Genomic DNA, 55,377 nt, shown 5'->3' on the forward strand with positions numbered 1-55,377 from the left:
CGGGATGCCATGCTGCCGCATGAAGGCTTGGAAATATTATTTGCCGGAGCAGGCGATCAGTTCGATATGGAGATGGTCGAGGCCTTCAAAAGAAGTGTGGCCATTTATCCAACAGGGCTGACTGTACGGCTGAGTGATGGCCGCATGGGCATCGTCATCCGGCAGAATGAGGATATCAATACCCGGCCGATTGTCCGGATTTTGCAGGAGGCCGATGGGACGGATCCGGAGCCATATGAAGTGGATCTGTATGAGCATTTGAATATCACGGTAGTCGCTTGTTCGACATCAGCTGAGAGCGACTAGCCTATTCTAAGCTCCCTTGGTCAAGCATAAGCTTGTTTCAAGGGGGTTTTTTCATGCGTCCATGGCAGCGCAGAGCTTCTAAAGCACCACCTTCCTTTCGCCATGTGCTCCTGATGAGCATATTGCTTTTCCTGCTGTTGACGTCCTTGAGTCTATGGCTGGTGAATAGGGGATTGGAGCCGACGCTTATGGCAATTGCCGAGACGAAGACAGAGCAGTTTGCCAAACAGGCGATCAACCAGGCAGTGCAGGCGGAGAAGGAAGCGGATTTGGACTTGAATGCATTCGTGCAAGTAGAGAAAGATGCGAATGGGAATGTCACACATGCCAGCTGGGATGCTGCAACCGTGAATGAAGTGCTGCGGAAGGTGACTTTTCGCGTACAGAATTATTTGCGGCTGATGGAGGATGGGGAAATGCCTGCCATCAGTCAGGAGCAGCTGGCAGAGGAGGCTGCGGCCGATGTCATCCAGGAGAAATTGGAGGAAGATCCGACTCTGGTCGATATACCGCTTGGTCAAGCAACCAATAATGCTTTGCTTGCCAATCTTGGTCCGCGGATCCCGGTGAAATTCGAAATGATCGGTTATGTGGAGTCTGGTGTCGATGTAAAGGTGGAGGAATATGGCATCAACAATGCAATGTTCGTCTTCATGGTCGAAATCAAAGCAAATGTCCGGATCATCATCCCATTCTCAACCAAGACGACGACAGTGAAACAGGATGTGCTGCTTGGCAGCACGGTCATCCAGGGGCAAGTACCGGAATTTTATAATAATGGAGGGGGATCTGGTTCATCACCATCGTTCTCCATACCAATGCAAAAGGAAGGCGAATGACTTTCAGCCTTCCCTTTTTTGCTGTTTTGATTTTTGTTCCCAAATTCTTAGGTAAGGGTATGGATCGAAGGAAAATTCCGATCTTCCATTGTCTTTATACATACCATAATGCAAATGCGGCGGGAATTTCCCTGATGTTCCAGGCGGGCCGTAACCGCTTGCGCCTACATAGCCGATGACATCACCGGGTTTGACGACATCCCCGACAGATACCCCTTTTTCAAACCCGTTCAAATGGGCATAGTAGTGATAAATATTATTGCTGTCCCGAAGACCGATGCGCCAGCCGCCGTACAGATTCCAGCCCTTTAGTTCAATGACACCGTATGTGGTTGCGTACACAGGCACACCATAATTGGCGAAGATATCCGTGCCTTCATGAATCCTTCTTCCGCCAAAGCCCCTGGCATCTCCCCATGTGTTCCGATAGCTGTAGTTATGGCGGAGCGGCAGCGGAAAAGAGCGCTCGTCCAGTTCGATCGTATCGAACTTTTCATAGAGCTTGGCCGTATTCATGATGGTCTGGACGGTAAGATCACGTTCATAATAATGCCAGAGGGCAATCTTGATGTCGTTCTTCGTCGTCCCGATCCTCTGGATGAAAGAAGCTACCGTGTAAAGGACATCCTCTGGATTGTCGGGATCGGCCTTCTTGTCCCCATCGCCATCCCGTCCTAAACCATGGAACCATATAATGGAGGATTCATCTGCATCGTCCCCATGTTTGGCAGCGCCAAACCATTTCTCCTCCGGAATTTCGATTGCAATCAATTTCTCTTCTTTGGATTCTGTCGGGAGATTATGCTCATACTGATCGATTGCAGCCAGATAATACCAAGGAAGTCCTGTGGCAGCTGCCGTCTTTTTGTAAAGTGCCATGCGCTCCTGCTTGGCCTCATCGCTTTTTTCCGCTCCTTTGACAGAAGCCGGGAATGGAAAGCTTGAGAACAGGAGGATCAGCAGCATGGCAATGTATATCTTTTTCATGTGCTGCTCACCTTTCCTTGTACGTTTGCTGTTAGTTTGTACAGAGATCGGAATTTCATGAGTCATAATCACGAGTCCCGAAGGAAGGGAAGCGAAATTATAATGGAAATATGCTAAACTAGAGGCAGGATAGGGGAGTCGATAGTGGTGAAAACAACAGTACAAGGCAAACATTATGAAGTTGTGCAGGATATAAAGGGAGCCTTTCAGGAACAGGCATTCCAAAACCGCTACAGCGAAATCTTGACGAAATATGATTATATTGTAGGTGACTGGGGATATGAACAGCTTCGTCTGAAAGGTTTCTTTGACGACGATAATCCGAAGGCCACCTTCGACACGAAAATCAGCACATTGGAAGATTATTTGTATGAGTATTGCAATTTTGGGTGTGCCTACTTTGTCCTGAAAAAGCTTCCGGCAAAGTAAGTGCAAGAGAGGGGCAATGACAATGTACTTTGTGGATAAACGAAAAATAGAAGAAGTCCTTACATATATGGAAGAACTGCTGGCTGCAGAGATTCCTTCCGGGGAAGGGATTTCCGAAAAGCTTGCTGCCGAACGCCGGGCGCAGCTCTTGATCGAGGGTATCCTTGATACGGGAAATAGTGTGATCGACGGATTCATCATGCGTGATCCGGGCAGCTATGATGATATTATCGACATCCTTGCCGACGAACAGGTGATAGAGGAAGATACGGCACCGGCCTTCAAGGAAATCATTGCATTGCGCAAAATGCTTACTGGCGATTATCTGCATGTGGATCACAAAAAGCTTGCTGAAACGATGGAGGAATATAAGGGATTGCTGGGGCATTATGTGGAATGGGTAAGGGCATATCTGGTGAATGAGACGCGGACAGCTTCCGCTTTTGCAAGGAGCGGTGACAATGAAAGCATATGAAGGGTATCTGATTGATTTAGATGGAACCATGTATCTTGGGAATGAACGGATCGAAGCGGCCCCAGGATTCATCCGCAGCTTGAAGGATGCGGGTAAAAAGCATCTTTTCGTGACGAATAACTCCACGCGTACACAGGAGCAGGTGGCGGCAAAGCTTCGTCACATGGATATTGAAGCCGATCCAGAAGATGTATTCACGACGAGTATGGCAACAGCTGCCTATATTCGCGAGCATGATCCGAAAGCGCGGGTATATGCCATTGGGGAAGAGGGGCTTTTCGATGCCCTGGCAAAAGAGGAACTCACGTTGGCAGAAGAGGACTGCGATTATGTCGTAATCGGCCTAGATACCAACATTACATACGAAAAGCTGGCAAAGGCATGCTTGCTTGTCCGGGCAGGTGCAAAGTTCCTTTCGACGAACAGTGACCGGGCACTGCCGACCGAAGCAGGCTTGATGCCCGGCAACGGGTCGCTGACGGCTGTCATTTCCGTAAGCACTGGCATCGAACCGACATTCATCGGGAAACCAGAAAGCATCATGATGGAACAGGCCAGGAAGCTATTGGATCTGGACAGGGAACAAGTCCTCATGGTAGGTGACAATTACCTGACAGACATCACTGCCGGAATCAGGGCGGGAATGGACACACTGATGGTATGCACCGGTTTTACAAAACGGGACGAGCTTCCATCCCTTGATCCAAAACCGACTTATACAATCGATACGCTGAACGAATGGGAATTCAAATAAAGAGCAGCCCCGTCAATGGGGGCTGCTCTTTTTTCCTTGGAAAAACCCCAGTGATAGCAGTTCCTGATGCCCTCCGCAGGATTCCTTACATTTTTTAAAAAAGCAGCCTTTCCAAGCTGCTGCTTCTTTTTAACCATCGATATTTTGTTCTTCATTCTGACTGTGTGCAAGCCTGCTGGCTGCTGCAGCAGCAATAGCCCCGACAATATCATCCAGGAACGTATGGCATTCCCCGGTGCTCTTATCATTGAGCTTTGCCAGGATGCCTGGCTTCTGCTTGTCGATGTAGCCGTAATTCGTGAATCCGATGGAGCCATATAGGTTGATGATGGAGAGTGCGATCACCTCATCGATACCATATAAACTCTCATCCCGCGCCAGGTTATCCTGCAGCGGCTGTTCCAGTTTCCCCTGTTCGGTAAGTACATCAAGCTGGATACCTGTCAGGATGGCGTTCTGGACCTCTCTTTTGGACAAGACACGTTCCACATTATAAATGCAGCGATCCATAGTCAGGCCAGGATAATATTTATTCTGCAGGAAATGGACAAGCTCTGCAATGTCTTCGATTTGTACACCACGCTCGATTAGCCATTCCCGTGCCTTTTTCTCTAATTCTGTTGTCATGAGATCACTTCGCTTTCCTATGTATGATTCTGTTAGCAGTATACCCTTTTAGCTTATGCGCCAATCATCAGGTCTGAACATGAATCTCGCCGCTGCTTCATAACATAAAGCAGGAGGTGTTTGCCCGTGTTGCAGCTGATGCAGAAATATATGCCCGGATTCAGCGGGAAACCGGTTTCCTATCGCAATTATCATGCCTATCGGACGGCGGATCGATTATATGTCATCATACCAGCCAGGACGGACCAAGACAGCTATTATGAATTGGCTGCCATCACTGCTTATTTGCAGGAGGCGGGCTTTCCGCGTCTTGCGCAGCCGATGCTAACGACAGAAGGACAGATTTTGACGGTATATGAAAATACAGCCTACCTGGTCGTGGAAATGCCGCCGCCCTATACGAGGGATCTCCAAGCCCATGGTGTTGAATTGGCTTCCTTCCATCAGCTTGGTGCCAGCTGTCCGTTTGCGCCCGATACGCTATCCAGCTATGGAAAATGGGGGGATTTATGGACGGCGCGTTTGTCACAGGCCGAAAAGCTCTATGCAGAAATGTATCAAAAACGTCCCCTTGTCCATGAGGAGAGAGTATTCCTCGATACATTTTATTATGTGATCGGGAGGACCGAACTCGCGATACAATATCTGAATGAAACGAATGATGAATTCCGTTTTACGGAATCCGATCAGCCAACGACTGTATTCATGAAATACCGATCCGAGCTGGCAGACACATATGTACTGCCCCATACAATCGTTTATGATCATCCAGCACGTGATCTGGCGGAATATACAAGGAATTCCTTCTTCAACGAGGAAATGAATGAAGCTGCCGAATTCCTGCGGTCTTATATGCAGGTGCGTCCTCTCTCGGTTTTCGGAATGAGGCTGCTGTATGCCAGGCTGATCATGCCGCTTCATCTGTTCGATCAAATGGAAAAGGGACTGGCAGGGACCGCGGGGAAAGAATATGAAAAACTTATCATGCAGCAAAGTGTATATGAACAGCGCCTGGCCGGGCTATTTCAGTATATGCAGGTGGATCCGCAGGTACTCGAGATACCTTTGTTGGAAAATTTTTTGTAAAGTTGGTTGCGATGGCAGATTGATAGAGTTATAATGTCCTTTATATAAAAACAATTGTTTATTTCAGATGGACAGGAGGCTGGATGGGATGAAGCAAAAGATTCAAATCGGCTTATGCGGCCTTGGGACAGTCGGAAGCGGCGTTGTTCAGATTTTGCAGGAGCATCAAGAACAAATACGCTATAAGCTTGGCTGTGAAGTGGAAGTGGCCAAGATTCTCGTCAAAAACAAAGACAAGAAGAGGGAATATGTAGAGGATCCCGGTATTTTGACGATAGAGCCTGCCGATATCACGGATAATCCGGCGATCGATATTGTCGTCGAAGTGATGGGCGGGCTGGAAGATACGTATCAGCTGCTGGAGCGCAGCATCCGTAATCGTAAACAGATTGTGACAGCCAATAAAGACCTGATGGCAGAGCACGGTGATAAGCTGTTTGCGCTGTCCCAGGAATTTGATACCGATATTTACTACGAGGCCAGTGTTGCCGGCGGTATCCCGATCCTGCGATCGCTGAGTGATGGCCTTGCTTCAGATAAGATCCAGAAAGTGATGGGGATTGTCAATGGAACGACGAATTTCATCCTGACGAAGATGACAGATGAAAAACTATCCTTTGAAGCAGTGCTGGCGGAGGCGCAGGAGCTCGGATTCGCAGAAGCTGATCCGACTTCGGACGTGGAGGGCCTGGATGCTGCCCGCAAGATGACCCTGCTGGCTAACCTGGCTTTCAAGATGCCTGTGGCATATGGGGATGTCGAAGTGGCCGGCATCACTTCCATCTCTCAGGAAGATATCGAGTTTGCGGGGAGGCTCGGTTATATCGTCAAGCTGATTGGGATTGCAGCCGCGGATGATGGGAAAGTCGAGGTGAGTGTGGAGCCGACACTGCTGCCGGAAGCACATCCACTCGCACAGGTGAAGAATGAATTCAATGCTGTCTATGTATATGGGCAGGCAGTCGGGGAGACGATGTTCTACGGGCCGGGAGCAGGCGGACTGCCGACAGCGACGGCAGTCGTATCGGATTTGATGGAAGTGGTCAAAAATATCCGGCTTGGCGTAAACGGAAAGGCTTATGTGCAGCCGCAATACAAGACTGCTTTAAAAGATGATACCGAAAAACATGCAAAGTACTTCATCAGGGTGGAAGCAGAGGACCAGACGGGTGCATTCCACGCAGTCACCAATGTGTTTGCCGGACAGGATGTCTCATTTGCGAAGATCCTGCAGCTGCCGCATACTAGCTCGAAGACAGCTGAGGTCGTCATGGTGACACACAAACACAGTAAGCAGCAAATCGAAAACAGCATACAGCAGCTGGAGCAATTGGACGTCGTGAAACGAGTCATCAGCTGCTATCGTGTAGATGGAGAGGATTGAGCAGGATGGTATGGAATGGATTATTGGAAGCTTATAAGGAGCATTTGCCGATTTCGGATGAAACACCAGCTGTCAGTCTTGGGGAGGGCAACACACCTCTTGTGAAGCTGGAGAAAATATCAGCAGCGTATGGGATTGAAGCATATGCCAAAATCGAAGGTGCGAACCCTACGGGAAGCTTCAAGGACCGCGGCATGGTGATGGCAATTGCCAAGGCAAAAGAAGCAGGGGCAAAAGCAGTCATCTGTGCCTCCACAGGGAATACTTCGGCTTCGGCAGCTGCGTATGCAGCACGTGCCGGGATGCGCTGCTTTGTCGTTATTCCGGAAGGCAAAATAGCCCAAGGCAAGCTTGCACAGGCTGTCATGTACGGAGCGGAAATCTTCTCGATAGAAGGCAACTTCGATGATGCACTGCGCGTGGTACGGAACTTGAGTGAGACGGAGCCAGTCGCGCTTGTCAATTCCGTCAATCCATATCGTCTCGAGGGGCAGAAGACAGCAGCCTTCGAGCTTTGCGAACAATTGGGACAAGCTCCTGATTATCTGTTCATTCCAGTCGGCAATGCAGGCAATATCAGTGCTTACTGGAAAGGCTTCAAAGAATATGGGCAAGAAAAAGGATTCCACCTGCCCGTACTGAAAGGCTATCAAGCAAGCGGGGCTGCACCGATCGTGCATGACCGCGTATTCGAGAATCCCGAGACCGTCGGTACAGCCATCCGTATCGGGAATCCGGCAAGCTGGCAAAAGGCGACTGCTGCCAGGGATGAATCAGGCGGGACGATCGATGAGGTGACAGATGGGCAAATCATCGCTGCTTATCAGAAAATCGCCCGCGAGGAAGGCATATTTGCGGAACCGGGATCATGCGCATCATTCGCAGGACTTTTGAAGGCACTGGAACAGGATGAGGTGGGAAAAGGTTCGAGAGTGGTCTGCGTGCTCACCGGGAATGGATTGAAGGATCCGAATACAGCGATCGAATACAGCACGATCCAGCCGCTTGTCCTCCCGAATGAAGAGAAAGTGATTGCGGACGCCATCAAGGAGCGGATGTAAATGAAGCGCTGGCAAATAAGCGTCCCGGCAAGCACGGCCAATATCGGACCTGGCTTCGATTCTGTCGGAATCGCCTTGAATCTGTATCTGGAATTGGAAGTGCAGCCGGGAGATGAGTGGGAATTCATCCCGATGTCAGATGCAGTTCAAGGTCTGCCGTCCGGCAAGGATAATATGATTTATGAAACAGCGATGTTCGCTGCCAAACGCTATGGATATGAAGAGCTGCCAGCCTGTACGGTCCGCATGAGCAGCAATATCCCGTTGGCAAGGGGGCTTGGCAGCAGTGCGACTGCCCTGGTGGCCGGGATAGAGCTGGCGGACAGCCTTTTATCGCTGCAGCTTAGCAATGAAGAAAAGCTGGAGATCGCTGTTGGTTTGGAAGGCCATCCAGACAATGCAGCCCCGTCTATTTTGGGAGGCTGCGTGATTGGATATTATGATGACAAGGTCCATTATGTTCAGGCTCCCATCAAGGATGTGCGCTTCCTGGCTGTGATCCCGCCTTTCAAGCTGGCAACAGCGGATGCCAGAGCGATCCTGCCGGAGCAGCTTCCATATAAAGAAGCGGTGAAGGCAAGCGGCATTGCCAATGTAGCGGTGGCTGCCTTGCTGCAGCAGGATTGGCAGCTGCTTGGGGAAATGATGGATAAAGATCTTTTCCACCAGCCCTACAGACAGCTGATGATCCCGCATTATGGGGAAATAGCTGATTCCTTGCAGGAGGCGGCATATGGTGTCTACTTGAGCGGAGCCGGCCCGACGATGATTGCTGTCCTGGATGAAGCAGGAGCAGATGCCATTCATGCGGATTATCAGAACAAATATCCGGACTTTGAATGGCTGCTGCTTTCCTGCGCTGCAAAAGGCAGCTGTGCAGAAGAGCTGGCCATCGAAGCGTGAGAAAAACCCACAGAAGCGATTTCTGTGGGTTTTCAGATTGAAAATAGAAAACAGCGGGGATCGATCCTACCCGCTGTTTTATGCATTGTATTAAAATACTTGCTCGATCTCACGCACACCAGGAACCTCAGCCATCAAGGCACGTTCGATTCCGGCTTTCAATGTGATCGTAGAGCTTGGGCAGTTACCGCATGCTCCCATGAGACGCAGACGCACGATACCTTCATCAACATCGACAAGCTCGACGTCGCCGCCATCACGAAGCAAGAATGGACGTAATTTATTCAGAACTTCTTGTACTTGGTTTTCCATCATCCATTTTCCCCCTTACGATTATATATACATTATAAATCCTTTCCGTCAAAAAATCCACGATGGCTAACTGAGAAATTTTATCAATTAAAAACATGTTCCAACATCCTGTTAGTTACGGTAAACTGAAGGTAACAGCTTACGAAAGGGTGGGGGAGGATGACAACCAGGATCACCGTGTACGGCGCCGATATCATTTGTGCCAGCTGCGTCAATGCACCAAGCTCAAAGGATACGTATGAATGGCTGCAGGCAGCCTTGGCAAGGAAGTTCGGGAACAAGCAGTTTCAATTCGATTATATCGACATCCATGAACCGCCGGCGGATGAAAAACACAAACAATTCGCGGCAAAGGTGATCGATGAGGATTTATTCTATCCAGTTGTACTGGTGGATGACGAGATTGCCGGAGAGGGGATCATTTCGCTCAAAGCGGTCTGCAAGGCAGTCGAGAAGTCAGCCTAGTTGTGCTCACATCCTGCATTGTGGTAGGATTATCACTTGATAGTGTTACATCCTAGAATAGGAGTGAGCGGGATGAATCCGATCATTGAATTTTGTGTGAACAATCTGGCCTCTGGCTCGCAGGAAGCCTTCGATAAGCTCGACAGCGACCCGGGTCTTGATGTGATAGAATACGGCTGTACAAGCTTTTGCGGCATTTGTGCGCAGCATTTATTTGCGCTGGTGAACGGGGAGCCGGTCACAGCTGAGACAGCGGATGAGCTTGTGGAGAATGTTTACAAGTTCATCGAAGAAAACCCGTTATTTTAATCGGCCGTGCGTCTGCTTTGGGCAGGCCATGGCTTTTTTCATAGTAGAGGAGAAGAGAGAATGGATATACCTTTTGTAAAAATGCATGGCTTGAAAAACAGTTATATTTTCGTGGATCTATTCCAATTCCAGCTGGAGGAAGAAAGCCTGGCGCCGCTTGCGATAGCTGCAGCAGACAGGGATACCGGCATCGGATCCGACGGCTTGATCCTCATCCATCCTAGTGAAACATGCGATGTCGGCATGCGCATTTTCAACCTTGATGGATCTGAAGCCATGAATTGCGGCAACGGTTTGCGCTGTGTTGCGAAATATGCTTATGAGAATAACCTGGTGGAAAGCGATACATTCACGATTCAGACAAAAGCAGGCCAGGTAGAAGCCAAAGTCCATGGAACCAGAGCACATGTGCATGAAGTGACGGTGGATATGGGCGCCCCGATCTTGCAGCGCGAACTGATTCCGATGCAAGGTGCACCTGCACAGAAGGTAGTAGCCGAAGACTTCCAGGCAGGCGAAGAACAGCTTTCGGTAACAGCAGTGAGCATGGGGAATCCGCACGCGGTATTCTTCGTCGATGCTATCGATGATGCGCCGCTTTATACGCATGGTCCCATCATTACGAATGACCCGCGGTTCCCGGAAGGAGTCAATGTGGAGTTCATCGAGATGCTTTCGGATACAGAAATGCATTTCCGCGTCTGGGAACGCGGGTCGGGTGTGACACAGGCATGCGGAACGGGTGCTTGTGCAGCAGTCGTGGCCGCCATATTGAATGGCAAAGCATCTTTCGGGGAAGAAGTGACCGTCCATCTGAGCGGCGGAGATCTGTTCATCCGCTGGGAAGAAGACGGATCTGTCTGGATGCGCGGTGCAGCCGAAAAGACAGTATCTGGGACATTCCATTGGGAGCGCGGTGCTTGAGCATCTTCATTTAGGAGCGTATACTGAAAGATAAGATAGAAAAGGGGAGGTAACCTGAATGGTGTTGAATATTACAGACAGTGCCAGCCTTCAGATCAAGGACATGCTGAAGGAAGAAGACGCAGAGACTGTCTTTCTCCGCTTTGGTGTCAAAGGCGGCGGCTGCAGCGGTCTTTCCTACAGCCTCGGTTTCGAATACGAGAAGAACGAAGAATTGGACACATTCGAAGTGGTCAACGATATCCCGGTCATCATCCGCTCCATGGATATCCCGGTAATCGACGGAACCACGATCGATTTCAAACAGAACATGATGGGCGGCGGGTTCACCATCGATAACCCGAATGCCATCGTCAGCTGCGGCTGCGGTTCGTCGTTCAAGACAGCGACGAATGCTGGTACGCCGGAGAATTGCTGATATAAAATAGTAGACCTTCCTTATCATCCACGGATGACGGGGAAGGTCTTTTCATTATGTCCTATTCTTGGAGAGCTTCTAAGATATGGTTGTTTACTTGGTAACTATTTAACAGTCCGATATGGGACACACCGTATATGCGTATATTATTCGCGCCATATAGAGTGGATAGATAGGAGCTTACAATGCGATCACTTGTCGAGTAGATGGATGTGGTATCGATGCCTTCTGGAGCGACACTCGTTGTAAGTCGATTGGCGCCGCCTAAGGTGATCAGCTTATCCACTTTATCCTTGCCGCCTTTATTCAGGATATAATAAAGGCTGTTTGCGCCGCCCATGCTATGGGCAACGATATTTACTTTGTCACTGCCTGTTTCCTCCAGTACATCATCAACGAATCTTTGGATGGCAGTGGAATTCAATTCCTGATGTCCCTGTTTGCTTGGCAAATCAATTGCATATAGCTCATCGCTCGAGTAGCCGTTTCTCTCCAAATATCTTTCGATGAAATAGAAGTTGGAGTCCGATCCAGTTAAACCGTGGACGAAGACAATAGGTGTGTTCCCTGTTGCAGCATATGCTTTCGAGGGCTGGAATTGGCCGCCCAATGTGAAGGCGATTGTAAACATGATGATCAATAGTGCAAGAAATTTCTTTTTCATTCAGGCTTCCTCCTAGTATCTATTGTTCTATTAGATTGTAATATGATTTCAGAAAAACCTGTATTGGGAAACTTGTCCATGAAATTGTCGTTTTCTTGCATGCAGAAAATGAATGATGAGGCAATATATCAACCTTCTATCTAGTTGGGGACTAATGGTATTTCCCAGTTGAAAGATGCGAGAGGGGCTTAGTATGTAATTATAGTTGATAGGGAGTTTTTAGGAGGGAATGGAATGATATCATCAGTAAAATCTTAAAATGCGTCAACAATGCATCGCGTCACGCTCGATGCATTTGAGGAATACAGATAAGCCGCGCCTCCGTTTCTGTCATTGACAGGAAAACAGTCCTAAGACCTGATGGTGCAGCGATAGAAACGGTCTTTATGACCAAAAAGGTATAACAAGCTAAAAACGCTCTTCAGTAAGACTGTTGCGCGGGTGATGAAAATGTTATACAAAAAAAGATGATTATTTTAATAAAAAACGGGTATATATCTCCTATTCACCCATACAAACAGCCGAGGGTGAAAGCATTGTTTGTACAACAAACTACATGCGAAAAATGGAGGAGAGAAGAAGATGGACAAACAAGCTAATGGCAGAGGGCGTGTCCCTCAAATCGATGATGATGGTCGAAGTTCGAAGCGGAGGCTGAGACTGATTGCTTTCATCTCTACCTTCGGAGGTTTACTATTCGGATATGATACGGGTGTCATCAATGGGGCCCTGCCTTTCATGGGACAGGAAGACCAGTTGAATCTGACGCCGTTGACAGAGGGGATGGTGGCAAGTTCCTTGCTTCTTGGAGCTGCAGTCGGTGCAGTATCCGGAGGGAAGCTTGCGGATAAGGTCGGACGCCGCCGTGTCATTTTATACTTAGCTGTCTTATTCTTTGTGGCAACTTTAGGCTGTTCTTTCGCGCCGAATACGGAGACGATGATTGTCTTCCGCGTATTGCTCGGACTCGCTGTCGGGGGTGCATCGGTAACGGTTCCTGCATACCTTGCGGAGGTTTCTCCATCTGAATCGCGCGGGAAAATGGTGACGATCAATGATTTGATGATCGTCACTGGTCAGCTGCTTGCTTATTCTTCAAACGCATTGCTTGGGAACCTATTCGGTGATACCGCCCATATTTGGCGCTATATGTTGGCGGTTGCGACATTGCCTGCGATTGTACTATGGTTCGGTATGCTCGTCATGCCGGAGAGTCCAAGATGGCTGGCTCAGCAGGGTATGCTGAAAACAGCATTTCAGATTCTCTTAAAGATCCGCCGCAAAAATCGGGCAAAGCAAGAAATGGAACAAATCAAGAAAACCGTGGCAAAAGAGCGGAGTATAGATAAAGCATCCTTTAAGGACCTGGCCATTCCATGGATCAGAAGAATCGTCCTTATCGGTTTAGGTATCGGGGTCATCCAGCAAATAACTGGTGTCAACTCCATCATGTATTATGGTACGCAGATTTTAAGTGATGCAGGATTTGGCCGGGATGCAGCATTGATAGGTAATATTGCCAATGGTGTCATTTCCGTTGCAGCTGCCATCTTCGGTATATGGTTGTTAGGCAGAGTACGCCGCAGGCCGATGCTGATAACAGGTTTCATCGGAACGACAAGCGCACTGCTTTTGATTACCATCGTGACGACTTTCTTTGAGGGGACTCCTGCACTGCCGTATTTGGTGCTGGGGCTCACTGTAACATTCCTGGCCTTCCAGCAAGGCGCGGTGTCTCCTGTCACATGGCTGATGCTGTCCGAGATCTTCCCGTCACGCATTCGCGGAATGGGGATGGGAATCGCTGTATTCTTCCACTGGATGACGAACTTCACTGTAAGTTTGACATTCCCGGTGCTGCTTAGTGCAATCGGATTATCCAGCACATTCCTCATCTTTGTCGTCCTGGGTATCGCTGCGATTATCTTTATCCATAAATGCCTCCCAGAAACAAAGAATCGTTCATTGGAGGATTTGGAACAAGATTTCCGTCAAGAGACGATTCGAAAGACGGTGCCTAATTTGAAAGAGAAAACGGAATTCACTGGAAGAGCGTAAAATGAATCCAGTCTGGAAACAGCCAATATCCTCGAATGAAAAGACGCTTGGAACTTTTCCAAGCGTCTTTTCATCATTCTTTTATATCCACCAATTCAAAGCGCTCACATACCAGCTTCATATCTTCTGCAAATTCGAGTCCTACTTTTCCAAGCTCTTCCGTAAAGAATTCCACATGGACATCTTTCCAGTATTGATATGTTCTGTCGCCTTCCCCTTCGGCAATGGCAAACTCCTCCGGGACCTCATTCATCGGCATTATTTTTACATCAGAGGTCCTGATGATAGCCAGTGGTTCATCCTTGCTGCTTAAGATGATGCTGTAATCATCAACGGAGGGCAAAGGCTCGTTTTCGAGTTCATAAAAAATCAGTCCGGAACATGTAGCTGTTTTGATACCATCCATTACCAGCTGAGCCAAGTGATCGGGATCGGCACCGAATTGCCAAGCACTGACTTTGTCTGGTTTTGGTTTGTTGCGGGACTGCCAGAATTGGTCCCAATAAGACTGTGCTGCTTCATTCATCTCTCTCTCTCCCTATCCAGAATTAGACAATTCCAAATCATTATATCATTGAGCCTATCCCCTTTGTTATAGAAAAAAATTATCCCATTCTTGTGAATGGGATTCGTCATGTGTTTATCGGATTTTATTCATTCGCTTCCGTCAGCTTTTTAAGTCCTTCCTCCAATTCTTCCAAGAAAGCAGGCATGCCATGGCCAGTCCCGGCTGCTTTTGGGTGCAGATCCTTCAGTTTCCGGATCGAGCGGTAAGCTTCCTGCTCATCCATGGTGAAGTAGCGGGGAGGACCGTTGAATTCCTTATGCTGTGTCAGTACCTTGTGCAGTGATTCCTGCTGGACAGTCGTGAATGCGTCGCCGGCAATCAACACTTTGTCTTCCGGCTGAAATAAGCTGATGTGACCTGGTGTATGTCCGGGTGTATGAATCCATTGCCATCCAGGCAGATGAGGTACTTGGTGATCAAGCGGGATGAGCCGGACGTGCCGGCTCAAATCGATGCCCGCATTCGGGAAGGTTTTGGACATTTTGGTGATCAGGCCGCCGCCAGCATTTGTATTGCCTTCCGGATAATCCAGCTGGCCGGTCAGATAAGGCAATTCCAATTCATGTGCATATACAGGTACATTCCATTCTTTCACCAGCTCCACTATACTGCCGACATGATCGAAGTGACCATGCGTAAGGATGATACAGGCTGGTGTTGCTCCTTCTCCAAACAGCTCGGCAGCTGCCTGCTTGATATTGCCTGCCGTATCGGGTACACCGGCATCGACAAGCACCCATTCTTTTGTATCTGGATTTTCGATGAAGAAGATATTGACGATCCTGTCAAGATAACCATGGACAGTCGGGGAGACCGTCGTTTCCTTTCCGCTCTTGATCGAGGCAAGCGGGATCAAGCGATGTTCGAATTCGTTTTCCATACAGCTCCTCCTTTATCGCTACTAGTCTGTGAAAGAAGGGCTTCCTTATACAAGAAGCCATAAAAAAACACCGGTTTCCTTATAGGAAACCGGTGCGGTGATTAAAACATGCTTGTGGAATGCTTCGGTTGCACACGAGCATCTGGATCGATATATGTTTTGGCATTATTGATGGCTGTCGGACCTTCGCCGAAACCAGAGGCAATCAGGTTGACCTTGCCGGGATATGTGCAAATATCTCCTGCTGCATAGATACCAGGGATATTCGTTTCTTGTTTTGTATTGACGACGATGCTGTTTTTCTCTATTTCCAGATCCCATTGCTTGATCGGGCCAAGGGAAGAGACAAAGCCATAGTTTACGAGCACTTCGTCGACATCGATCGTTTCTTTTTCTTCGCTTTTCACTTTTTGCAGGACGACTTGCTCGATACGGTCGGTACCCAGCATCTCGACGGGCGTATAAGGGGTCATGATTCTTACATTGGACTGCATAAGTCGTTCCACGCTGTGCTCATGAGCCCGGAATTCATTACGGCGATGGACGAGGATCACCTCTTTTGCAATCGGTTCGAGCATCAGGGCCCAGTCGACAGCGGAATCGCCGCCGCCTGCCAGCAATACACGTTTGCCGGCGTATTTCTGCATATTATCCACATAATAGTTCAAGTTGACACCCTCGAACTCATCACATCGTTCAACCGTCAAGCGGCGCGGCTGGAAGGCGCCATTTCCTGCGGTGATGATGATGGTCTTGGAGAAATGTACACCCTTGTCCGTTTCGATGCGGAATGTATCATCTTCCAAACGCTCGACCCTCTCGACTGACTCACCGAGTGCGATCGTCGGATCGAAGCGTTTCAGCTGTTCCATAAGGTTGTCCACCAATTCCTGTGCACGAATCTGTGGGAAGCCTGCTATATCATAGATGTATTTTTCCGGGTATAGGGCAGAAAGCTGTCCGCCGACTTGGGGAAGGCTTTCGATGATTTTGACACTTTGCTGACGCATCCCACCATAGAATGCGGTGAAAAGTCCGACTGGACCTGCACCGATGATGGTCACATCATATACTTGATCTGACATACCGGTTCCTCCTAGTATTTTTAAACGTAACAACTGGTATTTTATCATAGTTGCCGAAATATGAGTAAGAAGAAGGATTTTTATCTGTTTGGCAGTCTGCACAGTGACAGGATCTCCTTCCCTTTTTTTGGTTGATAAAAGGAAAGAAAACGTTTACCATAATATTGATGAAGGTTTTGTGACAGTTTTATGTTTTCATTTGTTTTATAAAGTGAATAGTATCACAAACAAAAAATTAATGTTCAGTCAGGTTGTTGCAAGCTTTGTAAACCCAAACTATGTTAATGGATGTGATCGAAGATGAACAAACCGAAAATTGTGATCGCAGGAGCAGGCTACGGCGGCTTGATCACGACTGTGAAACTTCAGAAACTGATTGGAGCGGACGAGGCGAGTATCACACTCGTCAACAAGCATGACTATCATTATCAAACGACTTGGCTCCATGAGAATGCAGCCGGTACAAGGCATCATGACCAGACGCGCATTGCGATCAAGGATGTGATCGATGCGAAAAAAGTCAATTTCGTCCAGGATACCGTGACGAAAATCAAACCGGATGAAAAGAAGCTGGTGATGGAGAATGGCGAGCTCTCCTATGATTATCTTGTCGTCGGACTCGGCTTTGAGCCAGCGAACTTCGGCATCGAGGGACTTCTTGATCATGCGTACATCATCCGGAGCATCAATTCCTCCCGTCTGATCCGGGAGCATATCGAGCATAATTTCGCTGTATATAATAATGAAAAAGAAAAGAAAGAAGAGCGTTTGAATATCGTCATCGGCGGGGGCGGCTTCACGGGCATCGAGTTTGCCGGAGAGCTGGCGGAACGTGTTCCCGAACTGTGCAGGGAATATGATATCGACCGGGACAAAGTGAGAGTCATCGTTATCGAAGCCGGGGCATCCGTCATGATGGGATTCGACCCGCAGCTGGTCGAGTATGCCCTGAATTCCTTGGAATCCCGAGGCATCGAATTTCAGACGAATGCCTTCCTCAAGGAAGTGAAACCCGACAGCATCGTCTATGAAAAAGCAGGCGAAAGACATACCGTGAAAACCAATACGACTGTATGGGCAGCCGGTGTCAAAGGCAATTCCATCCTTGAGGAATCCGGTTTTGAAGTGAACCGCGGCAAGGTGATGGTGACAGAGGACCTACGTGATCCGAATCATGACGATATTTTCATCGTTGGCGACTGTGCTGCCGTCATGAATGAAGAAACAGGCAAACCTTATCCTCCGACAGCGCAATTGGCTACTCAAATGGGATATAACTGCGCACAGAATCTAAAAGCACTCATTCGCAAGGAAAGCAATACGCAGAAGTTCGTTCCGGATATCAAAGGTACGCTTGCTTCCCTGGGAGGCGGGGATGCCATGGGAATCGTGATGGGCAGGAAACTTTTCGGAAAACCGGCTGATGTAATGAAGAAGGCGTCGGATAATCGTTATCTCTATCAGCTGGGCGGTGTGGGATTGGTCTTGAAAAAAGGGAAATTCAATATTTTCAGCTGAAAAAAAGCAGCCAAGCGGCTGCTTTTTGGTATAGGTAGACATCCAGTTGTCGATGCTGTTACCAGAGGTGAAGGATATGATCCTGCGTTGGTGCAAAAGAATGCTGCTTGGTACCCTCTGGCTTGCAGCTATGTATGTGACATGGAGCCAGCTGACCAATTTGACGGTGGAAGATGTCATGAAATATGAACAAAGGCAGCTTCCTGTTCACGATTCAGGACTCAAGCAGCTGCATCTGCCATCAAAATAGCAAATAGATGACAAGGGAAATGGCGATGCCGGTTAAGGCCCCGAAAAAGACTTCAATCGGCTGGTGGCCGAGCATCTCCCTGATTTCACGATTCTTTTCGAATTCTTGTTTACTGCCCCAGTTTTTTGCTTCCTCGACAAAGCGCTGGAAATCCTTCAGGAGCAAATTCAGCAGGATGGCTTGCTCGCCTGCTTGCCTTCTGACTCCGGATGCATCAAACATGATGATGATGCTAAAAACGAAGGAAGCAGCGAATAAGGGGGAGTCAAGTCCGCTTTCAAAACCAATCGAAGTGGTAAGGGCAGCAACTGCGGCCGAATGGCTGCTCGGCATTCCTCCCGTACTGAATGCTAAATCAGGCTGAAGGCGCTTATCTGCAATCGCACGGATCGGCACTTTGATTACTTGTGCGAATACAATGGCAATCAATGCACTCCATAAGGGCAGATTGTGGAACAATGACATGTGCTGCGACATCCTTTCGGGGAAAAGCTATAATATATATAATGTAATCATTATAACTAAATTTCCCTGAGAAATGTCATTTAAACGAAGTATTATATGTTACTTTACCTTTCCCGAAAGCATGGACCAATCTCGGGTAAAACAGTGCTGCAAGTATGGAGAGGCTGAAATCCTTGATCAGGAATGGAATCATGCTGATCCAGGCTGCCGAATAACTTATATCCACGCCCATCCAAAGCTGCATGGCGCCATACATATAGGTGACCCCGATAAGATAATTCACCAGCACGCCAGCGATCACCGCAACAAAAACACGAAATCGAAAGTTAGCTTTTTCCATGATGAATCCAGCAATGAAAGCAATAGGAATGAAAGACAGCAAGAAACCGCCAGTAGGCCCGGCAAAGACAGCAAAACCGCCCGAGAGATCCGCGAAAATCGGCAGCCCAGTCAAACCAAGCAATACATAACAAATCATGCTGTAGGATCCCCATTTATAGCCTAACAGCAAACTAGCCAATAATGCGAAGAATGGCTGCATGGACAACGGCACGGTTTGTCCGCCGATCGGCACAGCAAGAAAAGGCAGCCAGACCGAAATATTTGCACCGACGGTCATCAAGCCGACAAACATTGCACTTGCCGTCAATTTTCCAGTACGACTCATGAATCATCAACTCCTTGCAGAAATAGTAAACGAGGAGTGTTTAATTGTCAACCTAATTTTTATTAGGGTTTACAATTTGGGTGAAGAAAAGGCATAGAAGCCCTTCTTCTATGCCTGGATTGCTGCATCCAATGCGATTTCCATCATGTCGCTGAATGTAGTCTGACGCTCTTCGGCCGTTGTTTCTTCACCTGTCAGGATGTGATCGCTGACGGTAAGGACGGACAGAGCCTGACAATCATGCTTCGCTGCAAGTGTATAAAGGGCGGTTGTCTCCATTTCAACAGCCAAAACGTTATAATCTGCCAATTTCCCGTAGAATTCCAACGTGTTGTCCCGGTAAAAGCGATCGCTTGTAAAGACGTTACCGACACGGATATTCAAGCCTTTTGCTTGTCCAGCCTGATATGCTTTCAGCAGCAAATCAAAGTCAGCTGTAGGTGCAAAATCGACTGTGCCGAATTCCTGACGGTTGATTTGGGAATCGGAGCTGGAGGTGGATGCTAGGATGACATCACGAACATTTACGTCTTTTTGGATAGCGCCGGCAGTACCGACACGGATCAGTTTTTTCACACCGTAGCTCTGAATCAATTCATTTACATAGATGCTGATGGAAGGGACGCCCATACCCGTACCTTGAACGGAGATTCTTTCTCCTTTGTATGTACCAGTATAGCCATACATTCCTCTTACTTCGTTATAAAGCTTTGTATCTTCCAAAAATGTTTCAGCGATGTATTTTGCGCGCAGCGGATCACCAGGAAGCAGGATTTTGTCCGCAATCTGGCCGGCTTCGGCATTAATATGTACACTCATGACAGCACTCCTTTTTGCTAGATGTGTCAAAATTACCACAAAAATGAGATAAACTCAAACTTATGCCATGGAGCGGTTTTTAAACTTAAAAAAGTGGCGTATCCATTTAAAACCGCTTTCTTATCTCCTATAATGAATGATGTTATAACATTCACATTTAACTTAGATGTACATAAGCTTTGGAGGGAATCAACATGCAAGAAAAGACTTTCACAATCACAAGCGAAACGGGCATCCATGCGCGCCCGGCAACCTTACTCGTCAATAAAGCCGGCCAGTTCAATTCTGAAATTGAACTTTCATACAAAGAGAAGAAGGTTAATTTGAAATCGATCATGGGGGTGATGTCGCTGGGTGTCCCTCAAGGGGCACAAGTGGTCATCACCGCAGATGGCAATGATGAGGAAGCTGCGCTGGAGGCTATCGAGGAAGTTTTGGAAAACCATTTGAGCTGAAAAATCTCTGGGTCCAGGGAGCTTGAGGAAATTGATAAAAGGCAGGAGCTGAGCTCCTGCCTTTTTCGTTCATTTGAAGTAATCTTGTTCCAGCGAGTCTATATTTGAGAGTACAAGCTCACGATAGGCGGAATCGGGCTGATCATTCAAATCGTCCTTCAGCTCCTTCAATGCTGCTTGCAAAGAGGCGGGATAGTCTGGGATGTCATCCGTGAATGCCGACACTGCCGTCTTCGGTATATTCGCTTTTTCATGGTGGGCAAGCGCCCGTCTTTCATGGAAGAAGACACCCTCCGTTTCCTTCGGATTGTGCAGGTCGCCTTGCTGCGGATGTTTCAGGACAGCCAGTACTTCCACTAAATAGAACTTGCCGCGTTCTTCCTTGATCTTACCGACATAGACGCCGGTTTTGTATCGTGCTTTCACAACACTGCCGATTTCCACTGTGCTCATCTTGCTGCCTCGAATTCCTGCAGGCTATTCTTCAGCCGCGTGAGGGCGTCGCGCATCGTTGCTGGCGGACAAGCGATATTCATCCGGACAAAACCAGTTCCGGCTTCGCCGAATTGAACGCCGTCATTGAATCCCAGCTTGGCCTTTTTAGCAAAGAAATCCATCAATTCTTTTTGTTCCAGATTCATATTGCGGCAATCAAGCCACATCAGATATGTGCCTTCCAGCGGTGCAAGCTGGATCAGCGGATTATCCGCCAATGCTTCTTCCGCCAGCTTTTTATTGACTGCCAATATATCAAGCAGACCATCCAGCCATTGTTCACCGTCTGTATAAGCAGCTTCCATTGCAGCAACCGCCATCGTATTCAGCATATGGAACCCTTGCTTGGAGAATGTCCCTTGCAGCTGCTTGCGCTTTTCTTCCTGTTCAATGATTGCATAGGATACTTGCAATCCTGCTAAATTGAATGTTTTCGATGGCGATAGGAAGGTGATCGTCCGTTTAGCCATGTCCTCGGATAAAGAGGCGATCGGGATGTGCCGATATCCTTCATGGATCAGATCAGCATGGATCTCATCCGACAGCAGCAGCACATCATAGGTCCCGCATAGCTCTGCCAGCTGCCCCAGCTCCTCTTTTGTCCAGACACGACCGACTGGATTATGCGGATTGCATAGGATCATCGCCCTTGCTCCTGCCCGGAAACAGGCTTCCAACTGTTCGAAATCCATTCGGTATGTATTGCCCTCGGCGATTAATGGATTTTCCACAAGTTTGCGATCATGTACTTTGACAACATTATAGAAAGGAGCATAAACAGGTGTTTGGATGACGACTTGATCTCCAGGTTCGGTGAATGTCTGAATTGCCATATGCAGACTGGTCACAACTCCGGGGCTATACAGGAGCCAGCTTGGTTTTATGCGCCAGCCATGTCGTTTTTCGATCCAGCTGGAAACGATTCTGGAGATGCTCGCATCCGTGATTGTATAGCCATATATGCCATGTTCAGCCCTGTTTTTCAAGGCATCCACCACAGCTTGCGGCGATTGGAAATCCATATCCGCAACCCACATCGGCAGCACATCTTCCCCTCCATATAAAGCCTTCAGGTTGTCCCATTTTACAGATCGGGTATTCCGACGGTCATGAACTATTTCGAAATTATGCATGGTCCCATTCCTTCCATTATTTCTTTCTCCCATTATATAAATAATTGCTTCGAAAAGCGAAAGGCTTGTTCATCCCATATACGAGACCAATGTTTCAGGTGTCTCCTCCGGAAGGAGATGACCAGCATCGGGAAGGACATGAAGCGTGGCATTGGGAAGCTCGGCAACCAGGCGATAGCCGATGGAGGGCGGAAGCAATGGATCCCGATTCCCCCAGAAAATCATTGTCTCTGCTTGTATCTGCTGCAAGCTGTCATTTGGCAGATCGCCTCCCCTTGTCCGGATGAAGGCAGCCAGGGCAGGATAAAGCTCTTTTGCCATGAATGGAATGCTGTATGCCACTACCATGCGCAGTGTGACCTTATCGGGATCGGCAACGAGATGGCGCAGGAATCCAACGACACTGCTTGCTTCGAATATAAGCCGCATCATGGCAGGAAACATACTGGATGAGGCCAGCAGGCTGCTGAATGCATCGGTTGGCAGCATATAGCTTGAGGGGGCAAACAGGAATAATTTATTAATGCGGTGAGGATATGCAAATGCAAGCCGCATCGCGATTTGACCGCCCATGGAATGACCGGCGACATCCAGTTTTTTGATATGCAAATGATCCAGAAGAGAGACGGCAAGACGAGTATAGTATTCATAAGAAAATGCCGTTTTGGCACTTTTGCCGCTATTGCCGAAAGGCGGGAAATCCATTGTCAGCACATGGTATCGCTTGCGCAGCTTTGGGATCATGCGATGGAAACAGTATCCCGAAGCCAAGAAACCATGCAGCAGAAGGATCGTACTCGAGGTATGATCGTTGCGGGATGGATAAAGACGGTAATCAATAGCTATTTCATCATGATGGAAGGTGTGGTTCGAGTAAGACATCCGGCGTTGCCCCTTTGCCTGCAATTAGCTTTAGTTTCGGCCGTTTTCCCCTTTATATGCAAAAAAAGGGCAAAGCGATGCGTATCGCTTTGCCTACAGGGGGAATACGAGAAAGTCTTACAGTATCATGTATTGCCAAAATACTTAGGATGCAAACCTATTCTGGAGAAAAAATCATTATTTTATAATTTTTTGCCGAATCCAACTTACTGTGTTAGAATTGTTTATTGCGAATAAAAGTAGAAAAAATCAGGAGTTGTTTAGTATGGCAGAGAAGTTTGAAACAGGACAAGTATTGACAGGAAAAGTAACAGGAATCCAGCCTTATGGCGCGTTCGTCGCTTTGGATGAGCAAGTGCAAGGCTTGGTTCACATTTCCGAAGTGACGCATGGTTTCGTCAAAGATATCAATGAACACCTATCCGTAGGCGATGAAGTAAAAGTCAAAATCCTTGATATCAACGAAGAAAACGGCAAGTATTCTCTTTCTATCCGTGCGACGGAAGAGGCTCCTGCCAAAACGCAAAACAGTCCGAAACAAGCTGTGTCCGAAGATGCACCGGCAGGCTTCAACACATTGAAAGATAAACTGCAGGACTGGATCAAGCAAACAGAAGGCAACCGCAAATAATGGAAAAACCCCCTGCATCAGGGGGTCTTTTTTGATTTATCCGTTTATGCCTTGGTTGTTGTCGCTTCTTCGACTTCTTTACGCTCCAGGAAAAGAGCGGAAATCGACACTAGACCGGCCAAGCCGACAAGGCTGTAGATGATCCGCGGCAAAGCAGCGGCTTGACTGCCGTTTCCGAAGATACCTGCAACCAAGTCGTAGTTGAATAAACCGACTAGTCCCCAGTTGATCGCACCGATGATGACTAGGACAAGAGCGATACGCTGTACTAAATTCAACTGCATAACCTCCATTTCATGAAGCGGGATGATAAATCTTTCTTAGCATGCGTTTGTTGGATGATTTTATTCCTGCAACAATTCTTGCTTTACTTGTCCAGTTTCGGTAAAGTTGCAGTAGTAAGCAGTTTCAAGGAGGATGAATATGACACACATCGGATTCGATTTTAAGAAAGCGATGCCATATATCGGGGAGCAGGAGCTGGATTACCTGGCACCGCTCGTCCAGGCTGCGCATGAACAATTACATAATAAAACAGGTGCGGGTAATGATTTCCTGGGCTGGCTGGATTTGCCGACGGATTACGACAAAGATGAATTTGCCCGTATCAAGCAGGCAGCAGAGAAGATTCAATCTGATTCGGATGTCCTGCTCGTTGTCGGAATCGGCGGTTCCTATCTTGGTGCCCGTGCGGCGATCGAAGCCTTGACACATAGCTTTTTCAACGTGCTATCCAAGGAAGACCGCAAAGCACCCCAAGTCTTCTTTGTCGGCAATAGCATCAGTGCGCCGTATTTGAATCAGCTGATGGATGCAATCAAAGGCAAGGATGTCAGTGTGAATGTTATTTCCAAGAGTGGTACGACGACGGAACCGGCAATTGCCTTCCGTATATTCAAAAAGTACCTGGAAGAAAAGTACGGGGCAGAAGAAGCACGCAAACGGATTTATGCGACGACGGATAAAGCAAGAGGGGCATTGAAAACACTCTCTTCCAAAGAAGGCTACGAATCGTTCGTCATTCCTGATGATGTGGGCGGCCGTTTCTCTGTCCTGACAGCAGTGGGATTATTGCCGATAGCGGCAGCTGGCGTCGACATCGACAGCATCATGGCTGGTGCGCAAAAGGCGCAGGAAGAACTGGCTGTATCCGTTCTGAAGGAAAACCCAGCATATCAATACGCAGCAGTCCGGAATGTTTTGTATAACAAAGGTAAAAATATCGAGCTTCTCGTGAACTATGAGCCATCCCTGCAGTATTTCAGTGAATGGTGGAAGCAGTTGTTCGGAGAGAGTGAAGGGAAGGACCTGAAAGGATTGTTCCCGGCATCCGCCAACTTCTCGACAGATCTGCATTCCCTTGGTCAATATGTCCAGGAAGGGCGCCGCGACCTGTTCGAAACAGTCGTGCATGTCAAACAGCCTGTATCCGATGTGACGATCGAAGCCGAGGAAGAGGATCTGGATGGACTGAACTATCTTGCAGGACAGACAGTCGATCAAGTGAATCACAAAGCGTTCCAGGGAACATTGCTTGCGCATACGGACGGAAATGTCCCGAACCTGGTCGTGGAAGTCCCGGCGCTTGATCCATTCAGCTTCGGCTATCTTGTGTACTTCTTCGAAAAGGCTTGTGCGATCAGCGGATACTTGCTTGGTGTGAATCCGTTTGATCAGCCGGGAGTGGAAGCATATAAGAAAAATATGTTCGCGCTTCTTGGCAAGCCTGGCTACGAGGAAGAAAAAGCAGCCTTGGAGAAAAGATTATAAACAACGTATGAATCCCTTCTTGCCATCATGGCAGAAGGGATTTTTCATTCGATATGCTGCAGGGTGATGATGCAGTCTTCCCTGTGCATCGGCTCTTGGAAATCCGGGCTCATATCCATGTTTTCCCCTCGCATATATCCGATGGTTGTCTTGTCTTTGCGGGCGAAATGACGGCTTGCTTCAAAGTAACTTTTACCGACTAATTCACTTGGCAAAGGGATGACACGGATTTCCTGTTCTTTCAGGAAATGCATCAGCAGCTCCAGATGACTTCTCTTTTCTTTATGATACACTTCATGGAAAAACAAGGTACTGACGAAATCGTTCGTCCTGATCACGACATCCGCTCCGGCACGGCGGAGATTCTCTTTTTGATTATGAGTCAGCACTTCTGCCACGATATGAAGATGAGGATTATTCCCGCGCAGAGCGATGGTGGTCAAGATTGTCATGTAATCGATTTGTTTTTCGTTTTTACCCGAGTTTGCTGTGATGATGGCGGTGGTCGCTTGCTGGATCTTTGCTTTTTGAAGCGTCTTATCCTCTGAAGCATCGCCGCGGATGAAGTGCAGCGGATGCTCCCTGTAGGGCAGCTGGGTCAATGTCTGATCGATCAAGACGACTGGCTGTTCCGGATGTTTTTCGGTCAGCCGCCGAAGCAGTGTCCGGGCCCGTTCATTCCAGCCGACAATGATGATATGATTGGATCCTTTGAATTCGGTCAGCCCTTTGGAGAGATCCTGGGTATATTTTACGGTGCCTGCCGCGATGGTGGCCAAATAAAAAGTGAACAGACCTGCTCCTGAGAGGATAAGGATAATTGCAAGGATCTTACCATGTAACGTTTCCGGAATGATATCACCGTAGCCGACAGTGGATGCTGTCACGAAAGCCCACCAAATGCCGTCAAAATAAGTGGGGAATTGCTTCGGTTCGATATAATGCATACAGATCCCAAAAACCAGCATGACGGTAAGCACGGTGGAGAAGAGACGAATGAAAATCGGCAGACGAAAATAGAAGCGTCGCAAAAACTGGGTGACCAACCTATCCCTCCTCTTTTTTTGTTAGTATATGTATATTCAGCTGATTTAAACGGAAAGGGGGAGGCAGATGAAGGATCTGACTGCGTTGGCATGGCTGGAAGCATTCATCCAGGAGCCGATCAACGAATGGGAAGTCATTGATACAGGCTGGGATCATGAAGTGCATGTGCTGAATGATAGCTGGGTGCTGCGGATACCGAAAGGGAAAAGGGTATTAAAATTGGCGGAGCAGAAGCTATTATCGGAATTACAGCTACAGGCTGACATCAGGCTGCCCGCATTTCAAATCCGTACAGCTCCGGATGGTAAAGAGGTGATGCTTTATCGATATATTCCCGGCTGTCCGATTTCGAGGGATCTTCCGCCTGCAGACTTGAAAAAGGCTGCCATCCAATTGGGTACTTTTCTCACCAAGCTTCATCATATCGATGCTTCCGGCCATGGATTACCGGAACGGGATAAAGCCTATTATGGACTGCTGCTTGAAAAAATAAGACGTTTTTATCCGAGCATGCCGGCTCGTCTCACTAATTATACGGAGAGATTATTTTCGGTCCTGCAGACCGAACGAAGAGCAGCGGTACATGGAGACTTAAGAGCGGCACATATTTTATGGGAGCAAACGAGCGGGGAAATCGGCATCATAGATTTCACGGATGCGCATATCGGCGACCCAGCTATTGATTTTGCTGGGATTTCCCAGGTGGGTGATACGTTCATGGAGCAAGTGCTTCTTCATTATGAGGGTGATAAAGAAGGCATTTCTTTGCGGGCAAGTCAATTATGCCAGCTGGGTTTTTATTATCGTCTGCTTCAAAATGGACCAAGCAAGTCATTGTTGGAAGAGATGGAGCGCAGGTTGATCAAATAGCATATACCTTTGGTAAAAAGCAAAAAACATCCAGATTGGATGTTTTTATGCTTCCTCAAGTCCTCTTTTCATGCTTGCATATACGCACTGCCAGAAATCATGATTGTCCCGATAGGATTTTGTGATGAAGGTGAGCATTTGATCACGTTTTTCCTCATATTCAGGAGCATCCTTATCAGGCAGGCTGTTGAATGATTCATCGATATATACTTGGAGCTCGGGAGCACGCGGACCCCATTTTGCCACTTCATCACCATTTTGATTGATGAAGATGATGATCGGAATGGAACGGCTTTTGCCATTCGTCAAGTATCGGTCCATCAGTTCGAGGTTTTCATCGCGTCGGAGGATGCGGACATCGATTGCGCCTGCCTGAGCGATATGATAAAAGATCGGCAGATTCAGCATGGCATCTCCGCACCAATCTTCTGTCAGCACGATGGCACGAAGCTTTTGGGAACGGAGTGTGCTGAAGAATTCCGTATCAGCTGGAAGCTCATAGTGATCGTAAATATGCATTGTATTTTCTTTATGTGTTTGCATGGAGTCCAGATATGCATCGATATGGATCCCTTTATCAAACCATTCATTCAATGTCGTCATTTGTTTCATCCTTTCTGATGTTTAGTTTACCCGACCAATCGTCCAAACTAAACAAATAAGCTTCTGTTTATGCTACAGTGTAATAAGACTACATAAAAAGGCGGAATGGATATGCAACTAGATAATCAGGATTTTTTGATGGAGCTGCTGCGGACAGCTTCACCGTCCAGCTTTGAGATGGAAATACAGAAAAAATGGATCAAAGAATATGCACCATTTGCGGATGAAATGCGAACAGATGCGTCAGGCAATGCTATCGCAGTCATCAATCCGGAAGCGAAATTCAAAGTGCTGCTTGCCGGGCATTGTGATGAAATCGCGATGGTGGTAACGGGAATCGATGAAAATGGCTTCCTCCGTATTGACGAAATGGGACGTTTTAATGCAAAAGCAGCACTTGGTATGACTGTACAGGTGCTTGGATATGGTAAGACGATACCGGGTGTCGTCGGCGTGAATGCGATGCATCTTGGAGGAATGAAGGGCGATTTCGAGCTGCCGGATCTATATATAGATTGCGGTGCCAAATCCAAGCAGGAAATCGAGCAATATGTGCAGGTCGGGGATTTGATCGTGTATCAGCGTCAGCCGTCTGTATTGATGGATCGTTATTTGACAGGACGGGGACTGGATAACCGTACTGGTTCTTTCATTGTCGGGGAAGTCATCCGCCGGCTTAAGGAAGAGAAGCTGGATGTCGGTGTATATGCAGCCAGTACCGTGAATGAAGAAACGAATATGGGGGGTGCATACTTCGCTGCAGCCGGTATTCAGCCGGATTTGGCGATTGCCTGTGATGTGACGTTCGCTACCGACCATCCAGGAGTGAACCGTCGGAAGGTAGTCGAAGTCAGCTTGGATGGAGGTCCTGTATTGGCCAAGGGAGCGCCGATCAATCGCAAGGCGAATCTCCTGCTGGAGCAAGCAGCGAAAGAGCTCGGCATTCAGCTGCAATACGAATTGACGCCGCGCATCACTGGCACGGACGCAGATAAGATGCGTTATTCGGGCAGGGGTGTATCGACGGCGCTTGTCTCCTTGCCGCTTCGCTATATGCATTCCCCGGTAGAAACAGTCAGCCTGCAGGTCATCCAGCAGGAAATCGATCTCTTGGTAAAATTCCTGACAAACCTATCTGGTGAAGAAAGCCTGAATCCATTGGACCTGTGAGCATAAGGGTTGCAAATGTATGGAAAGCAGGTATAATATAATGACAAACTAAATCGATTCTATCTTCGGGGCAGGGTGCAATTCCCGACCGACGGTGACAGCAGCGGGAGCTGCTGAAGTCCGTGACCCGCAGGACGATTGTTCTGCGGCTGATCCGGTGCAATTCCGGGACCGACAGTGAAAGTCTGGATGGGAGAAGATACGAAGCAGAAGACGGATGCCGTACTGGCCATCCTTGTTTCCATGTGAGAAACGTCTTCTTGCTTATTTGCGTATATGCCAAGCCCCTGAGCGCCATGCTCCGGGGCTTTTTGACGTAAATAAGCTGCTTCCCCTTCATCAAGAGTTAGAATCGATAAACAAGATGAAGGAGGAGAACGATCATGCGTTCATCCAAGTTGACTAAAACAATCACTTTTGCTTTATTGGGAGCGATCAGCATGGTACTTATGCTGCTTAATTTCCCGCTTCCGATTCTGCCGGCTTATTTGAAGATCGACTTCAGTGAAATACCGGTATTGATAGCGGCCTTGCTGTTTTCACCGCTGGCAGGTGTAGCTGTCGAAGCAATCAAGAACTTATTGTATCTTATTTTCACAGGAGCCGGGGATCCGGTAGGTGTCGCAGCCAACTTCCTGGCAGGCATGCTATTCGTCATGCCGGTTGCATACTTCTATCATAAATTCAGGGCAGGCAAAAAAACACTCATCTCCGGATTGGCTACCGGTACTGTTGCCATGGCAGTCGGGATGAGTGTGCTGAATTATTTTGTTGTCCTGCCGCTATATAGCATTTTCTTGGGCTCTCCGGTCATGAGTGCCGATGCGAAGTGGGCAGCGGTCATTGCTGGCATCCTTCCTTTCAACCTTGTGAAAGGCATTGTCATAGCGATTGTCTTTGTTCCGCTATTCGCGAAATTGAAGCCTTGGTTCGCCAAGCGCAAACGAACAGCAGCAGCCTAAAAGCTCCCCCAAAGAGGGGGAGCTTTTACCATGATGTAAAACAGTTATTGCAAAGACCGGCAGTCCGTGCTACAATAACCAAGCGATGAGCTGAATTGCATAAGTCGGTAAAGCACGTCTTTGACACGTGTGGATGTGGCCGCACGGCTTTACACGCCGCAATTAACAAAGGCACCCTGCGAGGGTGCCTTTTTCTTATGGCCTTCTTTCTTCTATTTCTTCCTGTTCCTCCACGAGCAGCCGGGCCGTCGGCTCCGCCTCCAGCCGTTCCTCAGGGATGGGCTTGCCGGATTTTTCGCTCAACCCATAAGTGCCTTCCTCGATGCGATCCAGTGCATCCTCGATGTCACGTAAACGCTCCCGCGCTGATTCTTTGAGCGTTTGTGCTGTCTCGCGATCATGCATCTCCGTCCCGAGATCGCCAGGGTGATTGACAACGGTCGACATTTCGCCGATGGAGTCAGTGGGGAATTCTTTGGCAGCATCATAGCTATCGTTCCCTTTGATCTGTTCTTCTGCTTCTTCCTTCATTGCAAGTAATTGTCTGCGGAAAGACGCCAATTTATCTTTATCCATTTAACTCATCTCCTTTTACTGCCGTTTCGTTTTCACTGCCAGGGTACAGCGTGCGATAGAGAGCAGGTTTTTGTTCTCATCCGAAATGCTGATTTGCCATACCATGGTCGATTTTCCGATATGGATCGGTGCTGCAACAGCGGTCACGATTCCGGATCGGACACTATGCATGTGGTTTGCATTGATCTCCAGACCGAACACGGCCTGTGTGGCTGGGTCTGCATGCAGATTGCCGCCGATGCTTGCTGCTGTTTCAGCCAATGCAACAGTGGCACCTCCGTGCAAAAAACCCATAGGCTGTCGATTATGCGGCCCTACTGGCATTTCCATGACAACTTGATCTTTGTTTGCCTTCACCACCCGCATTTGCAGCTGCTCCATTAAAGTGTTTGAGAAGTCCATGATAGTTACCTGCTTTCTGTATGTAATGTATTTCCCGTACTGGATTGTATTAAACCTATATAAAAGAGCGGGCTGTGTGCCCGCTCTCCGCTCAGAATGAAAATGGTACGAACTGCTGGATCAGCAAAGCGATCACGAGCAAAAGACCATAAATCGTATTTGTTTGTCCTGTAGCCTTCATTGCAGGCATCATCTCAAGCGGTTTTGTCTTTCCGATGAAGCCTCGGTAAGCATCGCGGGCTTTCTTGATACTTAACAATGTAATGACAGCCCAAATCGGAAGCAGTCCCACTGCGATGAATACCGCAGTGATCAAATAACTGATGATGAACCAGATACCAAGGAAGGTAACGCCTTTTTTGCGGCCGAGCAAGACTGGTACAGTCCGTCTGCCATTTGCTTTATCCCCATCGTGATCACGTAAATTATTGGCAAAGTTGATGCATGCAATAAAGATGGTGACCGGTATGCTGATCAATACGACACTGCCGGTAAGTGTATCCGTCTGGATATAGTACGTAATACAGATGATGATGGCACCCATGAAAACACCGGATGTCAATTCGCCGAATGGTGTATAGGAAATCGGATAAGGACCGCCTGTGTATAGGTATCCGCAAAGCATGCATGCGAGACCGATCAATGCGATATACCAGCTGGACTCCATGCAGATATAAACACCCAGCAGCATGCTGATGGCATAAAATGTCAACGCAAGTGCCAGGACGGTTTTCGGCTTGATTCCATCCCGTACGATTGTACCGCCGATTCCGACAGACTGCTCATCATCAAGTCCGCGGACAAAATCATAATATTCATTGAACATATTCGTCGCACACTGGATCAGGATGCAGGCAAGCAGCATGGCTCCAAAAAGCAGCCAGTCGATTTTGCCATCCAATGCAGCGAGCGCCGTTCCGATGAAGACAGGAACGAACGAAGCAGTCAATGTATGAGGACGCATCAGACGCCACCAGATTTGGAAGCCTTCGCGCTCATTAAGTGCTTGTCGCACATTATCGTTTCCGATCGATTGCATAATACTTTCTCTCCTTAAAAATGCAGGGCATTATATCATATTAATTTTAGGGAAACAAAGATAGCCTGTCAATGTTATTACTTACTTAAAATAAGTTAATAAGTGCTCCTCCTTGTTAATCGGCGAAAAAGGGAATAGAATAGGGAAGGACATCCAAAATGAACGTATACGTACTTAAATTGTCCTTGCCGTAATGTGGAGGTCGGAAAACATGATTCAACAATATAAGATAGATTTCGAATCTTTTCTTCGTAAAGCTGCCGAGAAGCGGCAGCAGCAAATACTGGTCAGCTGGACTGAGAAAGTCGGAGCGATAGATCCTCTCCGTTTCTTTGCCAATGCCGCTTCTTTGGAGGGGCATCGTAATTTCTGGCACAGCCAAAAAGATGACTTCTGCTTGGTTGGTGCCGGCCCGACAGTGATGGATATGCGCGCAGCCGATGAATGGGAGCATGCCATGGAAAGTGCAGTAGTTCACAATCTTTCTTCGGAAGCAGGGACAGGTCCGGTCGCTTTCAGCGGAATCAACTTTCAAAAAGAGCGAAAGCGCGAATTGTGGCAGGATTTCCCGGATGCGCAATATCGTATACCTGCTTTTACTTTGACCAAAACGAAGACGGATTATTATCTAACCATCAACCAGCTGGTAGATGGTTCGACTATAGAGAGCCGAATAACGGCTATCCTTGATCAATTGGAGCAGCTGTTTGCAGAAGATGCCATTCCAGCTGTCCGAAAAGAGCTTGTCAGCAAAGAGCTGCTGGAACCGGAAGCTTGGAAGCGGTTAGTAAAAGAAGCAACGGACACAATAAAATCGACTGAACTGGATAAAGTCGTGCTGGCACGCGGGATGAAATTGGAATTCAATGAGAAAGTCCAGGCATCTCATGTGCTCCGTAATTTGCTGGAAACACAAAAGGATAGTTTCATTTTTGCAGTGGAAAATGGCGCAGCTTGCTTCCTGGGAGCCACCCCTGAACGTCTTGTGCGGGTCCAGTCCGGCACATTGCATACTAGCTGTGTTGCCGGAACTGCGCCAAGAGGCAAAGACGAGTCGGAAGATCAGCTGATAGGGGAAGCTTTGCTGAACGATAGCAAGAATCGCGAAGAGCATCAATACGTCGTGAAGATGATTTCTGGTGTGATAAGTAAATATGCGAAAGATTTGCGCCTTCCTACCGGGCCGGAGTTATTGAAGCTCAGACAGCTCCAGCACTTGCATACACCTGTTTCTGCCAGGCTCCTTCCGGGGGCATCCTTGCAGCAGATCGTCCAGGAACTGCATCCGACTCCCGCTTTGGGGGGCCTTCCTAAGCGGGAAGCGCTTGATTTCATCGAAGGGAAAGAACCGCTCGAGCGAGGCTGGTACGGTGCACCGATCGGCTGGATGGACAGCTATCGCAATGGGGATACTGCCGTTGCCATCCGTTCGGGATTACTGAATGAGAAGCAGGCTGTTTTATTTGCGGGCTGCGGTGTCGTGAAGGATTCCGATCCGGAGATGGAATTCGAGGAAACTGCTATTAAGTTCCGTCCGATGCTGGAAGCTTTGGAGGTGTCAGAATGAGCCATATTGAAACATTGACCAAATATGTCGGGCATTTTGTGGATGCCCTTTGGCGCAGCGGTGTGGAGCAGGTCGTCATTTCACCGGGATCGCGTTCCACTCCGCTTGCCCTTTTGATGACGGAGCACCCCCATATGAAACACTGGGTGAATCTGGACGAGCGTTCTGCAGCATTTTTTGCACTTGGACTGGCGAAGGAAAGCCAAAAGCCGGTGGCGCTCGTCTGTACGTCCGGAACCGCGGCAGCCAATTACATGCCTGCGGTCGTTGAAGCTTTTCATAGTCGTATTCCCTTGATTTTATTGACCGCGGACAGACCGCATGAATTACGCGATGTAGGCGCGCCGCAGGCAATCAATCAGATTCAAATGTACGGCGGTTTCGTCAAGTGGTTCCATGAGATGATGCTGCCGGAAGCTAATCCGGCTGCGCTGCGATATGTACAGCAGCAAGCAGGCAGGGCAATGCAGCAGGCGATGGAGGGGAATCCAGGACCGGTGCATCTGAATTTTCCGTTCCGTGAGCCGCTTACCCCCGATTTTACAGTGGAAGACATATGGTCCACTGGAGAAGTGGCAGCCAAGCCATCATTATATGGTACGTCCCGCTTAGATGAGGCGGATGTACAGCATCTTGCGGAAATGCTCATGGCTGGTCGAAGGGGCTTGATCGTAGTCGGCCCTCAAGAGGATGCGGCACTTGCTGATGCAGTCATTCCATTAGCGGAGAAATGGCAGCTCCCAGTACTGGCGGATCCATTATCGCAATTGAGAAGCGGGGCACATGCCAAGGATGTCATCATCGAAACATATGATACAATCCTTAAATCAGCTTCCGTACGTGCGAAGCTGCAGCCGGATTTCATCATCCGATTCGGTGCGATGCCAGTATCCAAGCCGTACTTATTCCTGATGAAGGAATATAAGGGCAGCAACCATATCGTTGTCGAGAAACATGCCGGTTACCGTGAGCCTGTTGGGATGAATACACAGTTCGTATACAGCGATCCTGTGAAACTGTGCGAAGCATTGGCAGAGCTGCCTGGTCCCAAGCATGAAACGTGGCTTGTCAAATGGCAGGAAATGAACCGCATCGCGCGGCAGGTGCTGACTGATGACACAGAAAAGATGGAGCTGACAGAGGGGATAGCCGTACAGGACATTCTCAAGCAAACTCCTGATGATAGTAATGTGTTTGTTGGGAATAGCATGCCTATCCGTGATTTGGATAGCTTTTTCTTCACCACGGACAAGCACATCCAGCCATGGTGCAACCGCGGGACAAATGGGATCGATGGGGTTGTTTCCACAGCATTGGGTGTTGCGGCAAATGGTAAACGCACCACTCTCGTGATCGGGGACCTTTCTTTCTATCATGATATGAATGGGCTGATGGCAGGGCGGAATTACGGCCTTGACTTGACCGTTGTCGTCATCAATAACAACGGCGGAGGCATTTTCTCCTTCCTGCCGCAGGCGCAGGAAGCTGCTCATTTCGAGACGCTATTCGGCACACCGACTGACTTGGACTTCGCCCATGCGGCAGGTCTCTATCAGCTGCCATATACACTGGCGGCTGATCGGTCAGCCTTTGCCGATGCTTTACAGGAAAGCTACAATAAAAAAGGCATGCATATCATCGAAGTGCGTACCGAACGGGAGGCCAATGTCAGCTGGCACCGCGAGAAATGGCAGGAAGCCGAACAAAAGCTTTTGAACTACCTGGAGGACTGCCATGCTTGATTTCCACTACGTTGAACGCGGAAGTGCACAAGATGAGGCACTCTTGTTATTACACGGCTTCACTGGCACGCATCAGACATGGATGCCATTCTTGGATTCGTGGGCTGGGGAACATCATGTGATAGCGGTGGATATGCCGGGCCATGGTAAAACGCCCATCGAGGATGACTTGAGTATGGAGCGCTTCACCGATGAGATTGCTGCTTTTCTTGATTTGCAAGGTATTGCAAAAGTCAAGCTGCTCGGTTATTCAATGGGAGGCAGGGCGGCACTTGCCTTTGCCTGCCGTTATCCGGATAAGCTGAGCGGGCTTCTGTTGGAAAGCTCCTCCCCCGGTTTGCGGACCGCGGAAGAAAGATTGGCAAGGCAGCAGCAGGATGAGCGCCTGGCCAGTCGGCTGGAGGAGGATGGACTTGAGAAGTTTGTGGATTTCTGGGAGGATATCCGGTTGTTCGAGACACAGAAAAGCTTGCCGGAGCCGATGCGGAAGCAAATCCGGAAAGAACGGCTGTCCCAGCAAGCAAGCGGTTTGGCTGCATCCCTCCGAACGATGGGGACAGGCAAGCAAACCTCCAATTGGGACAAACTTGCCCAATTGGATAAGCCAGTGGTACTTGTCGCTGGAGCATTGGATCATAAATTCGTCGGTATCAATCAGGACATGGAAAGACAGCTGCCGGCAGCGGCTTTGCATATCGTTGCAGCGGCAGGTCATTGCGTCCATGTTGAACAACCGCGGATCTTTGATAAAATAGTAAGGAGATACTTGCTTCATGTCGAAGCGGATATATTGGAGGAATCATAATGACAATCAAATGGGAATCCACCCGTACGTACGAAGATATTTTGTACGAAGAATACAATCAGATCGCAAAGATTTCGATCAACCGTCCGGAGGTGCGCAATGCATTCCGCCCGCAGACGGTGAATGAACTGATCGATGCGTTTACATACGCTCGTGACGACTCTAATATCGGCGTCATCGTACTTGCCGGTGTGGGCGATAAAGCATTCTGTTCCGGCGGTGACCAGAAAGTTCGCGGTCATGGCGGCTATGTTGGGGATGATCAAATCCCTCGCTTGAATGTCCTTGATTTGCAGCGTCTGATCCGTGTCATCCCGAAACCGGTCGTTGCCGAAGTTTCCGGTTACGCAATCGGCGGCGGACATGTGCTTCATGTAGTCTGTGACTTGACGATTGCTGCAGATAACGCAATCTTCGGTCAAACCGGACCTCGCGTAGGAAGCTTCGACGCTGGATATGGTGCCGGTCTTCTTGCGCGCAATATCGGCCAGAAGAAAGCTCGCGAAATCTGGTTCCTATGCCGCCAATACAATGCACAGGAAGCATTGGAAATGGGCTTGGTCAACACAGTCGTTCCATTGGATCAGCTTGAAGCGGAAACAGTCAAATGGTGTGAAGAGATGCTGGCCATGTCTCCTACAGCATTGCGCTTCCTGAAGGCTTCATTAAACGCAGATACGGATGGACTTGCTGGTTTGCAGCAAATGGGTGGAGACGCAACATTGCTCTACTATACAACGGATGAAGCGAAGGAAGGCCGTGACGCGTTCAAGGAAAAACGCTCCCCTGACTTCAAGAAATTCCCGCGTTTCCCTTAATAAACGATATCCAGAACCTTTGCAGCATATTGCAAAGGTTCTTCTTTATGACAGAAAGGAGTGGAGGAATATGTCAGAAATCATCCCGCATTGGCTGCAGAAGCAGGCATCACTCAGTCCCGGGAAACTTGCTTTGGAAACACCGGAAGGAACAAAAATGACATTCGGGGAGCTGCACCAAGCTGTGGATGCCAATGCCAGGAAGCTTGCTTCTTTGGGTGTACGAAAAGGTTCCCGTGTCGCTGTACTTTCTCATAACAGTGTCGAGATGGTGGTGCTCGTCCATGCACTCAGCTACATCGGGGCTACGTTGATCCTGCTCAATACAAGACTGACAGCTGCTGAATGGTCGTTCCAGCTGCAGGATAGTGAAGCGGAATTATTGCTTGCGGCTGCCAAATATGAAAAACAGGCTGAGGCCGCTGGTGTCCCTCTGCAGACGATTGAATTGCTGCAAGAGCAGCCGGCAAAGGAATATACATGCTGCACAGAGCTTCATTTGGATGAGGTCTTCAGCATCATCTATACCTCCGGGACAACAGGAAATCCAAAAGGTGTCGAGCATACATATGGCAACCATTGGTGGAGCGCCATCGGATCTGCTTTGAATCTTGGGCTTTCCCAGGATGACAAATGGCTGTCCCCGCTGCCGATGTTCCATGTCGGCGGCCTATCAAGCATTTTCAAAAGTGCGATTTATGGGATGCCGCTGTATGTGACACAGGGCTTCGATGAAGAAATCGTCCAGACAGCGATCATGGAGCACGGTGTCACGATCGTATCGGTTGTCACTGTGATGCTTCAGCGTCTTTTGCGCCTGCAGGAGGAAGATGGTATAACCTATCCGAAGACTTTCCGGTGCATGCTGTTGGGAGGAGGACCGGCGCCGCTTCATGTGCTGGAGGAAGCAAAAAGGCGGTCCATTCCTGTGTTCCAGTCCTATGGCATGACCGAAACTGCTTCCCAGATCGTGACGCTGAGCCCTGAAGACAGCATTCGTAAGCTGGGATCTGCAGGAAAAGCACTCGTGCCGGCCCAGCTGCGAATCATTTCTGAATCAGGCTTGGCCAAGCCGGATGAAGCTGGGGAAATCCAGGTGAAGGGCCCGATGATCACGAAAGGGTATTATCGGAACCAGGAAGCGACCGAGGCTGCTTTCCAGGAGGGGTGGCTTTCAACGGGAGATATCGGCTATACGGATGAAGAGGGCTATTTGTATGTGCTTGATCGCAGGAAAGATCTGATCATCTCGGGCGGCGAAAATATTTATCCTGCTGAGGTGGAAGGTGTTTTGACCAGCCATCCCGCTATCGCTGAGGCTGCGGTCATCGGCCAGGCCGACCCGCAGTGGGGAGCCGTGCCTGTTGCGTTCCTTGTCAAGAATGAGGAGGTCGGCATCGAAGATTTACAGGCATATTGCCGGGCAAGATTAGCCCGCTATAAAATCCCGAAACAGTGGAAGTGGGTCGACGAACTTCCGCGGAATGCGAGCAATAAACTGATGCGCTATAAGCTCCAGCAAAAGCTTGATGAGGGCGGTGTATGATGGAATTAAGAGGCTATCGTTTATTCCGCTACACCCTGCCGCTTAAACAGCCCTTCACGACACATGCTGGTGTCCTGCATGAAAGAGAAGGGATCATCGTCGAGCTGCAGGATACCGATGGACATTTGGGATATGGCGAAGGAGTCGCTTTTGCAGCGCCTTTTTATACCAGTGAAACAGTGGCGTCAAGCTGGGTGCTGCTCCAGCAGTCGCTGCTTCCGCTCCTGTTTGCCAAAAAACCGACCCACCCGACAGAGGTCCCTGAGCTGTTTTCGTCCATCGTCGGCAATCAAATGGCCAAAGCTGCTGTGGAAGGAGCGGTATGGGATTTATATGCCAAGCAGCAAAATAAGAGTCTGGCTTCCTGCATAGGCGGTACGAGAACAAAAGCGAAGGCCGGTGCTGTCATCAGTCTGTCGGATGACCTCAAGCAGACGATTGCGATGATTCGCAGCCAAGGCTTTGAACGTGTCAAACTGAAAGTATCAAAATATAACGAACGGCAGATGCTTGAACAGGTCAAACAAATCGATCCGGATCTTCCGCTCATGATTGATGGTAATGGCATGTATGGTGAACAGGACCTTTCCCTGCTGGCTGATCTGGACAGTCTGAATCTGCAAATGATTGAACAGCCATTTCCGGCTGGGGATATTGTACTGCATCAAAGGCTGCAAGAGCGGGTGCAGACCCCTATCTGCCTGGATGAAACAGTGGAAGGCTGGCACGATGCCTGGCAGGCTCTGGAGCTTGGGGCATGCCGGACCATCAATATCAAAATCGGCAGGGTTGGCGGTTTGACCGCTGCAATCCGTATCCATGACTTGTGCCGGCAAGCTGGACTGCCTGTCTGGTGCGGAGGCATGGTGGAAACAGGTATTTCGAAAGCACATAATCTGGCGCTTGCCTCCTTGCCAGGTTTCTCGATACCTGGTGACTTATCTGGTTCTGACAGATACTTTGAGCGCGATTTGCTGCAAGAGCCCCTGCAGGTAGAGGGAGGGGCCATGCAAATCCCGGAAAAACCGGGTATCGGGGTAGAGGTGGATCTGGAGTTCCTCCAGCATGTATCCAAGGAGGTAAAGAAGGGCTAACAGGTGTCAAATCGGATGGATATGGGTAATTCTAAAGTGATGAGCTAAAAGGAGGGATACCTATGTTCATGTACCTGTTGGCGATTCTTCTGCCGCCTGTAGCCGTACTATTCACCGGTAAACCATTCAAAGCACTACTGAATCTGGTACTGACATTGATATTTTTCGTTCCGGGAGCCGTGCATGCCGCCCTGGTCGTGAAGGATCATAAAGACCGCAAAAAACGATTTGCTTAAGAAAGGCGCCCTCCCCGGGGCGTCTTTCTCTTACTTTTCTACTAAAATGACGTGGTATACTTGTGTAGACTGTTGATAGATGTTACATTCGTAACCATATACCAAGAGAGGGGTTTCTATTTTATGAAACGTTTGATGACCCTATGCTTCATGCTGGTACTGGCTATGGTATTGGCTGCATGCGGGAATGACGAGGATTCTGCATCCGATTCTTCCGATGCTGAACGGGAACAGGCACAAAAGCAAGCGGAGGAAATGCAGAAGAAGATGGAGGAGCAGCAAGTAGATCCGGACGAGACAGTCGCGACTGTCAATGGTACCGAGATCAAGGGTGAGGAATATAATTCACTCCTATCCTCTGCTCAGCAGCAAGCGCAAGCAAGCGGCACAGATCCGACAACGGATGACGCTGCTAAAGAACTGAAGGATCAAGTTTTGAAAAGTCTTGTAGGAAATGAACTGCTGCTGCAGGAGGCAGAAAATAAAAACTACGAGGTTTCTGATAAAGAAGTGGATGAGGAATTGAAATCCGCCAAAGACCAGTTTGAAGATGAAGATAAATTCAAGGAAGCATTGAAAGCTACCGGTTCAACAGAAGAGGAGTACAAGCAGCAGCTGAAAGAAGGCTTGCTGGTGACGAAATATGTCGATAAAGAGCTGTCACCGAAAGAAGTGACCGAAGATGATATGAAGACATATTATGAAGAGATGGAAAAGCAGGCAAAAGAAAGCAATCAGGAGGACAGCCTGCCGAAATACGATGACATCAAGGATCAGCTGAAAGCGACCATGGAGCAGCAGAACCTTCAGACAGTCATGCTTGAAAAAGTGGATGAGCTAGAGAAAGATGCGAATGTAAAATATAATATTTAAGAAGAAGAGGCACCAGGGATATCCTGGTGCCTCTCGTGTTCAATAAGTCACAGCTGCCTGATCGGAGATATCCGTTGCATTTTCGGCTTCGGACGGAATTTCGATGCCATCCGCTGCATTATAATTATCATAATTCATATCCACCACAGCATTGACTGTTGCTTCTTCACCAGCATCCTCCATATTCATGACCATATCCAATTTGATATTCTTCGGATAATCAGTCTCTTTATCGATGGAGATTGTGTAGTTGAATTTATCGAAGGTGAAGTTACCCAAGCTCTCCAGGCTTTCGCCTGCTGCGCCCATCTGCTCTTCCATGAAGCTCATCATTTTATCTTCGGCTACTTTGACATCAAGTACATATTCTGTGTCTGTTTCAGAGACTTTGATGCTATCAGCCAAATCCTTCACCTGCTGGATCTGCTCATCCAAAGGCTGTGCCACTTGATCGGTTTCAAGGGAGGCGCCGATTTCTGATTCGGCGTCCATTTTCAGCCACATATCAGATGCTGGTTCATACATATAAATCATATTATCCTTGATATACATGTCGAACTGTTCTCCCATGGATTCCATGCTGAGCTTAGAGGACAATGGATCCATCACGATGGTTCCGTTTGCCTTCGTCGTCATGGTTTGATCCAGGCCGGATGCTTTCACGTCCATATCCATTGACATATCCATATCATAGCTATTCAAATCTTCATTGGCTTCGGCTGTGCTTTGCAGGATTTCTTCAGGTGTCGGTCCTTTCTTCTCCTTGCTTTCTGCATCGGTAGAAGCACTGTCTGTACCGCACCCAGTCAGAAATAATACCAGTGCCAATACGACCCAGCCAAGATGTCTTATTGCTTTCATCCAATCCCTCCAAAAATAATTTGCTCTCAAAAAGTAACGGACTCAATCACTTTATTTCTGTGTAGGTATGTCTTATTACAAATCATTTCACAAATTAGTCCGCCCTGGAAAGCTTACCAAAGTTTAACGGGTTTTACAGCGATTTGTTTCACATTTTTTTACAAAAAGCAACAATTGAGGAGAAATTCCTACATTTTCTTATATATATAAGCTGAAGGGGATAAAGAATGCCTAGAGGAATATGTGTAAACTTTACTAGTCACTCCAAACTTTTCGGAGGAGTTCTTCATTCGGTGCAGAAACTTGTAAGCAGCGTTCTTCATCAACCGGCTGATTTATAGTGTTTCAAAAAAGGAAAGATGAGGAATACCTATAATACGACTATAAAGGAGGACTAATTATGCTCCAGACAACATGGAAAAAAGCATTAGCTGCCATCATCATGCTTCTAGTCCCATTTACATTCACGCTATCATACCAATCAGATAATATAACCGCAGTGACAGCTGAAAAAAGCAAGGCTGCTGTGCAGCAGGAGCTGCATAAAGAGCAGATCGAACAGCTGACATCTGCTTTCATGGCTAAAATTACGCAAGACATTGATACTAATTACAAGGTCCTGAACCATGATACAAAAGAAGAATTGCTGAAAAGCTTCGATGAAGTAGCCACAAGGGATGTGAGTCAGCCGATCGTCGACTTTTATTTCACGGAAGAAGCGGACGGATTGTATATCGTCCCTACCGAAACACCTGCATGGTTCAATCCGGATAATTCATACAAAGTGGAAACAGACTCCGATAATTATGTTACAATTACACAAAGCAATACCGATGATTTGCACGGTAACTATACAATCGAAATCAAATTCTTGTATGACGGAGGCTGGAAGATCGCAGCAGTCAAATACTTGTAGGTTTGATGTGAAGAAGAAGGCAGTGGGATGATGATGATTACGTTCAGAGATTATTATAACAACGAAGTGAAGATGTCTTTCGCCGATCATCCATTTTCCGATCAGCCTAAACATGTGTGGGTGATTTGCCGATACGGAAGCAAATGGCTTCTCACACGCCATAAAGATCGGGGATTGGAGTTCCCGGGCGGCAAGGTCGAAAAGGGCGAAACGGCGGAGCATGCGGCAATGCGGGAAGTGATGGAAGAGACTGGCGGTGTCGTGCAGCAGCTGAAATATGTCGGACAGTATTTCGTAGCCGGCAAAGCGGGTCATATTGTGAAAAATGTCTATTATGCCATCATCTCGGAATTGAAGAAGAAATCCAATTACCTGGAGACGTATGGACCGGTGCTGGTGGAAAAGTTCCCTTCCCATCTGGCGCAGCATGCAGAATACAGCTTCATGATGAAGGATAAGGTGCTGCCAAACGCACTGCATCATATAGACCAGCTTGAAAAGACGATGTAAAAAAACCACCCCCGAAAGATGACTGTCTAGTCTGCCGGGGGTGGTTTTTTTATTTGATAGTTTGTCAATCTAAATGCGACAGTTCCTCCTGGAAAGCCTCGTAAGGAGTTTTCCATCCTAATATTTTTCGCGGGCGATGATTAATTAGGTATAGTGCTTGGTGGATTTCATCTTCTGAAACAGAGGCTAAGTCTGTTTTCTTTGGGAAGAACTCCCGAAGCAGCCCGTTACTGTTTTCATTGGTTCCTCGCTGCCATGGGGCATACGGATCGGCAAAGTAAACCGAGATATCCATTTCATTTTCGATTTCTTGATAACAAGCAAATTCTTTCCCTCGATCTGTGGTCGCTGTCTTAAATATTTCCTTAGGCATAGAAGCTGCCACTTGTGAGATAGCTTCCTTCATAGAGCGTGCACTTCGATCGTTCATTTTAACTGCGAGAAAGAAACGCGTTTTGCGTTCGGCAAACGTTCCGAAGCATCCTTTACTTTTTCCACGGCTTGATACTACTGTATCTAGTTCCCAATGGCCTGCCGATTTTCGGTCCTTCACATCTTTTGGACGCTCCTTTATCGACGTACCAATATTGAATCGACCTCTCGTTTCCCGGGGTTTTTGCCTTTTTCCTTTTTGACGGAAGACCTGATGATCGACAGAGAATCGTCTTTGATTCATCCAACGATAGATGGTTTTGAAGCTGATGATACCCAGCCTTCCTTGAATTTGTTCAGGTGACCAAGTGAGCTTTAATTTCTCCTCAATAACCACTCTAAGCTCTTCTTTCCATTTACCTTTAGGAATACAAAATTCCCGTCGTTTTTGATACATTCTGTCAGCAGAGTCAGCTTTATAGCTGCCCTCACTGTTACGCTCCAATTCTCTGGAAATAGTCGAATGGTGTCTCCCTAACTCCTTTGCGATACGACGTGCAGACCAGCCAAGCTTGTATAGTGTTTCTAGTTTTCCTCGTTCAATTGTAGTAAGATGGGAATAGCTCATGTTTTCCTCCGTTTAAGATTAGGTATGGTAACTTCATCTTACACGAGGAAACATGGGCTTTTCTATTTTCAAAAGGTGTCGCACTTAATATTACAATTCATCATTTATAAAGCGGGCCCGCCTGGCGGACTGCTTCGTCAATGAAATCAAATTTTGCGAAATTCCGATGGAACTGAACAGCGAGCTCATGCGCTTTTTGCTTGTAAGCCGTTTTATCTTCCCAAGCATTTTCCGGCATCAGCAGCTCTGCCGGTACATCTGCAATGGAAACAGGAACATGCAGACCGAAAATAGGATCCTGGGTTGTTTCTGCGTGGCGTAATTCACCGCGGAGTGCTGCTTGCACCATCGTTCTTGTATAAGCTAGCTTCATCCGGGAACCGGAATGATAATCCCCGCCGGTCCAGCCGGTATTGACCAGATACACATCTGCCTGGTGCTCGCTGATCTTGCTGCCCAGCATGTCTGCGTATACGGATGGTGCCAGCGGCAGGAAAGGAGCACCGAAGCAAGTGGAGAATGTTGCTTCCGGTTCTGTCACACCACGCTCTGTGCCGGCAAGTTTGCTCGTATAGCCGCTCAGGAAGTGGTACATCGCCTGCTCGGTTGTCAGCTTGCTGATCGGGGGAAGCACACCGGTTGCATCCGCGGTCAAGAAGATGATCGTCTTGGGATGGCCGGCCAAGCTTTTCGATAAGCTGCCCTCGATATAGTCGATTGGATAGGCTGCACGTGTATTCTCCGTCACGGATCCATCCTCATAATCACAGACGCCGGTTTCATCAACTGCTACATTCTCCAGGATTGTACCGAATTTAATCGCCCCGTGGATTTCAGGCTCCTTCTCAGCGGAAAGATTGATGCACTTGGCGTAGCAGCCGCCTTCGATATTGAAGATGCCATCTGGTGACCATCCGTGTTCATCATCCCCGATCAAAGGCCGGTCCGGATCGGCAGAAAGCGTTGTTTTACCAGTACCGGATAGACCGAAGAAAAGGGCGGTATCGCCATCTGCACCTACATTCGCAGAGCAGTGCATCGGCAGGATTTCCTGCTGCGGAAGCAGGAAATTCATCACGGAGAAAATCGATTTCTTCATTTCGCCGGCATATTCCGTTCCGCCGATGACAATGACACGCTGCTTGAAGGATACGATCACGAAGGCTTCGGAATTCGTGCCATCGACAAGCGGATCTGCTTTTACGCCTGGAGCAGAAATGACAGTGAAGGAAGGCTTATGGGATGCCAGCTCCTCGTCAGTCGGGCGGATGAACAGCTGATGGGCGAACAAGTTATGCCATGCATATTCATTGATGACCTGTATCGGCAGATGATAGCGTTCATCGGCTCCCGCAAAACCTTGGAAAGAGAATACTTCTTCCTGTGCCTGCAAATAATCGACGACTTTCCCCAACAAATGCTCGAACGTCTCTTCACTTATCGGCTGATTCACGTTGCCCCAGTCGACTTTGTTCTCGGAAAGTTCATCCTTGACAATGAATTTATCTTTTGGGGAACGGCCGGTATATTTGCCGGTCGCCGCCCGCAGGGCACCTGTTTCTGTCAGGCGTGCCTCTTGGCGGGACAATGCCGCCTCGGTCAATTGAGCCGCGGATAGGTTTCTTTTCACATTGGGTTGATTGCGCAATTCCTCTAAAGCTGTCACTGCATGCATCATTCGCATATGGATCCCGCCTTTTTGTAGTGATTTTTAATTAGTATAACACATTAAAATATTAATACATACTATTTTCATTTGCAATCACCAACTTAAAAATAGTCGGCAGATAATTCCGATTGTTTTTGTCGGTTATTGCAGGATTTGGTTGACTTCTGGAGGCTGTTCCGATAACATAGTTCCGAACGGAAAACACTCTTATTCAGAGTAGGCGGAGGGACAGGCCCTAAGAAACCCGGCAACCGTCACATTTGTGAAATGGTGCTCAACCTGAGCAAGGGATACCTTGAACGATAAGAGAGGGAATAAGCCAGCCTTCTGTTATGAGGAAGGTTTTTTTCATGTAACGGCTTAATAATAGAAAAAGAGCAATACTAACGTAGTGTTCTTTCACCTTCACCCATTATCAAGTTTCTTAATAACATACTTGGAAAGAGTAAAACTTCCGTATTAATCGTAGTTGAAGGGGGATTTGGCAGAATGACTGCTAATCGTCGATTATTTACCTCAGAATCCGTTACAGAAGGCCACCCGGATAAAATCTGTGACCAGATCTCGGATGCTATATTAGATGAAATCCTATCCAAGGACCCGAATGCCCGTGTCGCTTGTGAAACGACAGTTACAACTGGCCTTGTTCTGGTAGCTGGAGAAATCACGACAAGCGCTTATGTAGATATCCAAAGCATCGTGCGTAAAACCATCAAGGAAATCGGTTATACACGTGCAAAATATGGCTTTGATGCTGATACATGTGCAGTGCTGACAGCAATCGATGAACAATCGCCCGATATCGCAGGCGGTGTCGATCAAGCACTCGAAGCCCGTGAAGGCATGATGACAGATGAAGAAATCGATGCCATCGGTGCCGGTGACCAAGGATTGATGTTCGGCTATGCCAGCAATGAAACACCGGAGTTCATGCCGCTGCCGATTTCATTGGCGCACCGTCTTTCCAAGCAATTGGCGAAGATACGGAAGGATGAGGTCGTGAGCTACTTGCGCCCGGACGGGAAAACGCAGGTGACTGTGGAATATGATGAGAACGATCGACCAGTACGGATCGATACGATTGTCATCTCCACCCAGCATCATCCGGAAGTGGAGCAAGCGCAGATCCATGCTGACTTGAAAGAGCTTGTGATCAAGCCGGTTGTCCCAGCGGAATTGCTGGATGAGGACACGAAATATATCATCAACCCGACTGGCCGTTTCGTCATCGGCGGTCCTCAAGGTGATGCCGGTTTGACTGGCCGTAAGATCATCGTTGATACGTACGGAGGCTATGCACGCCATGGCGGCGGGGCATTCAGCGGGAAAGATGCTACGAAAGTGGACCGTTCCGGTGCATATGCAGCGCGCTATGTTGCGAAAAACATCGTCGCTGCAGGTCTTGCGGAGAAATGTGAAGTACAGCTTGCGTATGCGATCGGTGTTGCCGAGCCCGTTTCCATCAGCATCGATACTTTCGGAACAGGCAAACAATCCGAGGAAGCATTGGTCAAAGCAGTACGCGAGTTATTCGACCTCCGTCCTGCCGGCATCATCAAGATGCTGAACCTGCGTCAGCCGATCTATAAAGATACAGCTGCATACGGTCATTTCGGACGTACGGATAAAAACTTCCCTTGGGAGCAGACAGACAGAGCTGCACAGCTGGAAAGCTATACATTCGCATAAATCATGCAAAAGCAAGAGCGACACTTTCGCTCTTGCTTTTTTTTAGCAGCCGCCCATAATCTTCCTTCAAGAACCGAATTGTTTTGTGCTATAATTAATGGCTAGAAGTAATGAAAGAGAGGCTAATAAGTAAATGTGTGGTTTGATTGGCGTCATCAGAAAAAACGTAAAACAACTAACGCAAGCTGATAAGGATAAATTCAAACAACAGAACAACATCATCACGCACCGCGGTCCGGATGATGAGGGATATTACCATGACGAACATGTTTCATTTGGTTTTCGCCGTTTGAGCATCATCGACATCGAAGCTGGGGTTCAGCCGCTAAGCTATGACGATGAGAACATCTGGATGGTTTTCAACGGGGAAATCTATAACTATGTAGAGCTCCGTGAAGACCTGCTGAAAAAAGGCTCCGAGTTCAAGACAGAATCCGATACCGAGGTCATCGCAGCGATGTACCATACATACGGAGAGGAAGCATTCAAGGAGCTTCGCGGTATGTTCAGCATTTTGATCTGGGATAAACAAAAGAAGATATTCTACGGAGCTCGTGATCCTTTCGGCATTAAACCGCTCTTCTATAAAGAAACGGACGAGGAAATCTTCTTTGCTTCCGAGAAGAAGAGCATCACGCTGCTGGAAGAATCAGACACTGTGGATACGGAATCTCTGCAGCAATATCTGAGCTACCAATATGTACCCGATCCTTTCTCCATGACAGAAGGTATCAAGAAGGTTGAGCCTGGTCATTACTTTGTAAAACGTGAAGGTGAACCAATCGAATTCCATCGCTACTGGCATGCGACATTCTCGCCAAAAATCATGGACAAGCAAGCTTGGATCAAACGAATCCAGGACGTGCTGTATGATTCCGTCAGCAAGCATATGAGAAGTGATGTGCCGGTCGGTTCCTTCCTTTCAGGCGGAATCGATTCCTCCGTTATCGTGGCGATAGCAAAGGAATTCAACCCGAACTTGAAGACATTTTCCGTTGGATTTGAGCGGGAAGGCTATTCCGAAGTGGATGTAGCGAAAGAAACAGCTGAAAAAATCGGCGTGGAAAACTATTCTCACATCATCACGCCGGAAGAATACCTTGAGAAGCTTCCGAAGATCATGTGGCATATGGATGATCCATTAGCTGATCCTTCCGCCGTGGCACTGTACTTCGTGGCAAGGGAAGCCAGCAAGCATGTAACGGTTGCCCTCTCCGGCGAAGGTTCCGATGAGCTGTTCGGCGGATATAATATCTACCGTGAGCCAGAGTCCCTGCGTATGTTCGACAGCATCCCGGGACCTGCCAAGGCATTGCTGGCCCGCGTGGCGAAGATCCTCCCTGAAGGTGTGCGCGGAAAGAGCTTCCTGGAGCGTGGTACGACTCCTTTGAAGGACCGCTATATCGGTAACGCCAAGATGTTCGAGAATGCGGATCTGCAAAAGCTGCTGAAAACGTATGACAGCTCGATCAGCTACCAGCAGTTAACCGCACCTTTATATGAAAACGTCAAGAATGAGCCTCCTGTCAATCAGATGCAGTATATCGATATTCACACTTGGCTTCGCGGGGATATCCTTCTTAAAGCCGATAAGATGACAATGGCACACTCACTCGAGGTCCGGGTACCGTTCCTTGATAAAGAGGTATTCCGAGTTGCCCGTGAAATCCCGCAAGATCTGAAAATCGCCAACAATACGACGAAGAGCCTGCTGCGCGAAGCAGTGGAAGGCATTGTGCCAGATCACGTATTGCATCGTAAAAAACTAGGCTTCCCGGTACCGATGCGCCACTGGCTGAAAAATGAACTGAATGGCTGGGCGAAGCAGCTCATCCGTGAGAGCCAGACAGATCATCTTTTGCATAAAGATTATATTCTTAATCTGCTGGATGCACATTGTCAAGGCAAAGGGGATTACAGCCGTAAAATCTGGACTGTCCTTGCCTTCATGCTTTGGCATCAGATTTACGTGGAACGCAAGTATGACTTTGCTGAATTCCAGAAAGTCGATAGAGTGGAAAGCAAGCTGCAGACCGTATGATGGGAAAAGCCGTCCCCCGATAAAGGGGACGGCTTTTTATGTGGTTTCTTTATATAGCTTGCTTTTGCTGATGTATTCCAACCGGATCCTCTCCATATCCTGGTAATCAGAATCGGTCAAATCCCTTATCACCTTGGCAGGTCTGCCGAATGCGAGCTTGCCGGAAGGAATCGTCTTGCCTGGAGGGACAAGTGAGCCAGCTCCTACATACGCGCCATCTTCGACGACTGCTCCATCAAGGATAAGGGACCCCATGCCGACCAAAGCATTCCTGCTGATTGTGCAGGAATGCAGCGTAACTTGGTGGCCGATGGTGGCACTATCCTTTATGATAAGGGGAAGGCCGGGACTTCCGTGAAGGACACAAAGATCCTGGACGTTGGCGCCTTCCCCGATCTCAACCGGTGAAACATCTCCCCGTATAACGGTTTTAAACCAGATGCTGGCATCCTTTTTGATCGTGACATCCCCAGTAATAACAGCATCGGGAGCAACATATGCTTCATTGTGGACATGTGGACGTTTCTTGTCATATTCGTATATCATTTGAATACTCCTTTCGTTTATGTTCTCATAGAATTACTAGATTTTTTTGAAAAGAAGACAATCCCGGATTCGAGGAGCGATACTGTACAATGGCCCAACAAATACCAAAGTCATCGGTTTTACTGATGCATCAAGTATATCGGAAAATATTCCCTGAAGTACATAAGGAATTGGAATTATGGACACAGCGGGCAGAAGCGATCCCGGACCCGGAACTGCGGAAGCAGGCGCTGGAAAGTATTCGGACCAAACGCTTCCATTGCCAGGGAGGAGCGGTATACAGTCTGCTGGCAGGGGATAGGTGGAAGCAGGCGATAAAGTTCATCATTGCGTATCAAACCATCAGTGACTATCTTGATAATCTATGTGATCGCAGCACTTCGCTTGATCCGGACGATTTCCGGCTATTGCATCGATCCATGCTGGATGCACTGCAGCCCGGTGAGATGCTGAAGGATTATTATGCCTTACGGGATGAGCGCGAAGACGGCGGTTATTTGCATTCGCTTGTATTCACTTGCCAGACGATCCTCGGGAAACAGCCGGACTTGCCGATCATGCAGCCTTATCTGCTGAAGCTTTCAGGCTTATATGGCGATTTGCAGGTGCACAAGCATGTCGCCAAGGAAGAGAGGATTGAACGGCTTACGAACTGGTTCTCTTTATATCAGGAGGAGCACCGTGATCTTACTTGGTATGAATTCTCTGCCTGCAGCGGATCCACTCTTGGCATCTTCTGCTTCGTATCTTACGGAATGGGGATGGAGCTTGATCATCAGCTGGCCGAAGATATCTATCGAAGCTATTTCCCGTATATGCAAGGTCTGCATATCCTGCTGGATTACTATATCGATCAAATGGAGGATGAGGCCGAGGGCGATTTGAATTTCTGCCATTACTACCGGGACTCCGATGAAATGCGGGAAAGGCTGCTCTATTTCATCGAACGGACGAATGAAAGTGTGCAGCGTCTGCCGCATGCGTCCTTCCATGAAATGGTCCATCATGGACTGGTCGGTCTGTACCTGGCAGATAGCAAGGTCAGCCTGCTTGCGGATGGCAAGCAGATGATAAAATCGCTGCTCAGAGCCAGCGGGAATAAATCGAAGTTTTTCCATTTGAACATCAAAGCGTATAATAAAATGAAAGAAGCGCGTACCCCGATTGGCTAGGGGGTCGCGCTTCTTTCATTTTTTCTTCTCGATTGCGATGATGAACGGCGGATTATTCTTTTGATTGAGGAAACGGTACTGCAGGACGGCATAATGTTTTTGATCATAGTCCTTTACATGGGCCAGCAATCCTTCTTTTTCAATTGCGCCTTCCGGGTGGCCATGATAAACAACCAATACAATCCTGCCTCCCGGTTTCATGGCATGGCGGATTTTTTCGATGGCAGTGATGGTGCTTTCTGCGTTGGTGGTGATGGCCTTGTTGCTGCCCGGCAGGTAGCCCAAGTTGAAGATGGCTCCGGCAAGCTTGCCTTCATCTTCAGGGGTTATATAATGATCGACACGCTGGTGGCTGTCCAGGATCAGCGTCGTATTCGTCACATCGTGCATAGCCAGGTGCTTGCTTGTCATTTCAATGGCTTGTTCCTGTATATCGAATGCCAGTACTTTTCCTTCTTCCCCGACTAAACGGCTGAGCACGAGTGTATCGTTGCCATTGCCGCAAGTCGCATCGATGACTGTATCTCCTGGCAGAATCACTTGTTCCATCAGTTCGTGTGCATAAGCGATGACATGTTTTAGCATTTCCTGAATCCTCTCTCTGACAAATTGTTCTCTCTTATTTTCCGCTACCTGCTTCCATTTAGCAAATCAAATCTCTGATATGTAAAAATAAATTTACAAACATTTTACCAAAATTATGTAGAAACGTGTCGATATAAGGACCATAGTAGTAGTGTGATGGAAAAGAAAGGAGTATATCGACATGTATAAGCGCGTCCTAATACCTATTTGTATTCTGCTTCTATGTTATCTGACTGGGTGTGCAGCCGATTCGGCAGCTGCCAAACTGGATGAAGAAAAACGTATCGGAATCATACTGACAGAAGCGGGACTCGGTGATCAGGAATGGAATGATGTGGCCATCGAGGGCCTGACGAAAGCAAGGGATCGTCTTGATATAGTCTATACATATAAGGAAATGACCCCAGAGCTATCCTATGAAGAAGTACTGGGGGAATTGGCTCGGGAAGGCATGGATGCAATCATCACTTTGGAGCCATCAGCCAGGGACGCTGTCTCTGAGCAAGCAGCTGCAAATCCGGATATTACATATATAGCTTTCGGAACCGATTTGAAGGGAGATAATCTATTCGGCTATACGTTTGATGTAAAACAGGCGGGTTATTTGGCAGGTGTGGCAGCTGCCACCGTGACAAAAACGGGTAAGGCGGGCTTTATCGGTGAGCGATCCAGTGCTTATCTTGCAGGATTCGAACAAGGGATGGCTGATACATCCCAAGAAACGGAACTGCTTGTTAGGGAAGCATCTCCGGATGACGAAGCTGCCGGTAAGCAATCGGCGAAGGAACTGATCGAGGAGGGGGCGGATATTCTTTTTGCTGAACCCGGAAGTGCCGAAAAGGCGATGATAGGACAAGCTTCCTTGACGGATATATATGTGATTGGTGCCGGAGGCGATCAGTCTTATCTTGCTCCCGATAATGTCGTGACATCTGCCATGCTGCAAATCGATCACGTCTTATTCGAATTTTTGGAGCGGTTATCGAAAGGGGAAGAGCTGCCGAAGGATAATATGATTGGATTGAAGGAACAAGCGGTAGGCTTGAGTCCGATTGGCGTCGTCAGTATCACGGACACAGTCGAAGGAAAAGTCCACACGGCAACACAGAAGCTGATAGAATCGGAGTGAGCTAAATGAAACTGACACGGAAACTTTTTCTTCAATCGGCAGCTACAAGTGTATTGGCTTTGGCCCTCATTGCGTTCATCATCTTTAGTATGGTGAGAATCAACGCCTCCAGTTATGAGCAGGTCCAGCATCTTCTGGAGCTGCAGCGGCTTGACAGTCAGCTCAATAATGCAGGGCAGATACTGAAGAACACGGCTACGATCCGTACGGACACATCGGCTGCAGAATTGCGGACTTATTTGGATCAGAGCGAATCGAGCTTCGAGCAGCTGACTGCCACCACGGAAGGGCAGTCATCCGCATATCTCGAAGCGGCAATGGAAAAGTATGATGAATGGCAGGGGGAAGTGACGAGCCTTCTGACGAATGTGAATGAGATGGAAGCACTTCGGTTATCCAGCCGGGTTCAAGGGCTGCTGAATGATATTTATATGGCGAATGCATACAGTACGGCAGCTTATGAAGATGAACAGCGTACATTGCAGAATCAGATCACATTTGTAATAGTGGTGTCCGTCGTGGGGGTGCTGCTGCTGATCATCATCACGAGCTACACATCGGGAAGGACGAGTAAATCGATTGCCAATCCATTATTGGCACTGGCATCGAGGACGAATCAGATTGCAGCTGGTGATTTGACTGTACGGCCAATAGAAAAGACCGGGAGCCTGGAAATCAGTGAAATGAATCAGTCATTCGGCCAGATGGCAGAACAGCTGAAAAGCTTGATTCGATCCATTGAAAAAGCCAGTGATGAAGTAGCCGGAATGTCAGAAGAAATCGACAAGGACAATCGTAATCTTCAGGAACTGCATAAGGAGATTGCTGCTTCGGTCGGTGAAATCACATCCGGATCTCAGCGTATTTCCTCCGACCTTCAGCAGACTGTTGCCATGATTGAACAGATGGACAAGCAGGGAAGTGAGAACAGTGCGTTTGCGACAGAGACAGTCGAGCTCGGGAAACTTGCGGCAGAGGCTGCTGTCCGCGGACGTGAAACCGTTCAAGAGCAGCAGCGGCTGACAGTCAGGAATGGAGAAAGCAGGGAGCTGATGGAAGCGTCTCTGCGGGATTTCATGCAATACTCTCAGCAAATCGAGCAAATGGTGGCATCGGTTGCTTCCGTTGCGGAACAGACTAACTTGCTTGCTTTGAATGCGGCGATCGAGGCGGCCAGGGCTGGGGAAGCAGGCAAAGGATTTGCTGTCGTTGCCGATGAAATCCGTAAGCTAGCCGATGAATCCAAAGCTTCGGCGGATAGCATCTATCAGACGATTGGTGCAATTCGCAAGGGAACGATGAATTTATCCGAGGCTGTGCAATTCGGCCACGAAACAGCCAAAGCTGAAACAGCTTCCATGGAAAGCATGGAAACATCATTTGTAGAGATAGAAGAAAAATTCGAGACAATTGCAAAGCGGCTGCAGCAAATCCAAAGTGGCAGTCTTAAATCCGAAGAATTGGGGGCGGAGGTGCTGACCCGAGTGGAACAAATCAGCAGTACGCTCCAGGAAAACACTGCAAAGACGGATGTGGTCCACCACTCGACCAACGCCCAGTATGGAGCATATGAGCAGCTGGCCATGACAGTCGGGCAGCTGGACCGTGTAACGCGTGAGCTGCAGGAGGCTGTTTCGGTATTCCGGACGGAAGCTGCCGAATCTTGACAAACGCAGCGCAGTTCCGTACACTGGACACAACAATACTGTGAACGATGAGGAGAAGGAGTAGTAGCGAGCACTGCTTGGTTATAGAGAGACGGTACTCTGGTGCAAGCCGTCCCGGCATCTTGTGAACTCGCCTTCGGAATTGCAAAAGGGAACTGCCAGTACTTTTTGCCGTTTTCCGCGTTAAGGAATGTCGAGCGGGCGTGCATTTGCGCTAAGTTGGGTGGTACCGCGGGAGAAGTCTCTCGTCCCATTATTGGGATGAGGGGCTTTTTTCTTTGCTTCACGGTCAGATTGTTCAAGTTGAAGAGAGTACAGGAGGCACATGATATGTCATTCAATCATCATGAAATCGAAAAGAAATGGCAAGCTTTTTGGGAAGAAAACAAAACGTTCAAAACGGATACTTCCTCTGACAAACAAAAGTTTTATGCCTTGGATATGTTTCCTTATCCATCAGGTGCAGGTCTGCACGTCGGACACCCTGAAGGTTATACAGCGACGGATATATTATCTCGTATGAAACGGATGCAAGGCTATGAAGTGCTTCATCCGATTGGCTGGGATGCATTCGGTTTGCCGGCGGAGCAGTATGCGCTGGATACGGGGAACGATCCGGAAGA

62 protein-coding genes, 2 riboswitches and 1 other annotated feature (2 of these 65 running past the window's edge) are annotated in these 55,377 nt (G+C 48.1%); of the genes, 38 read left to right on the forward strand and 24 right to left on the reverse strand.

Going from position 1 to position 55,377, the window contains the following annotated elements; translation table 11 throughout:
- Together MHI54_RS13830 and yunB are read left to right on the forward strand one after the other, a co-directional pair.
- On the forward strand, positions 1-306 hold the end of the coding sequence (locus MHI54_RS13830) for an HD-GYP domain-containing protein (RefSeq protein WP_340081904.1). Its footprint begins 786 nt before the window's first position; 306 of the gene's 1,092 nt are visible here — the last part of the coding sequence; its start codon lies off the left edge, out of view; it ends in the stop codon at positions 304-306.
- Between the two features lie 53 nt (positions 307-359).
- Entirely contained in the window at positions 360-1,145 is a 786-nt protein-coding gene (gene yunB, locus MHI54_RS13835; RefSeq protein ID WP_095215925.1) for a sporulation protein YunB, read from the forward strand.
- Between the two features lie 3 nt (positions 1,146-1,148).
- Here yunB and MHI54_RS13840 read toward each other — a convergent pair whose 3' ends face one another.
- Positions 1,149-2,132, reverse strand: coding sequence for a M23 family metallopeptidase (locus MHI54_RS13840; RefSeq protein ID WP_340081905.1), 984 nt, complete (start codon positions 2,130-2,132; stop codon positions 1,149-1,151).
- A 147-nt stretch (positions 2,133-2,279) separates the two neighbouring features.
- On the opposite strand from MHI54_RS13840, the gene MHI54_RS13845 reads away from it, so the two are divergent.
- Genes MHI54_RS13845 through MHI54_RS13855 form a run of 3 tightly spaced genes read left to right on the forward strand, consistent with a single transcriptional unit; the run spans position 2,280 to position 3,790 of the window.
- Complete coding sequence (locus MHI54_RS13845; RefSeq protein WP_095215993.1) at positions 2,280-2,561, forward strand: YutD family protein; 282 nt, start codon at positions 2,280-2,282, stop codon at positions 2,559-2,561.
- 22 nt (positions 2,562-2,583) lie between these two features.
- Complete coding sequence (locus MHI54_RS13850; protein ID WP_095215927.1) at positions 2,584-3,036, forward strand: DUF86 domain-containing protein; 453 nt, start codon at positions 2,584-2,586, stop codon at positions 3,034-3,036.
- On the forward strand, positions 3,023-3,790 hold the full coding sequence (locus MHI54_RS13855) for a TIGR01457 family HAD-type hydrolase (protein ID WP_340081906.1): 768 nt from the start codon (positions 3,023-3,025) through the stop codon (positions 3,788-3,790). The genes MHI54_RS13850 and MHI54_RS13855 overlap by 14 nt, the downstream gene beginning before the upstream one ends.
- A gap of 129 nt (positions 3,791-3,919) precedes the next feature.
- Here the strand turns inward: MHI54_RS13855 and MHI54_RS13860 are convergent, their stop codons facing one another.
- Complete coding sequence (locus MHI54_RS13860; RefSeq protein ID WP_095215929.1) at positions 3,920-4,417, reverse strand: phosphatidylglycerophosphatase A; 498 nt, start codon at positions 4,415-4,417, stop codon at positions 3,920-3,922.
- 126 nt (positions 4,418-4,543) lie between these two features.
- Here MHI54_RS13860 and MHI54_RS13865 point away from each other — a divergent pair, with 126 nt between their 5' ends.
- From MHI54_RS13865 to thrB, 4 genes are all read left to right on the forward strand, one after another.
- Positions 4,544-5,503 (forward strand): hypothetical protein, encoded by a 960-nt coding sequence (locus tag MHI54_RS13865; protein ID WP_340081907.1) that lies wholly within the window; start codon positions 4,544-4,546, stop codon positions 5,501-5,503.
- Between the two features lie 88 nt (positions 5,504-5,591).
- On the forward strand, positions 5,592-6,887 hold the full coding sequence (locus MHI54_RS13870; protein WP_340081908.1) for a homoserine dehydrogenase: 1,296 nt from the start codon (positions 5,592-5,594) through the stop codon (positions 6,885-6,887).
- Between the two features lie 5 nt (positions 6,888-6,892).
- Positions 6,893-7,948, forward strand: coding sequence for a threonine synthase (thrC, locus tag MHI54_RS13875; RefSeq protein WP_340081909.1), 1,056 nt, complete (start codon positions 6,893-6,895; stop codon positions 7,946-7,948).
- Positions 7,949-8,851 (forward strand): homoserine kinase, encoded by a 903-nt coding sequence (thrB, locus tag MHI54_RS13880; RefSeq protein WP_340081910.1) that lies wholly within the window; start codon positions 7,949-7,951, stop codon positions 8,849-8,851.
- A 90-nt stretch (positions 8,852-8,941) separates the two neighbouring features.
- On the opposite strand, the gene MHI54_RS13885 is transcribed toward thrB, so the two are convergent.
- Positions 8,942-9,166 carry a NifU family protein gene (locus tag MHI54_RS13885; protein ID WP_038564952.1) on the reverse strand — a complete coding sequence of 75 codons (225 nt, stop codon included), beginning with the start codon at positions 9,164-9,166 and terminating at the stop codon, positions 8,942-8,944.
- A 156-nt stretch (positions 9,167-9,322) separates the two neighbouring features.
- On the opposite strand from MHI54_RS13885, the gene MHI54_RS13890 reads away from it, so the two are divergent.
- From MHI54_RS13890 to MHI54_RS13905, 4 genes are all read left to right on the forward strand, one after another.
- A complete protein-coding gene (locus MHI54_RS13890; RefSeq protein WP_340081911.1) occupies positions 9,323-9,628 on the forward strand; it encodes a YuzD family protein in 306 nt (101 codons plus the stop codon).
- A 72-nt stretch (positions 9,629-9,700) separates the two neighbouring features.
- A complete protein-coding gene (locus tag MHI54_RS13895) occupies positions 9,701-9,937 on the forward strand; it encodes a YuzB family protein (protein WP_095215935.1) in 237 nt (78 codons plus the stop codon).
- A 60-nt stretch (positions 9,938-9,997) separates the two neighbouring features.
- Positions 9,998-10,861 carry a diaminopimelate epimerase gene (dapF, locus tag MHI54_RS13900; protein ID WP_095215936.1) on the forward strand — a complete coding sequence of 288 codons (864 nt, stop codon included), beginning with the start codon at positions 9,998-10,000 and terminating at the stop codon, positions 10,859-10,861.
- A 58-nt stretch (positions 10,862-10,919) separates the two neighbouring features.
- Positions 10,920-11,279, forward strand: coding sequence for an iron-sulfur cluster assembly accessory protein (locus MHI54_RS13905; protein WP_095215937.1), 360 nt, complete (start codon positions 10,920-10,922; stop codon positions 11,277-11,279).
- 61 nt (positions 11,280-11,340) lie between these two features.
- Here the strand turns inward: MHI54_RS13905 and MHI54_RS13910 are convergent, their stop codons facing one another.
- Positions 11,341-11,943, reverse strand: coding sequence for an alpha/beta fold hydrolase (locus MHI54_RS13910; RefSeq protein ID WP_095215938.1), 603 nt, complete (start codon positions 11,941-11,943; stop codon positions 11,341-11,343).
- A 582-nt stretch (positions 11,944-12,525) separates the two neighbouring features.
- Between MHI54_RS13910 and MHI54_RS13915 the strand changes: the two genes are divergently transcribed.
- A complete protein-coding gene (locus MHI54_RS13915; protein WP_095215939.1) occupies positions 12,526-14,001 on the forward strand; it encodes a sugar porter family MFS transporter in 1,476 nt (491 codons plus the stop codon).
- Between the two features lie 73 nt (positions 14,002-14,074).
- Here the strand turns inward: MHI54_RS13915 and MHI54_RS13920 are convergent, their stop codons facing one another.
- From MHI54_RS13920 to MHI54_RS13930, 3 genes are all read right to left on the reverse strand, one after another.
- Complete coding sequence (locus MHI54_RS13920) at positions 14,075-14,527, reverse strand: ASCH domain-containing protein (RefSeq protein WP_340081912.1); 453 nt, start codon at positions 14,525-14,527, stop codon at positions 14,075-14,077.
- 124 nt (positions 14,528-14,651) lie between these two features.
- Positions 14,652-15,449: an MBL fold metallo-hydrolase gene (locus MHI54_RS13925; protein WP_095215941.1), complete on the reverse strand. Its 798-nt coding sequence runs from the start codon at positions 15,447-15,449 to the stop codon at positions 14,652-14,654.
- 101 nt (positions 15,450-15,550) lie between these two features.
- The gene (locus tag MHI54_RS13930; protein ID WP_095215942.1) at positions 15,551-16,534 is read right to left on the reverse strand and encodes an NAD(P)/FAD-dependent oxidoreductase; all 984 of its coding nucleotides are present in this window, start codon (positions 16,532-16,534) and stop codon (positions 15,551-15,553) included.
- Positions 16,535-16,834: 300 nt separating this feature from the next.
- Between MHI54_RS13930 and MHI54_RS13935 the strand changes: the two genes are divergently transcribed.
- Together MHI54_RS13935 and MHI54_RS13940 are read left to right on the forward strand one after the other, a co-directional pair.
- Entirely contained in the window at positions 16,835-18,052 is a 1,218-nt protein-coding gene (locus MHI54_RS13935) for an NAD(P)/FAD-dependent oxidoreductase (protein WP_095215943.1), read from the forward strand.
- Positions 18,053-18,098: 46 nt separating this feature from the next.
- Positions 18,099-18,302 carry a hypothetical protein gene (locus MHI54_RS13940; RefSeq protein ID WP_340081913.1) on the forward strand — a complete coding sequence of 68 codons (204 nt, stop codon included), beginning with the start codon at positions 18,099-18,101 and terminating at the stop codon, positions 18,300-18,302.
- On the opposite strand, the gene MHI54_RS13945 is transcribed toward MHI54_RS13940, so the two are convergent.
- From MHI54_RS13945 to deoD, 3 genes are all read right to left on the reverse strand, one after another.
- Positions 18,294-18,767: a divergent PAP2 family protein gene (locus MHI54_RS13945; protein WP_095215945.1), complete on the reverse strand. Its 474-nt coding sequence runs from the start codon at positions 18,765-18,767 to the stop codon at positions 18,294-18,296. The genes MHI54_RS13940 and MHI54_RS13945 overlap by 9 nt on opposite strands.
- A gap of 76 nt (positions 18,768-18,843) precedes the next feature.
- A complete protein-coding gene (locus tag MHI54_RS13950) occupies positions 18,844-19,434 on the reverse strand; it encodes a biotin transporter BioY (RefSeq protein WP_340081914.1) in 591 nt (196 codons plus the stop codon).
- Between the two features lie 108 nt (positions 19,435-19,542).
- Positions 19,543-20,253, reverse strand: a complete 711-nt coding sequence (gene deoD / locus MHI54_RS13955; RefSeq protein WP_340081915.1) for a purine-nucleoside phosphorylase — start codon at positions 20,251-20,253, stop codon at positions 19,543-19,545.
- 194 nt (positions 20,254-20,447) lie between these two features.
- Here deoD and MHI54_RS13960 point away from each other — a divergent pair, with 194 nt between their 5' ends.
- Complete coding sequence (locus MHI54_RS13960; RefSeq protein ID WP_095215948.1) at positions 20,448-20,708, forward strand: phosphocarrier protein HPr; 261 nt, start codon at positions 20,448-20,450, stop codon at positions 20,706-20,708.
- A gap of 69 nt (positions 20,709-20,777) precedes the next feature.
- Here MHI54_RS13960 and MHI54_RS13965 read toward each other — a convergent pair whose 3' ends face one another.
- The 3 genes from MHI54_RS13965 to MHI54_RS13975 form a co-directional block, all read right to left on the reverse strand.
- The gene (locus MHI54_RS13965) at positions 20,778-21,161 is read right to left on the reverse strand and encodes a kinase-associated lipoprotein B (RefSeq protein ID WP_095215949.1); all 384 of its coding nucleotides are present in this window, start codon (positions 21,159-21,161) and stop codon (positions 20,778-20,780) included.
- The gene (locus MHI54_RS13970; protein ID WP_340081916.1) at positions 21,158-22,336 is read right to left on the reverse strand and encodes a PatB family C-S lyase; all 1,179 of its coding nucleotides are present in this window, start codon (positions 22,334-22,336) and stop codon (positions 21,158-21,160) included. The genes MHI54_RS13965 and MHI54_RS13970 overlap by 4 nt, the downstream gene beginning before the upstream one ends.
- 69 nt (positions 22,337-22,405) lie before the next feature.
- Entirely contained in the window at positions 22,406-23,218 is an 813-nt protein-coding gene (locus MHI54_RS13975; RefSeq protein WP_095215951.1) for an alpha/beta hydrolase, read from the reverse strand.
- Between the two features lie 265 nt (positions 23,219-23,483).
- Between MHI54_RS13975 and yugI the strand changes: the two genes are divergently transcribed.
- Positions 23,484-23,849, forward strand: coding sequence for a S1 domain-containing post-transcriptional regulator GSP13 (gene yugI / locus MHI54_RS13980; protein WP_095215952.1), 366 nt, complete (start codon positions 23,484-23,486; stop codon positions 23,847-23,849).
- Positions 23,850-23,893: 44 nt separating this feature from the next.
- On the opposite strand, the gene MHI54_RS13985 is transcribed toward yugI, so the two are convergent.
- Entirely contained in the window at positions 23,894-24,127 is a 234-nt protein-coding gene (locus MHI54_RS13985) for a DUF378 domain-containing protein (protein WP_095215953.1), read from the reverse strand.
- A 145-nt stretch (positions 24,128-24,272) separates the two neighbouring features.
- Here MHI54_RS13985 and MHI54_RS13990 point away from each other — a divergent pair, with 145 nt between their 5' ends.
- Positions 24,273-25,619, forward strand: a complete 1,347-nt coding sequence (locus MHI54_RS13990) for a glucose-6-phosphate isomerase (protein ID WP_340081917.1) — start codon at positions 24,273-24,275, stop codon at positions 25,617-25,619.
- A 44-nt stretch (positions 25,620-25,663) separates the two neighbouring features.
- Here MHI54_RS13990 and MHI54_RS13995 read toward each other — a convergent pair whose 3' ends face one another.
- Complete coding sequence (locus MHI54_RS13995; RefSeq protein ID WP_095215955.1) at positions 25,664-26,665, reverse strand: potassium channel family protein; 1,002 nt, start codon at positions 26,663-26,665, stop codon at positions 25,664-25,666.
- Between the two features lie 67 nt (positions 26,666-26,732).
- On the opposite strand from MHI54_RS13995, the gene MHI54_RS14000 reads away from it, so the two are divergent.
- On the forward strand, positions 26,733-27,536 hold the full coding sequence (locus tag MHI54_RS14000; protein ID WP_340081918.1) for a phosphotransferase: 804 nt from the start codon (positions 26,733-26,735) through the stop codon (positions 27,534-27,536).
- A 45-nt stretch (positions 27,537-27,581) separates the two neighbouring features.
- Here MHI54_RS14000 and MHI54_RS14005 read toward each other — a convergent pair whose 3' ends face one another.
- Entirely contained in the window at positions 27,582-28,139 is a 558-nt protein-coding gene (locus tag MHI54_RS14005; protein WP_095215957.1) for a thioredoxin family protein, read from the reverse strand.
- 111 nt (positions 28,140-28,250) lie between these two features.
- On the opposite strand from MHI54_RS14005, the gene MHI54_RS14010 reads away from it, so the two are divergent.
- Together MHI54_RS14010 and MHI54_RS14015 are read left to right on the forward strand one after the other, a co-directional pair.
- A complete protein-coding gene (locus MHI54_RS14010) occupies positions 28,251-29,309 on the forward strand; it encodes a M20/M25/M40 family metallo-hydrolase (RefSeq protein WP_095215958.1) in 1,059 nt (352 codons plus the stop codon).
- Positions 29,310-29,366: 57 nt separating this feature from the next.
- Positions 29,367-29,514, forward strand: a riboswitch (FMN riboswitch).
- 178 nt (positions 29,515-29,692) lie between these two features.
- A complete protein-coding gene (locus MHI54_RS14015; protein ID WP_095215959.1) occupies positions 29,693-30,271 on the forward strand; it encodes an ECF transporter S component in 579 nt (192 codons plus the stop codon).
- Positions 30,272-30,466: 195 nt separating this feature from the next.
- Here MHI54_RS14015 and MHI54_RS14020 read toward each other — a convergent pair whose 3' ends face one another.
- The 3 genes from MHI54_RS14020 to MHI54_RS14030 all read right to left on the reverse strand — a co-directional run bounded on the left by MHI54_RS14020 (position 30,467) and on the right by MHI54_RS14030 (position 32,288).
- The gene (locus tag MHI54_RS14020) at positions 30,467-30,847 is read right to left on the reverse strand and encodes a hypothetical protein (RefSeq protein ID WP_095215960.1); all 381 of its coding nucleotides are present in this window, start codon (positions 30,845-30,847) and stop codon (positions 30,467-30,469) included.
- A 15-nt stretch (positions 30,848-30,862) separates the two neighbouring features.
- Positions 30,863-31,249, reverse strand: a complete 387-nt coding sequence (locus MHI54_RS14025; RefSeq protein ID WP_095215961.1) for a hotdog fold thioesterase — start codon at positions 31,247-31,249, stop codon at positions 30,863-30,865.
- A 91-nt stretch (positions 31,250-31,340) separates the two neighbouring features.
- A complete protein-coding gene (locus MHI54_RS14030) occupies positions 31,341-32,288 on the reverse strand; it encodes a 1,4-dihydroxy-2-naphthoate polyprenyltransferase (RefSeq protein WP_095215962.1) in 948 nt (315 codons plus the stop codon).
- Between the two features lie 211 nt (positions 32,289-32,499).
- Between MHI54_RS14030 and MHI54_RS14035 the strand changes: the two genes are divergently transcribed.
- The 8 genes from MHI54_RS14035 to MHI54_RS14070 all read left to right on the forward strand — a co-directional run bounded on the left by MHI54_RS14035 (position 32,500) and on the right by MHI54_RS14070 (position 40,969).
- Complete coding sequence (locus MHI54_RS14035; protein WP_158221532.1) at positions 32,500-33,855, forward strand: isochorismate synthase; 1,356 nt, start codon at positions 32,500-32,502, stop codon at positions 33,853-33,855.
- Complete coding sequence (gene menD / locus MHI54_RS14040; RefSeq protein WP_340081919.1) at positions 33,852-35,597, forward strand: 2-succinyl-5-enolpyruvyl-6-hydroxy-3-cyclohexene-1-carboxylic-acid synthase; 1,746 nt, start codon at positions 33,852-33,854, stop codon at positions 35,595-35,597. Before MHI54_RS14035 ends, menD begins: the two co-directional genes overlap by 4 nt.
- Positions 35,590-36,402, forward strand: coding sequence for a 2-succinyl-6-hydroxy-2,4-cyclohexadiene-1-carboxylate synthase (gene menH, locus MHI54_RS14045; RefSeq protein WP_340081920.1), 813 nt, complete (start codon positions 35,590-35,592; stop codon positions 36,400-36,402). Before menD ends, menH begins: the two co-directional genes overlap by 8 nt.
- Positions 36,402-37,220: a 1,4-dihydroxy-2-naphthoyl-CoA synthase gene (gene menB / locus MHI54_RS14050; RefSeq protein WP_095215966.1), complete on the forward strand. Its 819-nt coding sequence runs from the start codon at positions 36,402-36,404 to the stop codon at positions 37,218-37,220. Before menH ends, menB begins: the two co-directional genes overlap by 1 nt.
- Positions 37,221-37,290: 70 nt before the next feature.
- A complete protein-coding gene (locus MHI54_RS14055) occupies positions 37,291-38,766 on the forward strand; it encodes an o-succinylbenzoate--CoA ligase (RefSeq protein WP_340081921.1) in 1,476 nt (491 codons plus the stop codon).
- On the forward strand, positions 38,763-39,860 hold the full coding sequence (gene menC / locus MHI54_RS14060; protein ID WP_340081922.1) for an o-succinylbenzoate synthase: 1,098 nt from the start codon (positions 38,763-38,765) through the stop codon (positions 39,858-39,860). The genes MHI54_RS14055 and menC overlap by 4 nt, the downstream gene beginning before the upstream one ends.
- A gap of 68 nt (positions 39,861-39,928) precedes the next feature.
- Entirely contained in the window at positions 39,929-40,096 is a 168-nt protein-coding gene (locus MHI54_RS14065; protein ID WP_233135020.1) for a YqaE/Pmp3 family membrane protein, read from the forward strand.
- A 123-nt stretch (positions 40,097-40,219) separates the two neighbouring features.
- Entirely contained in the window at positions 40,220-40,969 is a 750-nt protein-coding gene (locus MHI54_RS14070; protein WP_340081923.1) for a SurA N-terminal domain-containing protein, read from the forward strand.
- Between the two features lie 39 nt (positions 40,970-41,008).
- On the opposite strand, the gene MHI54_RS14075 is transcribed toward MHI54_RS14070, so the two are convergent.
- A complete protein-coding gene (locus MHI54_RS14075) occupies positions 41,009-41,830 on the reverse strand; it encodes a DUF6612 family protein (RefSeq protein ID WP_340081924.1) in 822 nt (273 codons plus the stop codon).
- Between the two features lie 400 nt (positions 41,831-42,230).
- Here MHI54_RS14075 and MHI54_RS14080 point away from each other — a divergent pair, with 400 nt between their 5' ends.
- Both MHI54_RS14080 and ytkD read left to right on the forward strand, forming a co-directional pair.
- Positions 42,231-42,746, forward strand: coding sequence for a hypothetical protein (locus tag MHI54_RS14080; protein ID WP_340081925.1), 516 nt, complete (start codon positions 42,231-42,233; stop codon positions 42,744-42,746).
- A 33-nt stretch (positions 42,747-42,779) separates the two neighbouring features.
- Positions 42,780-43,256 carry an RNA deprotection pyrophosphohydrolase gene (gene ytkD / locus MHI54_RS14085; protein ID WP_095215995.1) on the forward strand — a complete coding sequence of 159 codons (477 nt, stop codon included), beginning with the start codon at positions 42,780-42,782 and terminating at the stop codon, positions 43,254-43,256.
- A 64-nt stretch (positions 43,257-43,320) separates the two neighbouring features.
- Here the strand turns inward: ytkD and MHI54_RS14090 are convergent, their stop codons facing one another.
- Entirely contained in the window at positions 43,321-44,256 is a 936-nt protein-coding gene (locus MHI54_RS14090) for an IS30 family transposase (protein WP_340081424.1), read from the reverse strand.
- A gap of 100 nt (positions 44,257-44,356) precedes the next feature.
- Positions 44,357-45,931: a phosphoenolpyruvate carboxykinase (ATP) gene (gene pckA / locus MHI54_RS14095; RefSeq protein ID WP_340082957.1), complete on the reverse strand. Its 1,575-nt coding sequence runs from the start codon at positions 45,929-45,931 to the stop codon at positions 44,357-44,359.
- Positions 45,932-46,129: 198 nt separating this feature from the next.
- Positions 46,130-46,234: riboswitch (SAM riboswitch) on the forward strand.
- Positions 46,235-46,414: 180 nt separating this feature from the next.
- Between pckA and metK the strand changes: the two genes are divergently transcribed.
- Together metK and asnB are read left to right on the forward strand one after the other, a co-directional pair.
- Positions 46,415-47,614, forward strand: coding sequence for a methionine adenosyltransferase (gene metK, locus MHI54_RS14100; RefSeq protein WP_095215972.1), 1,200 nt, complete (start codon positions 46,415-46,417; stop codon positions 47,612-47,614).
- A gap of 133 nt (positions 47,615-47,747) precedes the next feature.
- Positions 47,748-49,655, forward strand: a complete 1,908-nt coding sequence (gene asnB / locus MHI54_RS14105) for an asparagine synthase (glutamine-hydrolyzing) (protein ID WP_095215973.1) — start codon at positions 47,748-47,750, stop codon at positions 49,653-49,655.
- Positions 49,656-49,691: 36 nt separating this feature from the next.
- Here asnB and MHI54_RS14110 read toward each other — a convergent pair whose 3' ends face one another.
- Positions 49,692-50,201, reverse strand: coding sequence for a gamma carbonic anhydrase family protein (locus MHI54_RS14110; protein ID WP_340081926.1), 510 nt, complete (start codon positions 50,199-50,201; stop codon positions 49,692-49,694).
- Positions 50,202-50,290: 89 nt separating this feature from the next.
- Here MHI54_RS14110 and MHI54_RS14115 point away from each other — a divergent pair, with 89 nt between their 5' ends.
- Complete coding sequence (locus tag MHI54_RS14115) at positions 50,291-51,373, forward strand: tetraprenyl-beta-curcumene synthase family protein (RefSeq protein ID WP_340081927.1); 1,083 nt, start codon at positions 50,291-50,293, stop codon at positions 51,371-51,373.
- Between the two features lie 15 nt (positions 51,374-51,388).
- Here MHI54_RS14115 and MHI54_RS14120 read toward each other — a convergent pair whose 3' ends face one another.
- Positions 51,389-51,958, reverse strand: coding sequence for a class I SAM-dependent methyltransferase (locus MHI54_RS14120; protein ID WP_340081928.1), 570 nt, complete (start codon positions 51,956-51,958; stop codon positions 51,389-51,391).
- A gap of 181 nt (positions 51,959-52,139) precedes the next feature.
- On the opposite strand from MHI54_RS14120, the gene MHI54_RS14125 reads away from it, so the two are divergent.
- From MHI54_RS14125 to leuS, 3 genes are all read left to right on the forward strand, one after another.
- Positions 52,140-53,087: a BMP family ABC transporter substrate-binding protein gene (locus tag MHI54_RS14125; RefSeq protein WP_095215977.1), complete on the forward strand. Its 948-nt coding sequence runs from the start codon at positions 52,140-52,142 to the stop codon at positions 53,085-53,087.
- 5 nt (positions 53,088-53,092) lie between these two features.
- Positions 53,093-54,754 (forward strand): methyl-accepting chemotaxis protein, encoded by a 1,662-nt coding sequence (locus tag MHI54_RS14130; RefSeq protein ID WP_340081929.1) that lies wholly within the window; start codon positions 53,093-53,095, stop codon positions 54,752-54,754.
- 41 nt (positions 54,755-54,795) lie between these two features.
- Positions 54,796-55,010 (forward strand) — a binding site (T-box leader).
- A gap of 74 nt (positions 55,011-55,084) precedes the next feature.
- Positions 55,085-55,377: the beginning of a leucine--tRNA ligase gene (leuS, locus tag MHI54_RS14135; RefSeq protein ID WP_340081930.1), read on the forward strand. Its footprint extends 2,122 nt past the window's final position; 293 of the gene's 2,415 nt are visible here — the first part of the coding sequence; it begins with the start codon at positions 55,085-55,087; its stop codon lies beyond the right edge, outside the window.

This window comes from Terribacillus sp. FSL K6-0262, assembly GCF_037977385.1.
Classification (GTDB): domain Bacteria; phylum Bacillota; class Bacilli; order Bacillales; family Amphibacillaceae; genus Terribacillus.

Excerpts from the sequence above, each read along its gene's own strand:
- ytkD (WP_095215995.1), top strand. The coding sequence starts at position 42,780 with ATGATTACGTTCAGAGATTATTATAACAACGAAGTGAAGATGTCTTTC.
- MHI54_RS13860 (WP_095215929.1), bottom strand. The coding sequence starts at position 4,417 with ATGACAACAGAATTAGAGAAAAAGGCACGGGAATGGCTAATCGAGCGT.
- thrB (WP_340081910.1), top strand. The coding sequence starts at position 7,949 with ATGAAGCGCTGGCAAATAAGCGTCCCGGCAAGCACGGCCAATATCGGA.
- MHI54_RS13920 (WP_340081912.1), bottom strand. The coding sequence starts at position 14,527 with ATGAATGAAGCAGCACAGTCTTATTGGGACCAATTCTGGCAGTCCCGC.
- MHI54_RS14130 (WP_340081929.1), top strand. The coding sequence starts at position 53,093 with ATGAAACTGACACGGAAACTTTTTCTTCAATCGGCAGCTACAAGTGTA.
- MHI54_RS14055 (WP_340081921.1), top strand. The coding sequence starts at position 37,291 with ATGTCAGAAATCATCCCGCATTGGCTGCAGAAGCAGGCATCACTCAGT.
- MHI54_RS14065 (WP_233135020.1), top strand. The coding sequence starts at position 39,929 with ATGTACCTGTTGGCGATTCTTCTGCCGCCTGTAGCCGTACTATTCACC.
- MHI54_RS13905 (WP_095215937.1), top strand. The coding sequence starts at position 10,920 with ATGGTGTTGAATATTACAGACAGTGCCAGCCTTCAGATCAAGGACATG.
- yunB (WP_095215925.1), top strand. The coding sequence starts at position 360 with ATGCGTCCATGGCAGCGCAGAGCTTCTAAAGCACCACCTTCCTTTCGC.
- MHI54_RS13970 (WP_340081916.1), bottom strand. The coding sequence starts at position 22,336 with ATGCATAATTTCGAAATAGTTCATGACCGTCGGAATACCCGATCTGTA.
- menB (WP_095215966.1), top strand. The coding sequence starts at position 36,402 with ATGACAATCAAATGGGAATCCACCCGTACGTACGAAGATATTTTGTAC.
- MHI54_RS14090 (WP_340081424.1), bottom strand. The coding sequence starts at position 44,256 with ATGAGCTATTCCCATCTTACTACAATTGAACGAGGAAAACTAGAAACA.
- MHI54_RS13890 (WP_340081911.1), top strand. The coding sequence starts at position 9,323 with ATGACAACCAGGATCACCGTGTACGGCGCCGATATCATTTGTGCCAGC.
- thrC (WP_340081909.1), top strand. The coding sequence starts at position 6,893 with ATGGTATGGAATGGATTATTGGAAGCTTATAAGGAGCATTTGCCGATT.
- MHI54_RS14120 (WP_340081928.1), bottom strand. The coding sequence starts at position 51,958 with ATGCTAAAACATGTCATCGCTTATGCACACGAACTGATGGAACAAGTG.
- MHI54_RS14080 (WP_340081925.1), top strand. The coding sequence starts at position 42,231 with ATGCTCCAGACAACATGGAAAAAAGCATTAGCTGCCATCATCATGCTT.
- MHI54_RS14035 (WP_158221532.1), top strand. The coding sequence starts at position 32,500 with ATGATTCAACAATATAAGATAGATTTCGAATCTTTTCTTCGTAAAGCT.
- pckA (WP_340082957.1), bottom strand. The coding sequence starts at position 45,931 with ATGCATGCAGTGACAGCTTTAGAGGAATTGCGCAATCAACCCAATGTG.
- MHI54_RS14070 (WP_340081923.1), top strand. The coding sequence starts at position 40,220 with ATGAAACGTTTGATGACCCTATGCTTCATGCTGGTACTGGCTATGGTA.
- MHI54_RS14110 (WP_340081926.1), bottom strand. The coding sequence starts at position 50,201 with ATGATATACGAATATGACAAGAAACGTCCACATGTCCACAATGAAGCA.
- MHI54_RS14025 (WP_095215961.1), bottom strand. The coding sequence starts at position 31,249 with ATGGACTTCTCAAACACTTTAATGGAGCAGCTGCAAATGCGGGTGGTG.
- MHI54_RS14005 (WP_095215957.1), bottom strand. The coding sequence starts at position 28,139 with ATGACGACATTGAATGAATGGTTTGATAAAGGGATCCATATCGATGCA.
- MHI54_RS13910 (WP_095215938.1), bottom strand. The coding sequence starts at position 11,943 with ATGAAAAAGAAATTTCTTGCACTATTGATCATCATGTTTACAATCGCC.
- MHI54_RS14115 (WP_340081927.1), top strand. The coding sequence starts at position 50,291 with ATGGCCCAACAAATACCAAAGTCATCGGTTTTACTGATGCATCAAGTA.
- MHI54_RS13975 (WP_095215951.1), bottom strand. The coding sequence starts at position 23,218 with ATGTCTTACTCGAACCACACCTTCCATCATGATGAAATAGCTATTGAT.
- MHI54_RS13965 (WP_095215949.1), bottom strand. The coding sequence starts at position 21,161 with ATGAGCACAGTGGAAATCGGCAGTGTTGTGAAAGCACGATACAAAACC.
- MHI54_RS13855 (WP_340081906.1), top strand. The coding sequence starts at position 3,023 with ATGAAAGCATATGAAGGGTATCTGATTGATTTAGATGGAACCATGTAT.
- MHI54_RS13930 (WP_095215942.1), bottom strand. The coding sequence starts at position 16,534 with ATGTCAGATCAAGTATATGATGTGACCATCATCGGTGCAGGTCCAGTC.
- menD (WP_340081919.1), top strand. The coding sequence starts at position 33,852 with ATGAGCCATATTGAAACATTGACCAAATATGTCGGGCATTTTGTGGAT.
- deoD (WP_340081915.1), bottom strand. The coding sequence starts at position 20,253 with ATGAGTGTACATATTAATGCCGAAGCCGGCCAGATTGCGGACAAAATC.
- MHI54_RS14030 (WP_095215962.1), bottom strand. The coding sequence starts at position 32,288 with ATGCAATCGATCGGAAACGATAATGTGCGACAAGCACTTAATGAGCGC.
- MHI54_RS13925 (WP_095215941.1), bottom strand. The coding sequence starts at position 15,449 with ATGGAAAACGAATTCGAACATCGCTTGATCCCGCTTGCCTCGATCAAG.
- MHI54_RS13915 (WP_095215939.1), top strand. The coding sequence starts at position 12,526 with ATGGACAAACAAGCTAATGGCAGAGGGCGTGTCCCTCAAATCGATGAT.
- MHI54_RS14020 (WP_095215960.1), bottom strand. The coding sequence starts at position 30,847 with ATGGATAAAGATAAATTGGCGTCTTTCCGCAGACAATTACTTGCAATG.
- MHI54_RS13950 (WP_340081914.1), bottom strand. The coding sequence starts at position 19,434 with ATGAGTCGTACTGGAAAATTGACGGCAAGTGCAATGTTTGTCGGCTTG.
- MHI54_RS13850 (WP_095215927.1), top strand. The coding sequence starts at position 2,584 with ATGTACTTTGTGGATAAACGAAAAATAGAAGAAGTCCTTACATATATG.
- MHI54_RS14000 (WP_340081918.1), top strand. The coding sequence starts at position 26,733 with ATGAAGGATCTGACTGCGTTGGCATGGCTGGAAGCATTCATCCAGGAG.
- MHI54_RS13990 (WP_340081917.1), top strand. The coding sequence starts at position 24,273 with ATGACACACATCGGATTCGATTTTAAGAAAGCGATGCCATATATCGGG.
- asnB (WP_095215973.1), top strand. The coding sequence starts at position 47,748 with ATGTGTGGTTTGATTGGCGTCATCAGAAAAAACGTAAAACAACTAACG.
- metK (WP_095215972.1), top strand. The coding sequence starts at position 46,415 with ATGACTGCTAATCGTCGATTATTTACCTCAGAATCCGTTACAGAAGGC.
- MHI54_RS13935 (WP_095215943.1), top strand. The coding sequence starts at position 16,835 with ATGAACAAACCGAAAATTGTGATCGCAGGAGCAGGCTACGGCGGCTTG.
- yugI (WP_095215952.1), top strand. The coding sequence starts at position 23,484 with ATGGCAGAGAAGTTTGAAACAGGACAAGTATTGACAGGAAAAGTAACA.
- MHI54_RS14075 (WP_340081924.1), bottom strand. The coding sequence starts at position 41,830 with ATGAAAGCAATAAGACATCTTGGCTGGGTCGTATTGGCACTGGTATTA.
- MHI54_RS14010 (WP_095215958.1), top strand. The coding sequence starts at position 28,251 with ATGCAACTAGATAATCAGGATTTTTTGATGGAGCTGCTGCGGACAGCT.
- MHI54_RS13960 (WP_095215948.1), top strand. The coding sequence starts at position 20,448 with ATGCAAGAAAAGACTTTCACAATCACAAGCGAAACGGGCATCCATGCG.
- MHI54_RS14125 (WP_095215977.1), top strand. The coding sequence starts at position 52,140 with ATGTATAAGCGCGTCCTAATACCTATTTGTATTCTGCTTCTATGTTAT.
- dapF (WP_095215936.1), top strand. The coding sequence starts at position 9,998 with ATGGATATACCTTTTGTAAAAATGCATGGCTTGAAAAACAGTTATATT.
- MHI54_RS14015 (WP_095215959.1), top strand. The coding sequence starts at position 29,693 with ATGCGTTCATCCAAGTTGACTAAAACAATCACTTTTGCTTTATTGGGA.
- menH (WP_340081920.1), top strand. The coding sequence starts at position 35,590 with ATGCTTGATTTCCACTACGTTGAACGCGGAAGTGCACAAGATGAGGCA.
- menC (WP_340081922.1), top strand. The coding sequence starts at position 38,763 with ATGATGGAATTAAGAGGCTATCGTTTATTCCGCTACACCCTGCCGCTT.
- MHI54_RS13895 (WP_095215935.1), top strand. The coding sequence starts at position 9,701 with ATGAATCCGATCATTGAATTTTGTGTGAACAATCTGGCCTCTGGCTCG.
- MHI54_RS13945 (WP_095215945.1), bottom strand. The coding sequence starts at position 18,767 with ATGTCATTGTTCCACAATCTGCCCTTATGGAGTGCATTGATTGCCATT.
- MHI54_RS13840 (WP_340081905.1), bottom strand. The coding sequence starts at position 2,132 with ATGAAAAAGATATACATTGCCATGCTGCTGATCCTCCTGTTCTCAAGC.
- MHI54_RS13885 (WP_038564952.1), bottom strand. The coding sequence starts at position 9,166 with ATGATGGAAAACCAAGTACAAGAAGTTCTGAATAAATTACGTCCATTC.
- MHI54_RS13870 (WP_340081908.1), top strand. The coding sequence starts at position 5,592 with ATGAAGCAAAAGATTCAAATCGGCTTATGCGGCCTTGGGACAGTCGGA.